General features: G+C 58.6%; 53 protein-coding genes and 1 tRNA gene. 29 read left to right on the forward strand and 25 right to left on the reverse strand.

The window, feature by feature from the left end; genetic code table 11:
- Positions 1–71: 71 nt before the first annotated feature.
- The 8 genes from C0V76_RS09880 to tssA all read right to left on the reverse strand — a co-directional run bounded on the left by C0V76_RS09880 (position 72) and on the right by tssA (position 10356).
- Positions 72–818: a hypothetical protein gene (locus C0V76_RS09880; protein WP_158239203.1), complete on the reverse strand. Its 747-nt coding sequence runs from the start codon at positions 816–818 to the stop codon at positions 72–74.
- A complete protein-coding gene (locus C0V76_RS09885; protein ID WP_101942253.1) occupies positions 808–1593 on the reverse strand; it encodes an OmpA family protein in 786 nt (261 codons plus the stop codon). The genes C0V76_RS09880 and C0V76_RS09885 overlap by 11 nt, the downstream gene beginning before the upstream one ends.
- 21 nt (positions 1594–1614) lie before the next feature.
- Positions 1615–2613 (reverse strand): type VI secretion system-associated protein TagF, encoded by a 999-nt coding sequence (gene tagF, locus C0V76_RS09890; protein WP_101942254.1) that lies wholly within the window; start codon positions 2611–2613, stop codon positions 1615–1617.
- Between the two features lie 3 nt (positions 2614–2616).
- On the reverse strand, positions 2617–6393 hold the full coding sequence (gene tssM, locus C0V76_RS09895) for a type VI secretion system membrane subunit TssM (protein ID WP_158239204.1): 3777 nt from the start codon (positions 6391–6393) through the stop codon (positions 2617–2619).
- Between the two features lie 22 nt (positions 6394–6415).
- On the reverse strand, positions 6416–7837 hold the full coding sequence (locus C0V76_RS19900; RefSeq protein ID WP_158239205.1) for a hypothetical protein: 1422 nt from the start codon (positions 7835–7837) through the stop codon (positions 6416–6418).
- Positions 7838–7844: 7 nt separating this feature from the next.
- Positions 7845–8114, reverse strand: coding sequence for a PAAR domain-containing protein (locus C0V76_RS09900; protein WP_101942256.1), 270 nt, complete (start codon positions 8112–8114; stop codon positions 7845–7847).
- A 16-nt stretch (positions 8115–8130) separates the two neighbouring features.
- Positions 8131–8841, reverse strand: coding sequence for a M15 family metallopeptidase (locus C0V76_RS09905; protein WP_101942257.1), 711 nt, complete (start codon positions 8839–8841; stop codon positions 8131–8133).
- 429 nt (positions 8842–9270) lie between these two features.
- Positions 9271–10356 carry a type VI secretion system protein TssA gene (gene tssA, locus C0V76_RS09910; RefSeq protein ID WP_101942258.1) on the reverse strand — a complete coding sequence of 362 codons (1086 nt, stop codon included), beginning with the start codon at positions 10354–10356 and terminating at the stop codon, positions 9271–9273.
- A 269-nt stretch (positions 10357–10625) separates the two neighbouring features.
- Between tssA and C0V76_RS09915 the strand changes: the two genes are divergently transcribed.
- Positions 10626–11285, forward strand: a complete 660-nt coding sequence (locus tag C0V76_RS09915; protein WP_101942259.1) for a TetR/AcrR family transcriptional regulator — start codon at positions 10626–10628, stop codon at positions 11283–11285.
- 71 nt (positions 11286–11356) lie between these two features.
- Positions 11357–12637, forward strand: a complete 1281-nt coding sequence (locus C0V76_RS09920) for an OmpP1/FadL family transporter (protein WP_101942260.1) — start codon at positions 11357–11359, stop codon at positions 12635–12637.
- 64 nt (positions 12638–12701) lie between these two features.
- Here C0V76_RS09920 and C0V76_RS09925 read toward each other — a convergent pair whose 3' ends face one another.
- The 3 genes from C0V76_RS09925 to C0V76_RS09935 all read right to left on the reverse strand — a co-directional run bounded on the left by C0V76_RS09925 (position 12702) and on the right by C0V76_RS09935 (position 15566).
- Positions 12702–13130 (reverse strand): hypothetical protein, encoded by a 429-nt coding sequence (locus C0V76_RS09925; RefSeq protein WP_101942261.1) that lies wholly within the window; start codon positions 13128–13130, stop codon positions 12702–12704.
- Positions 13131–13239: 109 nt separating this feature from the next.
- A complete protein-coding gene (locus C0V76_RS09930; protein ID WP_254048217.1) occupies positions 13240–13866 on the reverse strand; it encodes a lytic transglycosylase domain-containing protein in 627 nt (208 codons plus the stop codon).
- Positions 13857–15566, reverse strand: a complete 1710-nt coding sequence (locus C0V76_RS09935; protein ID WP_101942262.1) for a proline--tRNA ligase — start codon at positions 15564–15566, stop codon at positions 13857–13859. Before C0V76_RS09935 ends, C0V76_RS09930 begins: the two co-directional genes overlap by 10 nt.
- A gap of 146 nt (positions 15567–15712) precedes the next feature.
- On the opposite strand from C0V76_RS09935, the gene C0V76_RS09940 reads away from it, so the two are divergent.
- Both C0V76_RS09940 and coq7 read left to right on the forward strand, forming a co-directional pair.
- Positions 15713–16243 (forward strand): RNA pyrophosphohydrolase, encoded by a 531-nt coding sequence (locus tag C0V76_RS09940; RefSeq protein ID WP_101942745.1) that lies wholly within the window; start codon positions 15713–15715, stop codon positions 16241–16243.
- 3 nt (positions 16244–16246) lie between these two features.
- Positions 16247–16867: a 2-polyprenyl-3-methyl-6-methoxy-1,4-benzoquinone monooxygenase gene (coq7, locus tag C0V76_RS09945; protein ID WP_101942263.1), complete on the forward strand. Its 621-nt coding sequence runs from the start codon at positions 16247–16249 to the stop codon at positions 16865–16867.
- Between the two features lie 14 nt (positions 16868–16881).
- Here coq7 and C0V76_RS09950 read toward each other — a convergent pair whose 3' ends face one another.
- Positions 16882–17307, reverse strand: coding sequence for an OsmC family protein (locus tag C0V76_RS09950; protein ID WP_101942264.1), 426 nt, complete (start codon positions 17305–17307; stop codon positions 16882–16884).
- A 525-nt stretch (positions 17308–17832) separates the two neighbouring features.
- Here C0V76_RS09950 and rplM point away from each other — a divergent pair.
- Both rplM and rpsI read left to right on the forward strand, forming a co-directional pair.
- Positions 17833–18261: a 50S ribosomal protein L13 gene (gene rplM, locus C0V76_RS09955; protein ID WP_101942265.1), complete on the forward strand. Its 429-nt coding sequence runs from the start codon at positions 17833–17835 to the stop codon at positions 18259–18261.
- A 15-nt stretch (positions 18262–18276) separates the two neighbouring features.
- A complete protein-coding gene (gene rpsI, locus C0V76_RS09960; RefSeq protein ID WP_101942266.1) occupies positions 18277–18672 on the forward strand; it encodes a 30S ribosomal protein S9 in 396 nt (131 codons plus the stop codon).
- Positions 18673–18805: 133 nt separating this feature from the next.
- On the opposite strand, the gene aceB is transcribed toward rpsI, so the two are convergent.
- The 7 genes from aceB to C0V76_RS09995 all read right to left on the reverse strand — a co-directional run bounded on the left by aceB (position 18806) and on the right by C0V76_RS09995 (position 26717).
- Complete coding sequence (gene aceB / locus C0V76_RS09965; RefSeq protein WP_101942267.1) at positions 18806–20401, reverse strand: malate synthase A; 1596 nt, start codon at positions 20399–20401, stop codon at positions 18806–18808.
- Between the two features lie 170 nt (positions 20402–20571).
- Positions 20572–20961: a type IV pilin protein gene (locus C0V76_RS09970; RefSeq protein WP_101942268.1), complete on the reverse strand. Its 390-nt coding sequence runs from the start codon at positions 20959–20961 to the stop codon at positions 20572–20574.
- Positions 20962–20984: 23 nt separating this feature from the next.
- Positions 20985–21482 carry a PilX N-terminal domain-containing pilus assembly protein gene (locus C0V76_RS09975; RefSeq protein WP_101942269.1) on the reverse strand — a complete coding sequence of 166 codons (498 nt, stop codon included), beginning with the start codon at positions 21480–21482 and terminating at the stop codon, positions 20985–20987.
- Positions 21483–21494: 12 nt separating this feature from the next.
- On the reverse strand, positions 21495–22271 hold the full coding sequence (locus tag C0V76_RS09980; protein WP_101942270.1) for a PilW family protein: 777 nt from the start codon (positions 22269–22271) through the stop codon (positions 21495–21497).
- A complete protein-coding gene (gene pilV / locus C0V76_RS09985; RefSeq protein WP_101942271.1) occupies positions 22268–22804 on the reverse strand; it encodes a type IV pilus modification protein PilV in 537 nt (178 codons plus the stop codon). Before pilV ends, C0V76_RS09980 begins: the two co-directional genes overlap by 4 nt.
- Positions 22801–23331, reverse strand: a complete 531-nt coding sequence (locus tag C0V76_RS09990; RefSeq protein WP_101942272.1) for a GspH/FimT family pseudopilin — start codon at positions 23329–23331, stop codon at positions 22801–22803. Before C0V76_RS09990 ends, pilV begins: the two co-directional genes overlap by 4 nt.
- Positions 23313–26717 carry a pilus assembly protein gene (locus C0V76_RS09995; protein ID WP_143707397.1) on the reverse strand — a complete coding sequence of 1135 codons (3405 nt, stop codon included), beginning with the start codon at positions 26715–26717 and terminating at the stop codon, positions 23313–23315. The genes C0V76_RS09990 and C0V76_RS09995 overlap by 19 nt, the downstream gene beginning before the upstream one ends.
- Before the next feature lie 32 nt (positions 26718–26749).
- Between C0V76_RS09995 and C0V76_RS10000 the strand changes: the two genes are divergently transcribed.
- The 10 genes from C0V76_RS10000 to C0V76_RS10045 all read left to right on the forward strand — a co-directional run bounded on the left by C0V76_RS10000 (position 26750) and on the right by C0V76_RS10045 (position 35453).
- A tRNA-Thr gene (locus C0V76_RS10000) sits at positions 26750–26825 on the forward strand.
- Between the two features lie 147 nt (positions 26826–26972).
- Positions 26973–29390 (forward strand): heavy metal translocating P-type ATPase, encoded by a 2418-nt coding sequence (locus C0V76_RS10005; protein ID WP_101942746.1) that lies wholly within the window; start codon positions 26973–26975, stop codon positions 29388–29390.
- Position 29391: 1 nt separating this feature from the next.
- The gene (gene ccoS / locus C0V76_RS10010) at positions 29392–29598 is read left to right on the forward strand and encodes a cbb3-type cytochrome oxidase assembly protein CcoS (RefSeq protein WP_254048218.1); all 207 of its coding nucleotides are present in this window, start codon (positions 29392–29394) and stop codon (positions 29596–29598) included.
- A 381-nt stretch (positions 29599–29979) separates the two neighbouring features.
- The gene (gene ccoN / locus C0V76_RS10015) at positions 29980–31401 is read left to right on the forward strand and encodes a cytochrome-c oxidase, cbb3-type subunit I (RefSeq protein WP_101942275.1); all 1422 of its coding nucleotides are present in this window, start codon (positions 29980–29982) and stop codon (positions 31399–31401) included.
- A gap of 19 nt (positions 31402–31420) precedes the next feature.
- Complete coding sequence (ccoO, locus tag C0V76_RS10020; RefSeq protein ID WP_368506641.1) at positions 31421–32038, forward strand: cytochrome-c oxidase, cbb3-type subunit II; 618 nt, start codon at positions 31421–31423, stop codon at positions 32036–32038.
- A gap of 11 nt (positions 32039–32049) precedes the next feature.
- Positions 32050–32238 (forward strand): cbb3-type cytochrome oxidase subunit 3, encoded by a 189-nt coding sequence (locus C0V76_RS10025; RefSeq protein WP_371460109.1) that lies wholly within the window; start codon positions 32050–32052, stop codon positions 32236–32238.
- Between the two features lie 6 nt (positions 32239–32244).
- Complete coding sequence (gene ccoP, locus C0V76_RS10030) at positions 32245–33150, forward strand: cytochrome-c oxidase, cbb3-type subunit III (protein WP_101942277.1); 906 nt, start codon at positions 32245–32247, stop codon at positions 33148–33150.
- An 80-nt stretch (positions 33151–33230) separates the two neighbouring features.
- Complete coding sequence (gene ccoG / locus C0V76_RS10035) at positions 33231–34640, forward strand: cytochrome c oxidase accessory protein CcoG (protein WP_101942278.1); 1410 nt, start codon at positions 33231–33233, stop codon at positions 34638–34640.
- A 9-nt stretch (positions 34641–34649) separates the two neighbouring features.
- Entirely contained in the window at positions 34650–35153 is a 504-nt protein-coding gene (locus C0V76_RS10040) for a FixH family protein (protein WP_101942279.1), read from the forward strand.
- Positions 35154–35198: 45 nt separating this feature from the next.
- Positions 35199–35453, forward strand: a complete 255-nt coding sequence (locus C0V76_RS10045; protein WP_254048219.1) for a hypothetical protein — start codon at positions 35199–35201, stop codon at positions 35451–35453.
- A gap of 27 nt (positions 35454–35480) precedes the next feature.
- On the opposite strand, the gene C0V76_RS10050 is transcribed toward C0V76_RS10045, so the two are convergent.
- A complete protein-coding gene (locus C0V76_RS10050; RefSeq protein ID WP_101942280.1) occupies positions 35481–35924 on the reverse strand; it encodes a universal stress protein in 444 nt (147 codons plus the stop codon).
- 219 nt (positions 35925–36143) lie between these two features.
- On the opposite strand from C0V76_RS10050, the gene C0V76_RS10055 reads away from it, so the two are divergent.
- Entirely contained in the window at positions 36144–37871 is a 1728-nt protein-coding gene (locus C0V76_RS10055; protein WP_101942281.1) for an alpha/beta hydrolase, read from the forward strand.
- 38 nt (positions 37872–37909) lie between these two features.
- On the opposite strand, the gene fnr is transcribed toward C0V76_RS10055, so the two are convergent.
- Positions 37910–38608 carry a fumarate/nitrate reduction transcriptional regulator Fnr gene (gene fnr / locus C0V76_RS10060; protein WP_101942282.1) on the reverse strand — a complete coding sequence of 233 codons (699 nt, stop codon included), beginning with the start codon at positions 38606–38608 and terminating at the stop codon, positions 37910–37912.
- Positions 38609–38735: 127 nt separating this feature from the next.
- Here fnr and hemN point away from each other — a divergent pair, with 127 nt between their 5' ends.
- The 4 genes from hemN (at position 38736) to ppa (ending at position 42001) form a co-directional block, all read left to right on the forward strand.
- The gene (hemN, locus tag C0V76_RS10065; protein ID WP_101942283.1) at positions 38736–40121 is read left to right on the forward strand and encodes an oxygen-independent coproporphyrinogen III oxidase; all 1386 of its coding nucleotides are present in this window, start codon (positions 38736–38738) and stop codon (positions 40119–40121) included.
- The gene (locus C0V76_RS10070) at positions 40121–40885 is read left to right on the forward strand and encodes a sulfite exporter TauE/SafE family protein (protein ID WP_101942284.1); all 765 of its coding nucleotides are present in this window, start codon (positions 40121–40123) and stop codon (positions 40883–40885) included. The genes hemN and C0V76_RS10070 overlap by 1 nt, the downstream gene beginning before the upstream one ends.
- Before the next feature lie 21 nt (positions 40886–40906).
- Positions 40907–41332 (forward strand): universal stress protein, encoded by a 426-nt coding sequence (locus C0V76_RS10075; RefSeq protein ID WP_101942285.1) that lies wholly within the window; start codon positions 40907–40909, stop codon positions 41330–41332.
- A gap of 123 nt (positions 41333–41455) precedes the next feature.
- On the forward strand, positions 41456–42001 hold the full coding sequence (gene ppa, locus C0V76_RS10080; protein WP_101942286.1) for an inorganic diphosphatase: 546 nt from the start codon (positions 41456–41458) through the stop codon (positions 41999–42001).
- 54 nt (positions 42002–42055) lie between these two features.
- On the opposite strand, the gene ybiB is transcribed toward ppa, so the two are convergent.
- Positions 42056–42967, reverse strand: a complete 912-nt coding sequence (ybiB, locus tag C0V76_RS10085; protein WP_101942287.1) for a DNA-binding protein YbiB — start codon at positions 42965–42967, stop codon at positions 42056–42058.
- Positions 42968–43166: 199 nt separating this feature from the next.
- On the opposite strand from ybiB, the gene C0V76_RS10090 reads away from it, so the two are divergent.
- From C0V76_RS10090 to ampD, 5 genes are all read left to right on the forward strand, one after another.
- Positions 43167–43652: an LEA type 2 family protein gene (locus C0V76_RS10090; protein WP_101942288.1), complete on the forward strand. Its 486-nt coding sequence runs from the start codon at positions 43167–43169 to the stop codon at positions 43650–43652.
- A 340-nt stretch (positions 43653–43992) separates the two neighbouring features.
- Positions 43993–44235, forward strand: a complete 243-nt coding sequence (locus tag C0V76_RS10100) for a PP0621 family protein (RefSeq protein WP_101942290.1) — start codon at positions 43993–43995, stop codon at positions 44233–44235.
- Entirely contained in the window at positions 44235–45794 is a 1560-nt protein-coding gene (locus C0V76_RS10105; protein WP_101942291.1) for a PAS domain-containing sensor histidine kinase, read from the forward strand. The genes C0V76_RS10100 and C0V76_RS10105 overlap by 1 nt, the downstream gene beginning before the upstream one ends.
- Positions 45784–47175 (forward strand): sigma-54 dependent transcriptional regulator, encoded by a 1392-nt coding sequence (locus tag C0V76_RS10110; protein WP_216821716.1) that lies wholly within the window; start codon positions 45784–45786, stop codon positions 47173–47175. The genes C0V76_RS10105 and C0V76_RS10110 overlap by 11 nt, the downstream gene beginning before the upstream one ends.
- 5 nt (positions 47176–47180) lie before the next feature.
- Positions 47181–47738: a 1,6-anhydro-N-acetylmuramyl-L-alanine amidase AmpD gene (ampD, locus tag C0V76_RS10115; protein ID WP_101942750.1), complete on the forward strand. Its 558-nt coding sequence runs from the start codon at positions 47181–47183 to the stop codon at positions 47736–47738.
- A gap of 619 nt (positions 47739–48357) precedes the next feature.
- Here the strand turns inward: ampD and C0V76_RS20095 are convergent.
- Positions 48358–49224, reverse strand: coding sequence for a hypothetical protein (locus tag C0V76_RS20095; RefSeq protein WP_216821717.1), 867 nt, complete (start codon positions 49222–49224; stop codon positions 48358–48360).
- Between the two features lie 735 nt (positions 49225–49959).
- Here C0V76_RS20095 and C0V76_RS10125 point away from each other — a divergent pair.
- The gene (locus C0V76_RS10125) at positions 49960–50700 is read left to right on the forward strand and encodes a transglycosylase SLT domain-containing protein (RefSeq protein WP_101942293.1); all 741 of its coding nucleotides are present in this window, start codon (positions 49960–49962) and stop codon (positions 50698–50700) included.
- Here the strand turns inward: C0V76_RS10125 and C0V76_RS10130 are convergent, their stop codons facing one another.
- Positions 50701–51870: a pyridoxal phosphate-dependent aminotransferase gene (locus C0V76_RS10130; protein ID WP_101942751.1), complete on the reverse strand. Its 1170-nt coding sequence runs from the start codon at positions 51868–51870 to the stop codon at positions 50701–50703.
- Positions 51871–52025: 155 nt separating this feature from the next.
- On the opposite strand from C0V76_RS10130, the gene C0V76_RS10135 reads away from it, so the two are divergent.
- Both C0V76_RS10135 and C0V76_RS10140 read left to right on the forward strand, forming a co-directional pair.
- Complete coding sequence (locus C0V76_RS10135) at positions 52026–54308, forward strand: NADP-dependent malic enzyme (RefSeq protein WP_101942294.1); 2283 nt, start codon at positions 52026–52028, stop codon at positions 54306–54308.
- A 206-nt stretch (positions 54309–54514) separates the two neighbouring features.
- Positions 54515–55540, forward strand: coding sequence for a serine hydrolase (locus tag C0V76_RS10140; RefSeq protein WP_101942295.1), 1026 nt, complete (start codon positions 54515–54517; stop codon positions 55538–55540).
- Between the two features lie 81 nt (positions 55541–55621).
- On the opposite strand, the gene C0V76_RS10145 is transcribed toward C0V76_RS10140, so the two are convergent.
- The gene (locus C0V76_RS10145; RefSeq protein WP_101942296.1) at positions 55622–56131 is read right to left on the reverse strand and encodes a disulfide bond formation protein B; all 510 of its coding nucleotides are present in this window, start codon (positions 56129–56131) and stop codon (positions 55622–55624) included.
- Positions 56132–56159: the final 28 nt, after the last annotated feature.

A 56159-nucleotide genomic window follows, 5' to 3' on the forward strand; every position in this document is an offset into this window, starting at 1 on the left:
GGAACGCAGGCCGGCCAGCACCTCCAGTGCGCTCGCTGCGGCGGGCAGGCTGCGGGGGTCTAAGGCCTGGTTCATGGCTTCTTGTCTGGCAGGGCGGAGGGGGTCTGGGCCTTCGGATCGTGGGCAACCAGGGCTTCGAGCAGCAGCACGTCGGTGTCGTTGGCGGATTCGCGTGCGCCGTCTTTTTTGCCCACCTTGCGGGGGGCTGTGGCGACTTCCGCTTTGCTTGTGTTGCCTTTTCCTGCGGGCGCGGCACTCTTTCGGCTGGGCGACTCCGGCGTGTTGGCGGCCGGAGCGGCCAATGTGGCGAGCAATGATTTTTTCGGTGCTGCAGTTTCTGCGGGTGCGGGAGAGGGGGCTTCCTCCGGCGCACTGGCCTGGGCTGCGGGGGCTTCGAGCGCGGCCAAAGGGGTGTCTGGCTCGATACGCTCGATGCTGGCAGGGGCGTTCTCCGCAACCAGCTCTGCGGCGGGAGAGGATTCAGCAGCCGCAGGCGGCGGGGCGGCCGGAACAGGCTGTGCGACAACGGCGGGCTCAGGTTTCTGGGCGAGGAGAGCCGGAGTATCGGTCAGCTCCCAGACGATCGAACCGATCAGGCCGGCGCTGAACAGGGCTGCGATAGCCAGCCATAGCGGGCGGCGCTTCTTTTTGGGCGCGGGCGCCGGGCGCGCGTCCAGCGAGGCCAGCACACTGATGCGCTGGGGGGCCGGCTGTCCTGCGGCTTCGGTTGCCGGCCCGAACAGGGACGGGCGACTGGGCGGTGTCGGCTTTGCGGGCGTGGGTTGGGTCATGTCGTCAGGCACGCGTTCAGTTGGCAATGCGGAATTCGATGCGGCGATTGCGCGCACGCCCTTCCGCCGTGTTGTTGGAGGCGACCGGCTCCAGCGAACCCTTGCCGATCGAGATCAGCTGGGTGCTGGCCAGGCCATGCTGGACGAGGTACTGGCGCACCGAGTCGGCGCGGGCCTGAGAGAGCATGGCATTGGCTTCGGGGCGGCCCGAGCTATCGGTATGGCCGATGATCTGGATGCTGCGGTCTCCCAGCTGTTTGATGGCGCTGAGCATTTCGTCCAGTAGCTGGCTGCCGCGGGGGGTGAGAATGGCGGAGCCCTGGTCGAACTCGACGATGCGGTTGGCCAGCGCCTTGTCGAGCACCTGTTGCTCGTTGGTGCCGACCCGCAAACCGCTGCGCACTTGATAGGTGGGATTCAGGCGTGCGGCGAGCTGGGCAGGCAATTGCTCGACTTCTTGCTGACTACCGACATCGCCGCGGATGCTGAGGCTGTTGCCGTTGACGTCCAGCTCGCCGTTGCGGACCTGCTTGAGATCTTCGGTAATGAGCTTCTGCACATAGTCAGACCAGTTCGGGGGGGCGGAGACCTTGCCGATACCAAGCTGATCGACAACCCGATCGTTGCCGTAGAGGGTGCGCAGCTTGCCGAGGATGGCCTGGCGAGTCGCTTCGTCCGGCACGGTGCCGCTGACGACGACCGGGCGCTCTGCAGCAGCAGGGGCGGCCGGTGTGGTCTGGGCATGGCTGGTCACGCTACAGGCGAGCAGGGTGGAGAGCAGGAGGAGGTGTGGAATCTTCATGATGTGTGCTGTGCCTTGGGGTCAGGCGCCGAGAAATACTTCGCCGAAGGTGGTGATGGCCTGGGCGAGCGAGAGGTCGGGATGCTCGAGGTAGGTGGAGAGCTTGGTCAGCGCGTATTCGGAGGCGATGTAGTCTTCTACCCATTCGGCATCGCACAGGTCGATGTTGGCTTCAAAGGAACGCGCCGGGTTGAAGATGGCTTCAAGGCCGAGCGCGCTGGCGCCCGAGAAACCGAGTATCAGCTGGGGCCGACCCTGCAAATGGGTGCGCATCAGGCTGATTTCATGATCGCCGCGTGCCAGGAAGGGGGCTACCAGGCTGAGCCAGAAAACGGCCGCCGGCCCGGCCTGCTGCTTGTCTTCCGGCAGTGGCAGGGCCAGGCCCTTGCTGGCGGCTGCACTGGAGCCGGAGAGCAGCGGTGAGAGCAGCAGGCCCAAGGCGATCACGCTGTAGCGCAACAGGCCAGGATTGCCGGCCGCATGCAGCTGGGCCTCCAGCTGGCCGATGCTCAGATCCAGCATCAGACCCTTGCGCTCCGCTTCCAGCTCGGCCAGATCGGCTGGCACACGCAAAGGGGTGACTTCGATGCGGGCCAGGGCTTCGCTGATATCGCTGGCCTGGCGGGCGTCGTCGAGCAGACGCTCCATCTCTTCCCAGCTCTGTTTCATCGCCAGCGGTAGGCAGGGCAGGAAGGAGAGCGGAGTTTCACTGCGCAGGCTGCCGGCCACCAAAAAGGGGAAGCGCCGGCCGGAGCTGTCTTCGCTGCTGATCATGCGGCCGAGCAACACGTTGGGGCTGCGGCTGCCCAGGAAGGTGAACAGGATGGCGGGCAGGGCGTCGAAGTGGCGCTTCCAGTCCGCATCCACGGCCAGTTGAGCGAGGCTGGCGGAAATCCAGCTATCCAGCGTGTTGATGACGGCCGAGCCATTGTGGCTGCGGATGAAATCGCCACGCGAGGGCAGCTTGCCGAAGTGAATCAGCGGCTCGTTGCCAATCTGCAGGGTGTAGGGCGCATTCATGTTTCAGCGCACCTCGACCGCAGCGACCGCCGGAGCGGGAGTGCCTGCGATGACTTGCGGCAATTGCAGTCCCTTGAGGCTTTGGGCAGGAGCCGGGCTGTTGCTGTTGCCCTGTGCCTGAGCGGCATCGGCACTTTGCTGGCTGATGATGCGCAGCACCACCGAGACCTGCTGGTTGCCTTCGCCCCAGCTCAGCTCGAAATCACCATTGTCACGACGCTGACGGCGTGCGGCTCCGATCATTTTTTCCAGGCCAAAGCGACCGGGGATGTTGAGCAGCTCGGTGACGCGACCATCAAAACCGGTGGCTGTGACGCGTGCGCCTGGCGTGCCACTGCCCGGCCACTGGAAGCGATGCCAGGCGGTTGCGCCGTTGCGATAACGCATCTGCTGGCCGTCGATCTCGACGGCGTATTCGGTGAGTCCGGAGGAGGGCACCGGCATGATCTGGAAGACAGTTTCCGGTGCACCTGCTGCCGCGCCGCTATTCACCGGCCCGCCGGGGTTCGCCACGTAGCGCGGGTAATTGGCGGCAAACTCGGGGTTGAGGGTGATGCCAATATCCGCCCAGGTGCGCGGCGAGAAGGTTTGTCCGCGCTGTACGACCAGGGTGGCGAGGGTGGCGCTGGCGTACTTCGAGATGGCGCCGTCCGGGCCGAAGAACTGGGCGATCTCGGCCGGACTGGCTTCGATGCGCGAATCGGCCTGGAACGGGTATTTGGTCCCCAGCGTGCGATTGAAGGGCTCGAAGACCTGGGCCAGCCAGATCTTGTTGAGCTCTACTTCAGCCGGCTTGACGATGACGGTGAAGGATTCCATCAACGGGCGAACCAGCAGCGGCCGGATGGTGCTGCGCTGCGAGTCCGAGAGACCGATGAGCATGCTTTCATCCACGAAACGTAGCGCGTCGGCCAGCTCGGAGCTGCTGCCGTCGAAGGTCTGCTGCATCAGCTGACGGGCGGCCGGACCTGGGTCGCCCGAGGTCTTGATCTGATTGAAGCGGGTGCGCAGGGCTGAGAGGCGTGAGAGGTAGCCGGTGAGCAGCACATCCTTGTTTTCGCCGCGCGGCATCATGAGGGCGGCGATGGCAGCGAACTCTTTGCCGATCAGGCCCATCTGCATTTCGCCGGCACCGCTGGCGAGATTGACATTGACGTTCACCTGGCCCGGAGCCTGACGCAGGATGGTCTCCTTGAACCAGGCGACGATGCCGCGCTTGGCACCGGCAAGCTGGGAGTTGATCAGCGAGGGGTTGTCCCAGGAGGTCTCGCGGTAGAGCGCTTCCATCAGGCGCTTGACGGGTGAGCTGCCGGGGTCCCCCAGGCGGTTGAGGCCGGTGACGGCGGCGGTGAAATCCGTGAAGCCTGCCACCGTGACACCTTGCAGGAATTTCTTCCACTCGGCGGCGTACTCGGCCTTGTACATCTCGACCAGTGCCTTCTGGATCTGCTCCGGGCTGCCTTGCAGGGTGAGGTCTTCGCGGGTGCTGGTCTTGAGCACCCAGTCGGAGGACTGCAGCTCCTTGTTGGCGGCTTCCTTGATCGCCGGGTCGACGAACTTTTCCCAGGCATCGCGGGTAAATGCACCGGACATGGCGTAGCTGCCGGCAACGAGCTTGCTGTCTTCCTCGCCGACGATGCGTGCCACGGTCAGCGGCGGGAAGCGGGTGGCTGCGCGGGCCTTGATTTCGGCATACACGCGTTCGCGGGCCGGCATGCCGCGCACCACGCGGCGCAGGTTTTCGCGCACCTGATCGACGAGCGCAATCTTGTTGTCGAGCACCGGGAAGTCCGGCTGGGCGGTCTGGGCCAGGAAGAAACCGAGAATGTGCTCGGCACTCTTGATCATCTGCTCGCGCGGCATGCTGCCGCGGTTGGCATCCAGCCACACGCGCCAGAAGCGGGTGATCTGGTCGTTCAGGTGACCGGATTCGAGACGCTCGCGGTTGGCCAGCATGAGGTAGGTCTTGAGCGCGTTGTAAGCGTCTTCCACGCTGCTCGGGGAGACTTCGCGATAGAGCGATGGTTCTGTGCGTGCAGTAGCCACGGTGGGCGCCGCCGAGGCCTGGGTGGCGGTGCTCTGAGGCTGGAGCTTGTCGGCGTTGGCATTGACTTCGCTGAGATAGCTCTCGATCGATTCACCGACCGGACCCAGCAACACCGCCTTGATGCCGTTGAAATACTCGTAGCGCAGGCGCTGCTCGATGGCATTGCCCTGGTATAGGCCAAAACCGAGCGCCAGTGGCTTGTCTTCGCGGAACTGCTGGAGCTGCTGGATGCGATCCTGAATGACTTCGATGGCTTCCAGACGGCTGCCTACATCGGTGCGGCTCTGCTGGATGGCCACGGCGCGGTCCAGATCGGCCTGCACATTGGCGAGCAGCTTCTGGTTGGCGAGGAAGGACCAGGTCCATACCGAGAGTGCCGCGCTGAGCAGCAGTACGGCAGCGCTGAAACCGATGATGCGTGCGCGCTGAGTCGCACGGGAAGTGAACTGGCGCACCAGTCCCTTGTCGGCAAAGATGACCTTGGAGAACAGGTCCGAGAGGAAGAAGCCGGCGCCTTCGTAGATGCTGACCGGCGGGCGGGTGACGCCGGTCGGCTTGAGGGCGAAGAGCTCGCTCATGCGCTGGTCCGAGGTGCTGACCGGAGCGCCTTCACGGACCGCGCTAGAGAAGTAGAAGCCGCGGAACACCGGCTTGTACTGGAAGGGGTTTTCCTCGAAGAGTGTGGCGACGAAGGCACGCAGGCTGGCACGGGTGGCTTCGAATTCGAGCGGGAAGCTCAGCACGCCAGCGCCGATCTTGCCATCGAGGCTCATCGACATGCGGGCGACCGACAATTCGTGCAGGCCATCGATCAGCTTGGCGAAGTGCTCTTCGAAGGAGGCGACGGCGTCGGTCTTGCCCTCCGGGTCGAAGGGCAGGGTGGCGCCCCAGGCGCGGGCGCGCTCCTGAGCGTCCGCATCCTCGAAAAACTCGGCAAACCCGGCAATCAGGTCGACCTTGGTGAACATCAGGTAAACCGGGGCAAACACGCCCAGCTCATCAGAGAGCTCCTGCACGCGCAGGCGCAATTGCTTGGCGAGATTGATCGCGTACTCGGGCCGGTTCTGGCTCAGCTCGGCGATGCTGACGGCGATGATGATGCCGTTGATCGGAGCCTTCGGGCGATGACGCTTGAGCAGGTGCAGGAAGGACAGCCATTCGCCGCGATCGGCTTCGTACACGGAGTAGCGGCCGGCGGTGTCGACCAGGATGCCTTCCGAGGTGAAGAACCAGTCACAGTTGCGGGTGCCACCGAGGCCATGAATCACGTTGCCGGTGACGTCCGAGAAGGGAAAGTTCAGCCCTGAGTTAACGATGGCCGAGCTTTTGCCGGCGGCCGGGTTGCCGATCACCAGATACCAGGGCAACTCGTACAGGGCTGCGTTGCCGCTGAGCTCGCCGAGCTTGGACGTCTTGATCGTTTTGACCGCGTCGAGCATGCGCTTGCGCAGGGCTTCGACTTCCGGGCGCTTGTCCGGTGTAGCGGCCTGCACGGCGCGCTCGGCTTCGGCTTCCAGCATGCCGGAAATAGCCTCAGCGCCCTTGCGGGCGCGGTGGGCACGCCACAGGCGCATCAGTACCCAGGCCAGTACGGCCACGGCAAGCACGATGCCTACCCAGAGCAGGGCGATCTGCAGGGTGCTGGCAGAGATCAACAGAAAGGCGGTCAGGGCGAGGAAGCCGATGGCGGCTAACACGCGGGAATCAAACAGGAAGGACAGGAGGCGGCTCATCTTGAATCGGACCAGGAAAAAATCAGCTTGCGGAAACTTGCCAGGGACGCAGCACGGCGAGGCTGCGCTGGACGGGATCGAACAGGGCGGCGGCGAGCACTGCACGGCTCTCCGCTTGCGCCGTATGGGCGGCCATGACCAGGGCCAGCAGTGGGCCGGCATGGCCGGTGTGGCCGAAGCTACGGCCCAGCGAGAGGTGGTCACTCACCGGGTCGAGTTCAGGCAGATGGGTGCTCATGAGCGTGGCGGCTTCGGTGAACCAGGCTGCGCGTTGATCGCAATCCGAGCTCAGGCCGCAGACTTCGCTGGCAGCAAGGCCGGCGTGCTCCAGTAATTCCGGCAGCAGGCGACCCAGCAGCTCGGCGTCGGTGCGACCTCGTGCGTCGACAGGCTTCTGGCGTGCCCCCCAGGCGCTGCGTTCGAGGCGTGCGAGCGCCTCGCTTTCTGCAGGGATCTGCGAGGGCGCGGCGGCGAGCAGGATTGCGGCGGACTCTCCCGGGACCAGGCCGTCCGGCGTGCTGGCACTGAAGAGACGCCCTTCGGCTTCGAGTTGATCGATCCGTGCCTGATTGCTGAGGCTATCGCAGGCCACAAGCATCAGGGTGGCCTGGCTGCCCGGATTTTTGCGCAGGTCCAGAGCGAAGGCGTCGGCGACCCGAATCGGGTCGTGATGCAGCTCCGGGCGCTGCGCATCGTGCTTGATGAAGCCGATGGCAAATCCTGAGAGTTCAGTGAGACGCTCGCGGAGATGGGCGGTGAGCATGTCTTGCCATGGGGCGGGGGCAAAGAGCTTGATCAGCAGCGGGCGTTGTGCGGGCGGCGTACCCGCGGGCGTGTGCTCAGGCAGCGGCAGCGGCGGGAGCGCCGCCAGGGTGTCCAGGCTACGGGTGAGCGGGCCGTCCAGCAGGGCCAGCAGACGTGCGCCATCGGCCACTGCTTCAAGTTGCGAGGGATGTTCGGGGCTCGCGCTGTGCAGCCATTTCTCTAGCCACTCCTGATGGGCTTCAGTATCGAGATCGGCATGGCGTGCGCAGCTCACCGGCAGGCCTTCGGCATTGAGCATGTCGTCAGCAAGTTCCGGCCGCAGCTTGCCTTCGCGCAGCTCTGGCAGAACTTGTTCGGCCCAGTCTCCACCGGGCGTGGAGAACTCAGCGGCCAGGATCGCCAGCGGCAGCGGGATGGGTGTTGCAGCAGGCTGGGCAAGCGGTGCGGCAGGGGCCGTAGCCGGGCTGGCGCTGGTAGCGGGCTCGCGTGTCAGCCAGGTGAAGGCCGCCTTGCCAGCAAACCAGAGGGCCACCGCGGCGAGCGGGATATAGACGAAATGCAGCAACAAGGCATTGCCATCGACCTGGGCAGCGCTCTGCTGCAGGTAGATCACGGTGGCCAGCCAGATCAGGCCCACCAGCAGGAAGGGTACGAGCAGCAGCCCGAGGATACGTTGCATGCCGGCCTCAGATGTCCGTGGTGAAGGACTGTGAGGCGATCAGGGTGGCGCCACAGGCTGTCTTGTCGCCATGCCGGGCAACCGGTTTGCCCTCGATCAGGCAGGTTTCGTCGCCGGTGACGATCACGGTGGTGTCGTTGTGCCCGCGCTTCGGGCAGCTCACCTTATCGCCCACGCGAGCCACCTTGCGGCCGTGGATATCGGTGGTCGGGGCGCCTTCGAGCACCACGCCGCCATGATCGGTCTTGTCGCCAACGAGAATGATCGGTCGATTCATCTTTGAATTGCCTGTCTTAAAGTGTTGCGGGGGATTTGTCGGTGCGGCTGGGAAGACGCGTCGTGCCGCGCAGTTCGACGTGACCGAAGTCCATCATCTTCCAGCGCCCGCCCCAGGTAAGGCCCATGGCTTCGGCTTCCTGGCCATAGAGCTCGTAGCCACGCATGGCCCAGGGATCTTTTTCAGAGATCACCAGCTTGCCGTTGCGCACGAAAGCCACGTCGGCGGCCATACCGTACTGGTGATAGCTCTGGAAAGCCTTGGCATTGGTGACATGGCCGCCCATGGCCGCGAGTTGATCCTGTCGCTCCGGGCTGCGATAGCCTTCGAGTAGAGCCATTTCATAACCGTGTTCATGCATGCGCTGGAATACGTGCAAGAGGCGCTGGCTGAAGCCGTCATCCAGCAAGCCCCAGTCCCGGCTGGCATTGGCCAGGGCGGGGCGGAGGGTGAGGACTTCGACGGTGGTAAAGGAGTCCGGCGGCAGTGGTGGTGGAGGCACGAGGCGCTCGCCAGCCAGCAGGGCAGCAATCACGGCATCTCCTCCGCGCGGCGCGTCGGCGAAGCTGCCGACGTTGATGTCCTCACGCAGGAGCAGGAGCACGAGCAAGGGGATGAGCAGAAACGCAGCGGCTCCCAGCCACCACAGGCGGTATTGCCACAACTCTTCACGCAGGCGCGACACACCGTCGCCGGTGAGCGTGGTGCCGCTGCGCCAGCCTTTCATGCAGGCTTGGGCTAACTGGCTGAATGGTGAAATTGCAATATTTGCCAAATTGATTGTGGTGTTGAGCAGATATTTCCGGGTTTCTGCGAAAAATATCGAAACACACACCAGAACAATCAAAATCACATAAGCGAAAACTATTGCTACTGCCACGAAGTCCCCGATTCAAAAGCTCTTTTTGTGTTACCAGAAGGTTTTTTAGAGTTGGTGTTTTTGTTGATTTGAGGTGAATTTGACGACTAAAAAATCATTTAAATTCAATGGCTTGGATATTTACAGAAGGCGCTTTGAAGGGCAAGTGCCCGATTGGTCTGCTTGAATTATTTGACGTGATCTGAATAGAAAAAAGCCCTGCGGCAGACGGTCGTCCACCGAAGGGCTTTTTATTACTTAAGCATGCTCCCTGGCGGCGCAGCCAGAAACCTCCGATCAATGCTCCTCGCCGGCATCGAAGCCCAGCAGGTCCTCGAAGCGCGATAGCGCACCTTCTTCCTTGAGAACGGTTTTGAGCCAGACATGGAGTGGCATTTCCCCCCAGTTGGCGGCCTTGTCGGCCAGGTAGGCGACCGGACTGTGCGGTTCGGTGCGACGGAAAAAATCGGCCACCTCGCGCAACTGCTTCAGGGCCTGTTCGCGTGAGCGCAGGGGGCCGCCAGATTGGCTCGTCTGGGTAGCGGAAGGGGTTTCGTTCGCCAGGCTCTCGCCGCCCGAGGCCTCAAGTGGCTGGCGCGAAGCTTCTGCGCTGATGCCGTTTTCCCGGGCCATGCGTTCGATTTCTGCGGCATAGGCTTCGATTGCGCTGCGCAAGGGGGTGAAGGAGGGGCCGTCCATGCCAAGGTGCGCATCGATATTGCGGCCGAGCTGTTCCAGAGTGTTTAGGCAGGTGGTGCAGGCGGCCAGGGTTTGCTCGTAGAAGGCGCGCGGGCTTGAGCGTTGAGCGTCGCGAACCTGTTGCAGGGTGATCCGCTGGGCACTTCCATCGTCTTCGGGGGCCTGGTTACGATCGAGCAGGGATTGCAGGGCCCGCGCTGCGTTCAGGTCTCCCAGGGTGTAGCGGGCGGCTTTGCCCTGAACAACCGGAAAACCCCGTACGAGTTGTACGCCACGCGTGATCAGCCAGCCGATATTGCCGATGCGTTGCTCCTGGTCACCGTCTTCTGCCTGAGGGTGAAGATCACTCCAGAAGCGGCAGACCAGTTCATCGATGGCCCGCAGGCCATGGTTCATGCCGGAGATGCCGTGGGTCTTGGCTAGTGCCTCGGTGAGCCAGGAGGCCAGGCGCAGATCCTTGGTCCGCTCTGTCAGCAGTTGCTGACAGACGCTGGCAGCGCGCTTCCAGTCGGCCTCCTTGATCGAAGTGACCCATTCGCCCTGATCGATGCTGGGGTCGTCCTCACGGCGGGCTTCCTGGATCTCGTCGAATTCGCTGGAGAAAGACATGTCTTCCCCGCACGGATTGGTGTCAGAAAGTGCGGCGCCGAGGGCGTCGAGTTCGGGCAAGCTAGAGGCGTTCATGGTGTCAGGTCCACGGGAAAAATGAGCAGGAGAGCGCTCGTCTGGTCAGGATCGGAATGTGCGCGAGGCGCGATTCTGATGCAACTTGTGAGGCCCGACTTTCCGACCAGCCCTTGGTCTGTGCCGACGAGCAGAGGATTCTGCGTTCATGCTGAGGGCGTTGGGGCGTACTTTCGTCTGCTTTCCATACGCTAGCGATTGTGCGCTGCGGATTGACTCGATCCTGTACGCAGGTAGCATCCAAACGTTTGTTTGAATATTGCCTTTACATGCCGCCTGCCGGATCGCCCGAATCTTCTTCGCTAACTGCCGCCCGCATCATGGATGCGGCCGAAGGCCTGTTTGCAGAGCATGGTTTCGATGGAAGCTCGATGCGCATGCTCACGGCTGCGGCAGGTGTCAATCTGGCGGCGGTGAACTATCACTTCGGTAGCAAGGCTGAGTTGATCCGACGGATTTTCCAGCGTCGGCTAGCCGACTTGAATGGTGAGCGCATGGCGAGGCTGGAGGCACTTGAGGCCAGCGTAGAGCCGGGTGCGGCTTTGCCGCCCGAACAGATCCTCGAAGCCTTCTTTGCGCCGGCAGTGCGTCTGGCCAGCGATCAGGCCGGTGGTGGTGCGATCTTCATGCGTCTTCTAGGGCAGGCGTATACGGCGCCGGTGGAGGGCTTGGGTGAGTTCATCGCTGCGGCCTACGAGCAGGTGTTGCAACGCTATCTGGAGGCTTCGTGCCGTGCGTTGCCGGGCTTGCCGCGTGATGAAGTGGCCTGGCGCCTGCATTTTGTGGCAGGCGCCGCGACGTATGTCATTTCCGGTGCCGATGCTTTGGCCTTGCTGAAGCATCCGGAAGAGCGGGATCCGGCGCGCTTGCTGCGTCGGATGGAGGTTTTCTTTCTGGGAGGGCTGCAAGCCCCTTGGCCAGCAGCTTGATGGGTGCGCGCTGGTGCGGGGTTTGTGGGTGAGTGCAGGTTTATATAACTAGAGGTTTTCAGGAGAGTTGCATGCAGAAAAAGAGGATGGTTCGAGCGATTGCCGCCGTGTTCGGTTTGGGCTTGAGTGGTGTGGCAGGCGCGTCGGGCTTTCAGTTGCTTGAGCAAAACGCCAGCGGTCTGGGCAATGCCTATGCGGGCTCGGCTGCGGTGGGTGAGAACGCCAGCACGGTGTTTTTCAATCCAGCCGCAATGACCAAGCTGAAGGGCGTTAATGTGTCCGCCGGGGTCGCACTGATCCAGCCGAGCTACAAATTCAGTGATGAAGGCTCCTCGAATGCTCCCGCAGCCAAGGGTACGAATGGTGGTGATGCCGGTGGTATTGCCGCGCTGCCAAACATGTATGCAAGCTGGCAGGTTAGCGACAAGGTGTTTGCCGGTCTCGGTGTGGGCAGCCCGTTTGGTTTGAAGACCGAATATGACAATGACTGGGTCGGGCGTTTTCAGTCCACTACTTTTGATATCAAGACTTACAACGTCAATCCCTCTATGGCTGTGCAGGCGACCGAGAACGTGTCGCTGGGTTTTGGTGTGAACTATCAGCGCATGGAGGCTTTGTACAAGCGCCAGGCTGGTGTTGCGTACCCTCCGGGCTCGAATGCAGCACTGAATGCCATGGTGCAGGGCACCACCGTAACGCTGGATGCCACGAGTGAAGCCTGGGGCTGGAATGCTGGTGCTCTGTTCAAGCTCGGCAGTAGCATGGATCTTGGCGTTTCTTATCGCTCCAAGGTCTTTCATCGCCTTGAAGGCACGCTTACTTCGACCAATCAGGCCGTATCGCCGGATACCCATGCCAGGGCTGATCTGACTTTGCCGGATACCTATATCCTGAGTATCGTCCAGCGTCTGGATGAGAACTGGGAAGTGCTGGGCGATGTGTCGCGCACTAACTGGAGCAGCGTGGACAAGGTGGCAATCGATCGTGCCAACGGCTCGACTGCTCAGACGCTGGATGCGCGTTTCCGTGACACCTGGCGCTTCGCGCTGGGCGGCACCTATAAGATCAATGCCAGTTGGAAATGGAAGTACGGTATTGCTTACGACCAGACCCCGGTGCGTAGTGCAGAGGAGCGTCTGCTCTCGCTGCCGGATAACAACCGTTACTGGATTTCTACCGGAGCTCAATGGAAGCTGGATAAGTCTTCCACGGTTGATGTTGGTGCTGCCTATCTCTACATCCCCAAGTCAAGCGTGTCGGCTGATCAGCGCAGCAGTGGCCGCGGCAGCGTGGTGGGCTCCTACGATGGCAGCATCGTGATTCTGGGTATGCAGTACTCGGTCAGCTTTTAAGCGTTTGCTGGCAACAAAAAAGCCGCTCAGTAATGAGCGGCTTTTTTGTTGCAGACGGGGCTGATCAGGGCTTGGCGAGTTCGAAATCGGCGCCTGCCTTCTTGCAGTTTTCAGCGGCCTTGTCTGCCATCTTCACCATCGAAGCCGGCGCACCTGCAGGGGCCTTGGCGCCGGTGCAAACGTACAGCGGCTTGCCCTTGTAAGACCATTGGGTCGAGCCATCTTCACGCTCAATGATCTTGTAGTCGCCACCGGCTACGTCATCCGGACCCGGATAAAGCGGGCCGAAGACCTTCAGGCAATCGAGCACGCAGGCGCTCTTATCTGCGCCCGCATCTTTCTTGTATGTGTAAAGCACCTCACCACCGGTGCTGACCAGAGTGCCATCCTTGACGACGGTCGGAGCCACGAAGCTGGAACTGGGGGCCGAGCTACAGGCCGAAAGCAGTGCGAGGGAAAGCGATGCAACTACGAGGCTAAGCGGGTGCTTCATGGTGATCCTCCTGATGTGTTGTCAAGCTAACTCGGGGTCTCGTCTTGGACGCCAAAGGCATTATTCCAAGGAGAAGAAACTTTCTCAATGCCTATATGAGTTTGCTTTATCAGTTTGCAGCCACTGGTGTTGCGCCAGTGCCAGCAGTGAAGGACCAATTATTCTTCCAGGCGGCATGAACGGCATTCGGGTATTCCGGTTTTCCTAGGCTACCGTTATAGCGCCCCAGGGCGCGGAACACGTCGCCCTTCTCGATATCCAGATAGTGGCGCAGGATCGTGCAGCCGTAGCGCAGGTTGGTGCGCAGGTGAAACAGGTTGGTGTCCGGCGTACCGATGGCCTTCACCCAGAAGGGCATGACCTGCATCAGGCCACGCGCGCCCACGCTGGATACGGCGTACTTGCGAAAGCCGCTCTCGACCTGGATCAGGCCCAGCACCATTTGCGGGTCGAGCCCCGCGCGTTGGGCTTCGTAATATACGGTCTTGAGAAATTCGACCCGTTCGCGCGTGTCGGGCATGCGTTTGGCCAGGCGTGGAGCCATCTCGTTGAGCCAGCGCAGCTTTTCGTTCAGCGACGGGAAGATGGGCTCTGGCGCGGTCAGGTCCGCAACCGCCGCGTGCAGCGCGGCCTGTACGCTGGCTGCGAGCGCCTCTTCGCGCTGCGCACCGGCCCATGCCGTGCAGGACGACAAGGCCAGCAATGCAACAAGAAGAGGGCGCAGACTCAGTTGCACAGGCGTGTCTTGATGAAAGCCGCAATCTCGGCAACCGGGACCTTGGTGGCTTCGGCCTCACGACGGCCCTGATACTCGGCCACGCCTTCCTTCAGGCCACGATCACCAATCACCACGCGGTGCGGCACACCGATCAATTCCCAATCGGCAAACATTACGCCTGGGCGCTCATCGCGGTCATCCAGAATCGCGTCGATGCCCGCCGCCCGCAGTTCGGCGTACAGCGAGGTGGCCGCTTCCCGTACGGTTTCAGAGCGGCTCCAGCCCATCGGGCAGATCACGATCTGGAAGGGGGCGATGGCGTCCGGCCAGATGATGCCGCGCTCGTCGAAATTCTGTTCGATGGCCGCGCCCATGATGCGGGTGACGCCTACGCCGTAGCAGCCCATCTCCATGACTTGTTCCTTGCCGTCCTCACCGATGAACTTGCAGCCCATGGCTTCGGAGTAGCGTGTGCGCAACTGGAAGATGTGACCGACTTCGATGCCGCGGCAGATGGCCAGCGTGCCCTTGCCGTCCGGTGAGGGGTCGCCGGCAACGACATTACGGATATCGGCAACGGCCGGTTCCGGAAAGTCCCGACCGAGATTGGCGCCGGTGTAGTGGTAGTCGTTCTCGTTGGCACCGATCACGGCATTACTCATCACGGCAACGGCGCGGTCCATGTAGACCTTGCCCTGGAAGCCGATCGGGCCGATGGAACCAGGTTCGGCACCGAAGGCGTCGCGGATGGTGGCCGGGGAGGCAAAGCGCAGCGGCGAGAATACGCCGGCGAGCTTGCTGGCCTTCACTTCGTTCAGCTCGTGGTCGCCACGCAGCAGCAGTAGTACCGGCACGCCGTCGTCGCCATCAACGATGACCGACTTGATGGTCTGGCGGGCCTCGATCTTGAGGAAGGTGGCGAGCTGTTCGATGGTCTTGGCGCCGGGGGTGTGGATCTTTGTCAGCGCGGCAGACGGCGCGGGGCGCAGCGTCGCGGGCGCGACGGCTTCGGCCAGTTCGACGTTGGCGGCGTATTCCGAGTCCGGGTTGTAGGCGATGGCGTCTTCGCCGGTCTCAGCGATCACGTGAAATTCATGCGAACCAGTGCCCCCGATAGCGCCGGTGTCCGCTGCAACGGCACGGAACTCCAGACCGAGGCGGGTGAAGATCGAGGAGTAGGTGCTGAACATGTTCTGGTATTCGCGCTTGAGGTCCTCGAAATCCTTGTGGAAGGAATAGGCGTCCTTCATCGTGAATTCGCGGCCACGCATGATGCCGAAGCGGGGGCGGCGCTCGTCGCGGAACTTGGTCTGGATCTGGTACAGGTTCTTCGGCAGCTGGCGATAGCTGCGCAGATCCTGACGCACGATGTCGGTGATGACTTCTTCCGAGGTCGGTTGCATCACGAAGTCGCGCTGATGGCGATCCTTGAAGCGCAAGAGCTCGTCGCCCATCTTGTCGAAGCGGCCGGTCTCCTGCCACAGCTCGGCCGGTTGCACGATGGGCATGGAAAGCTCCACCGCGCCGGCTCGGTTCATTTCCTCACGGATGATGTTCTCGATCTTGCGGATCACGCGCAGACCCATCGGCATGTAGTTATAGATACCGGCGGAGAGCTTCTTGATGAAGCCGGCGCGCATCATCAGTTTGTGGCTGACGATCTCTGCATCGGCGGGGGCATCCTTGAGGGTCGAAATGTAGAACTGGCTAGCGCGCATGATGAGGCTTCGGGTGGAAAGCGGATGGACAATCTGGAATTGTACCCGAGGGCCCCGGCTACGCGCAGCGCGGGCTGGCGAGAGGTTTCCTTGGGCGGGGAACTATGGAAGAATCGCAGCAGTTCATGAATTTCATGGTGATACCCATGCTCGACAGGGACGGCTATCGGCCCAACGTCGGCATCGTCATCGTCAACTCACTCAACGAGGTTTTCTGGGGCAAACGCATCCGCGAACATTCCTGGCAGTTCCCGCAAGGCGGCATCAAGCAAGGGGAGTCCCCCGAGCAGGCGATGTTCCGGGAGCTTTATGAGGAAGTTGGATTGCGTCCCGAGCACGTGCGCGTGCTCGCCCGGACCCGTGACTGGTTGCGTTATGACGTGCCGAAGCACTGGATCAAGCGCGAGTGGCGCAGCACCTACCGCGGTCAGAAACAGATCTGGTTTCTGTTGCGTCTTGCGGGGCGAGATTGCGACGTGAACCTTCGCGCCAGCGGTCACCCCGAGTTTGACGCTTGGCGCTGGACTAATTTCTGGGTGCCACTGGAGGGCGTCATCGAGTTCAAGCGCGGTGTCTATCGTGCTGCGCTGAATGAACTGGGTGTCAGCCTGTTTCATGGCGACATGCAATCCCGGCCGCGCTCCTACGAGCCCGAAGCGCCGGCGCGTCAGGCCTGAATCATGCTCGATCGCCTCATCATTAGTTTCGATCGTGCCCTGCGCACCCTGGCGGCCGAGCCGCGCAGCATGCGTGCGGTGCCGGGTGCGCAACAGCCTGAAGCTGTGCTTGATGATTCCCAGCGCAAGCATGTAGCAGGGCTGATGCGCATTAATCACGTCGGCGAAATCTGCGCCCAAGCTCTTTATCAGGGGCAGGCTCTGACGGCACGGACTCAGCACTCACGCTCTGTGCTGGAGCATGCCGCGGACGAAGAGACCGAACACTTGGCCTGGACCCTGCAGCGCATCCGTGAGCTTGGTGGTCGCCCCAGCTTGCTCAATCCTCTATGGTACGGCGGAGCACTGGCGATCGGCGTCGGCGCGGGACTGGCGGGAGATCGCTGGAGTCTGGGTTTTCTGGCTGAGACGGAAAAGCAGGTTGAAGCCCATCTCGACAGTCATCTTGGTAAAGTGCCACAGAATGATCTGCGCAGCCGCGAGATTCTTGAACAGATGCGGAGCGACGAGATCGCGCACGCTGAAATGGCGCAGGAGCTTGGCGGTGCCGCCTTGCCAGGGCCTGTGCAGGAGGCCATGCGTCTGGCCTCCCGGGTCATGACGACAGTGGCCTATCGCGTTTAATACCGCCGTCGGCTTCAGGCAGCGGGCGTTTCGATGATTTCGAAGTCGTGGGTGATCTCGGCCGTCTTGCCAAGCATGATCGAGGCAGAGCAGTACTTGTCCGCTGACAGCTTGATGGCGCGCTCAACGATCTCCGGCTTCAATTTCTGGCCGCTGACCAGATAGTGGTAGTGGATGCGGGTGAAGACTTTCGGGTCTGTTTCGGCTCGTTCAGCCTTGAGCTGTACTTCGCAGCCAGCAACCGCATGACGTCCTCGCTTGAGGATTAGCACTACGTCGTAAGCAGTGCAGCCGCCGGCGCCAGCCAGGATCAACTCCATGGGGCGAGGCGCCTGATTTTGCCCTCCCAGATCACCCGCCCCCTCCATTCGGATGGTGTGTCCGCTGGTGGTGTCGGCGACGAAACGGGCATCGCCATCCCATTTGACAGTGCATTCCATGGCTTGAGCTTCTCTTCTCTATTCTCGGGAACGCGAGTGTAAAACCCTGTGGAAGTCTCGTGTGAATTGCGTGTTTGCGGTGTAGCCTGCAGCCTGGGAGAGAGGCTTGCCATGGTTCGACGCGCCTTTGGTATTTGTCAGTCCGTGAATATTTCCCTTGATGAATCATGGTTTTGTTGGTATTGGCAGTTTTTATGGGTGAATAGAAACAATCTCGCCCGAAGATCAGCCTTGATTCTTGCAATGCACCATCGGTCACTCCATAATTGAACCGTGTTGATCGCAGTGCTTTGCGATCCGTCGTTTGTCTCCTCCACCCTCCTCCTTTGGTGTGGACTTGGCGCAGCCCCACAAGGGCTGCGTTTTTTTCGCCTGTAATCGACGGCAAGCCTTCCGCCGGTGGTGACAACATCGTCTTTGATGATGTGTTTGACACCGCTGTTTTAAACCGCATATACTTGCCGACTTTCCGCGTACGGGTGTCCGTTTCGCGTACAACAAGACAAGACTAGAGGAAACTCTGTGATGAAGACCTTTTCCGCCAAGCCGCATGAAGTGACGCACGACTGGTTCGTCGTCGATGCGACCGACAAGGTGCTTGGTCGTCTGGCCAGCGAAATCGCACGCCGCCTGCGCGGCAAGCATAAGGCCATCTATACGCCGCACGTTGATACCGGTGATTTCATCATCGTGACCAATGTCGAGAAGCTGCGTGTGACTGGCGACAAGGCACTGGACAAGAAGTACTACCGTCACTCGGGCTACCCGGGCGGTATTTACGAAACCAATTTCACCAAGTTGCAACAGCGCTTCCCCGCTCGCGTGCTGGAGAAGGCCGTCAAGGGCATGCTGCCCAAGGGCCCCCTCGGCTACGCGATGCTCAAGAAGCTCAAGTGCTACGCTGGTGGTGAGCATCCGCATGCTGCCCAGCAGCCCAAGGTGCTGGACATCTAATCTAGGAGCGAGAAAATGCCCGTTGGACAGTACAACTACGGCACGGGTCGTCGCAAGACTGCGGTGGCTCGCGTATTCATCAAGGCCGGTTCCGGCAAAATCGTCGTCAACGGCAAGCCGCTCGACGAATTCTTCTCCCGTGAAACGGGTCGTATGGTGGTTCGTCAGCCTCTGCAGCTGACTGAGACCAGCGATCGTTTTGACATCATGGTCAACGTGAACGGTGGCGGTGAGTCGGGTCAAGCTGGTGCAGTGCGTCACGGTATCACCCGTGCCCTGATCGACTTCAGCCCTGAACTGAAGCCTGCTCTGAAAAAGGCCGGTTTCGTGACTCGGGATGCACGTGAAGTTGAGCGTAAGAAGGTCGGTCTGCGCAAAGCTCGCCGTGCCAAGCAATTCTCGAAGCGCTAAGCGTTTCCTGGATTCAACAAAAAGCCCGCATAGCGGGCTTTTTGTTTTTCAGACCCTATTTTTTCGCGGGCATGAGTGCTTGTCGAGCTATCTCAATGCCTTCAGCGCGAGTTTGTCCAACCAACTAAGCGCCTTAGTTCATTGTTTCGTAAAGCGGGAGGGTGAGGAATTCTACGTACGGATCCGAGAGCGACATCTCTTCGAAGATCTTGGCGGCTTGTTCATAGTTGGTTGCGTTTTCTCCTTGGGCGGTTACCGTGGCTTTGACTTTTTCCAGCTCCTGCTGGATCAGGTTGCGAACCAGCACGGCATCCACCTTGCGGTCGTCGTCCAGCACACCCTTGGGCGAGCGTACCCATTGCCACACCTGCGAGCGGCTGATCTCCGCGGTGGCTGCGTCTTCCATTAGGTTGTGGATCGGCACGCAGCCGTTGCCGGCGAGCCAGGAGCCGAGGTAGTGGATGCCCACATTGATGTTGTTGCGCAGGCCCGCTTCGGTGATCGGCTGCTCAGGCACGAAGTTCAGCAGGTCGGCGGCACAAAATTGCACGTCGTCGCGCTGCTTACCCCACTGATTGGGCGCATCGCCAAGCACCTTCACGAACTCCTCGTGCGCGATCGGCACTAGCCCCGGGTGGGCCACCCAGCCGCCGTCGAAGCCATCCACCGCGTCGCGAGCCTTGTCTGCCCGTACACCGGCGAGCGCCTTCTCGTTGGCTTCCGGATCATTCTTGATTGGAATCAGCGCTGCCATGCCACCGATGGCGGGTGCGCCGCGCTTGTGGCAAGCCTTCACCAGACTCAGCGCATAGGCACGCATGAAGGGCGCGGTCATCGTAATTGCGGAGCGGTTTGCCAGGCAGAAATCTTTGTTTTCCTTGAATTTCTTGATGCAGGAGAAGATGTAATCCCAGCGCCCTGCGTTGAGCCCTGCGCTGTGCTCGCGTAGCTCATAGAGAATCTCTTCCATCTCGAAGGCTGCAAGGATGGTCTCGATCAATACCGTGGCCTTGATCGTGCCGCGTGGGATGCCCAGTTCGTCCTGTGCCATGCAGAAGATGTCGTTCCACAGGCGTGCCTCCAGATGGCTCTCCATCTTCGGCAGATAGTAGAAGGGGCCTGCGCCTCGCGCGATCTGCTCTTTTGCATTGTGGAAAAAGGCCAGCGCGAAATCAAAGATCCCGCCGGACACACGCTGTCCGTCAACAAGTACGTGTTTCTCGTCCAAGTGCCAGCCACGCGGGCGAATCTGTAGGGTGGCGACCTTGTCCCTCAGTCTGTATTCCTTGCCGGCTTCGCTGGTGTAACTGATCGTGCCGTGGATGGCATCGCGTAGATTGATCTGCCCCTGAATCTGGTTGAACCAATTCGGCGCGTTGGAATCCTCGAAGTCAGCCATATACGAGTCCGCCCCGGAGTTCAGTGCATTGATGATCATCTTGCGCTCGACCGGTCCGGTGATCTCGGTGCGGCGGCAACGCAGGGCAGGGGGAAGGGGCGAGATCCGCCACTCTCCTTCGCGAATGACTAGGGTTGCGGGCAGGAAATCCGGGAGCTCACCTGCGTCGATACGAACTTGACGTTCGGTTCGAGCTTTTAGCAGTACTTGGCGTCTGCCTTCGAACGCCTGATGCAACTTAGCGATAAGAGCCAATGCCTCAGATGTAAGGATAGTTTCGAAGCCGGAGTGGAGGGGGGCATAGATCTCGATAACAGAGGGGCGTGGCATGTGTGAAGCTCCTGCAGGAGGGATGTTGCACTGCAGTGTAGGAGTGAGCTAATCGATGGAGCAAGGGCGGAATTACCACTATCGATTGGGTGTCATGTCTGACAATCACGCTTTCCCCAGAAAAAAACCCGCTAATAGCGGGCTTGGTCTGCATTCCTCACGGCCAAAGGCTATTTCTTCCAGTTGCCTGTACGTGCGCCGGTATTGGTAAGCGTTTGATTTCCATCGTTTGCCTGACTTGTTCCGGTTTTTGGGGTGGCGGTGACGGTGAAATCATTTGCATTACAGGCTCCCGCAATCGTGTAAAAGTCATGACTAGGGCCTGATACGCCACAAGTTGTGCCGCTTGAGTTGTATTTTCCGTTTGTTGAGTAATAGCGCTCCAAGCTTTGGGCATACTCTGTTGCGGCGCGTTGAGCGTCAGCACGTCGTGTACTGACAATGTAGCTTGTGTAGGATGGCAAGGCGATACTCGCAAGTATCGCAACAATGGCCACGGTGATCATCAATTCGATCAGAGTGAAGCCGGATTTTCGGTGTGAATGATTTAGGGCAAGCATGATGCAAGGTTCCTGAGTGGGAATTACATCGGACAGACGAAGGAAATCGCCTGCAGGATGACGACAGAGTTCGAATTCAACCCTTGCCCTTTCCCCATGATGCTGTAGGGCAGGCAGCTTTCTTTTCCTGTAGGAACGAAACTGCTGGCGGGTGTCAGTGCATTAATCACGAATTTGGCACTAGTTCCTTGGCCTGTGGCAAGGGTGACCTCTTTTGAGTCTGTATCAGACCAAGCAGAAGGAACAGTGTTCGCTGCAGATGCAGCACCAATACCGGTGTTTGGGATACTGGTACACGGCCCCATGCATGCCTCTCCGTTTGCAGTCAGTGCTGCCTGTGCCTGACTCAAGGCTTGTTCGGCGGCCTGATAGGCTCGCGAGCGGTCCATGTGATTCCCTGTAATGCGTTCCCCAAGCGTTCCTGTGCGGGTTGCAGAGAGTACAAGAATGGTCAGTGCGAGAAGCAAAACCAAGGATACGATCAGTGATAAACCTTGTTCTTTTTTTCCGAAGTAGCTCATGGTGTCTTCTTCCTAGCGATTCCTGAGCAGAACCGTGCTCTGGAACTGGCGATAGAGCTTGCTATCGGTCTGGGAGTTGCTGATATCGGTGCCGCTACAATTCTTGACAGCAGAGGCCTTGCTGATGCCTGCGTCGGCCATCTCGGTACGCAAGATCAGACAAAGTTGTACTGCTACGATCTGCACACTGGTGACGCCTGTTGGTAGCGTGGTGACATAACTGTCTGCGACACAGTCGCGATTCGCGCCAGCACCTCCGCACCGATAGTCATCTGCTAGTGTGTTTGGGGCGGCTGCAGTATCGATGCCATACATGACCTGAAAATCGACCACTTCGGTACCGCGGCCTCCGGTCTGTGTGGCAATCCAGTCGGTGGTAACGGGGGTGGTGTCACTCGTAATACAGCTCAATTTGCTGCTGGCAAATTGAATGGTAAGCGTGGTGTCAGTTCCGCTAGTGATGGCGGCCCCATTGCAGTTGACAATATTTGTGCCATCCCCTTTTGTTCTGAGGACGAATTTTGTCGAAGGAGTGGTTGCATCAGGGGCTATGCGATCTGCTGCAAGTGCCTCACTGGGAGGGCGATAACCCGCCTGGGATATCAGGCGCTGCAGCATGGACAGGGCAAATCGCCCATCTTCGGTGAGCCGCGCCTGCATTTCCTGAGTGCGGTTGGTTTGGCGGGTGCCTATATATATCTGAACAAGTGCGACCACCACCAGCATTGACAATACCAATGCCACCATCAGTTCGATCAGCGAGAAACCCGGCTGTCTTTTATTCATCATTCGATCACCACAGAGTAGCTGGTGTTGGTGTTGCTGGATTGGCTACGGTCGTCCAGCCAAGTGATGGTAAGGGTGTAGCGGAAATGATCGGCATAATTACCAGCAGCGCTGGTCAGCGTATAAGTTGCCTCAGGCAACTGAGTGCGCAGGAGTGTGTTCCAATCAGTCATTTCCGTACTGACACGATAGGCCTGATCTGTTGAATCTTGAGCAGAACAAGTTACCGTACTTTTGTCTGATGTGTTTTGCACGCACTTGGAAAAGTCTGGTGGGGTGGCGGGTTTGACTTCCGAGGTCGAATCAGCCAGAAAGGGCGAGCGATTTGCTCTAATTCGTTCGCCAAGGTTGGTAGCGAGATCGGCAGCGATACTGCGGTAATAGCTGCTCTGACTCATCATCAGGGTTTTGGCTTGAAGGGCTGCAAGGCCCACTAAGCCCAGCACCAGAACAGTGATCGATACGAGCACCTCGATGAGCGTGACCCCAGCTTGGGAGCGGCGGGCTAACATTTCGTATTCCTTGCTGGTCATCATGTGCAGGTAGTTGTGCCGATGGATTTTGTGGCGCGCCCGGAGGCGGATACGCTGACCGTCTGTTGCTTACGCCCGCTGATACACAGAGTGAAAGTGCTTACCGCCGTCACGCTACCCAGCGTGGCTGAGTATTCGACCTTCGTGTCTGAGTTGGTGACGCTGACGCCCGAGCCGGTCGGTATGCGTTTCAGGATGTTGCTCCCCTCTGCGATCAACCAGCCGTTGCCCCAAGAGGCTGTAGTCGAGCATGCTGCTAAAGCAGAGTCCGTGTCCGAACTGTTTGCTGGACACAACTTGACGACCTTGCGTTGCTGCACAGCTTCCTGCCGAGCAAGATTCAGGGCGGTCACCAGTGCGTCAGACTGAGCTGATAGTCTTGAATCGCGCACCATATCCATCATGCTTGGAGCCGCCAAGGAGGCCAATACGGCCATCAGCGCGAGCGTAACCATCAATTCTATGAGGCTGAAGCCTCTGGATTCCTCTGAGATGGGGCTGCAGAAGACCCTCACTTGAGTTCCTTCCATGTGCCGGTTTCAACGCGGACGCCGGAGGCTGGACCTAGCATCCGGTCACGGTCGATGGTGTCGGTACCGATCGTGCCGCTTAGCACGACTCCTTTTCCGGATGAGTAATACTTAGCTGCACGATACACCGCCATTGAGTTGACTTCGCGGAGGGCTATCTTGCTGCCCTCAGCGCCGTAAGCTCCGTCTGTTGTGAGCTCAACGACTGCGCTTTGATCCGCTACGAAAGTGAGTTCTGTGGGCATGCCGCTGCGATCAAACCCGCCCGCATAGGCATTGCCGCTTGTGAAGGGGATCTGGTCTGCAGTTGTAGATTTGTCGTCTCCATCAATATCTACGAAGCTGTATTCACGACCGGTGCGGCTCTTCGGAGTGGAGCCTGTGAGCGGGTTGAGGCCCATGATCCAGCCCTTTCCTCCTGGAGTGCAAACTTCTCCAGACTGCACGCTGCCGGTTCCAAAAAGTGCTTTGTCTGCATACACCATTGGTGACGTAACGAGGCGCTCTCCGCCAGGAAGATCAATGTACCAGCCACGTTTAACGCCGAGATCCACCGTATTGGCTGACATCTTGCGATAGGTGCCCGCGCGTTTTCCAGTCGCGCTCATTGTGTAGGTGCTATCAATGGTCTGTGCCACGAGGCTGGACTTTGCTGCGGTGCTAACTGCGCTCTTGAAGTTATCGACTACACCGTAAAGAGCCTGCGTTCTGGTGTCGGTCCTATCGGTATCGAGCAAAAGCTTGCCGCTACCAAAAATTACCATCACCTCACCATCGGTGCCGGTCGGGAAAAGACCTGGGCGCTGCACAATCGGCTGTGTGGTGCCTGCGTCAAAAAGCGGGGTGGTGGAAACTGAAAAAGCTGATGTACTTGAACTTGTCAGATCAAAACGCCACACCTTCCCATTAAGATCGCCCGCATAAACGTAGTCGACGATCCCATCACTGTCGTAATCCCAGCCCGCCGGGCTAGATAAACCACTGCCAAGCTCTGTTGTGCCATTTTTGACTTCAATTTTTTTGATCAAGGCTCCGGTGTTGGCATTTACGATGAATAAGGCAGAGCCTTTGCTGCTTGTCTTCTGGCCGCCACCATTGCTACCTGTGTCATCGAAGTCGCTTTCGTAGCCATTGCTGAAAATGATGGCTGGTGTTGCTGTTGTCGCCGAGGTGCGTACGTTGTAGATAATCGGTGTGCTGAAGCTATAGCCGATTTGAGCATCGCGCTGGTCGTTCCATTCCCATTTCACGGCGCTAGCAGCTCCGCCTGTCAGTGTGCTTGAAGACGTTACATCCAGAGCGTAATAACCTTGCCCACCCTGACCAAGTCCGCCAGCAAGAATGGTTCTCCAGTTGGAAGTAGTGGTCTTTCCATCTGAAGAGGTAGTTGGGAAGTTGACATCTTCGCGCCGTGAGCTGCCATTTACGAAAAATGCGTGAGGCGTGCCAGTTGCCTGCCCGTAATCGGTTTTTGGCAAGGACTTAAGATTGCGATACACCGCATGCGGCACATAACCCATCAATTCAGTCATCGTGCCGATGTCGAAAGCGTGCATCATCCCGTCGTTGGCTCCGACCAGCACAAGGTTGCGCGAGGCGGTGTCTGTTTTGAACTGGGCGTAAGTGGGGTCAGTAGTAAAACCGGACGATTGCGCGATGATGGTGGGCTGCGCGTCGACCATGTCCCCCAGTTTTCCGTTGGGACGGCTTCTCAGGTCTGTTACGTCTTCACCACGAATCCATTTGATCGTGTTTTGGCGTTCCGTGGCGTCAGCGCCCAAGCCCGCCTGCTGACTGGTGCTCATCAAACCAAGATTTGCAGAAGTAAAATCGAAAGTAGATGTTGAGCTGGATGTGACTTGGCTTGTGTAGATTTTGCGTGATGCAGCGGCCGGAATAATAGCTTTCGGCGTGCTGCAGTCTCCTGTGATCGTTCCACTCTTGTCTAGGTTTTTGCAGCGTAATTCGCCATACCAGCCTTGCGGATTAAATACAGGCTGAATTGCGACGTTGCTGGCATAAGCCACCTCACTTCGCGTGGCTACGCCACCCGCATTTGAAACCGAGGCTACGATGTCATTGATTGCATTCGTCAAAGCGGCATTTAAAGTCGCTTCGTCTGTCGGTTTGTAGGATTTCCCGCCTCCAACGGTAGCTGCAGCAGCCAATACAGGATTGTCTACGGAGAAACCGACCGTGTAGGTAATCAAATTCTGCTTAATGAACTTAGGATCGTCATAGGATTTACTGTCGCCGTCTGTTCCGCCGACTTTTAGATCCGAAATATAGGCATACTTTGCAACGTCCCTGATAGCACGAAACCAGTTGTAACCATCCTTACTTGTATCGTCGTCGAAGCCTGGGGTCCCTGTGGAGCCTTCCAATGTTGCAGGGCAGGTGACGGTCAGTCCGTCGTCGGCTGCAGTGTCGGCACTTTTGCAGATAGAGAAATTTTTGCTGACAGCATCACCATTACTTTTTCGGGCGGTATAAGACAGCGCGGAGAGTCCTGCACCGGGGAGAGTGTCTTCATCAGTTGCCATGCCGTCAGTAATGACAAGCACAAAATTTTTCTGGCAGCGATACTGGATTGGGCTTGTGTAACTTCCACTCCAAGTGTTGTAGAGAGATGTCTCCCCCTTGAAGTAACGCGTGATTTCCGTAAGACCTTCACCGAGTGGAGTGGACGTGCGTGCCCACATATTGCTGATGGCAGTATTGAGAGTTGCCTTGTTCGTATCCGTCATATCAGCAACTGGAGCTCGCAGCTTAGCGCCGACGCCGCGAGTTGCATTGCTGGCGTTGAGTTTTTCGTCCTGAAAAGTGAATAAACCAAAGCGCACGCCCGGGTTGTTGGCGACAACATTCCTGGCAACCCGTTTTGCAATATTCATCTTTGTGTCTGGAGACACTGTTTCACTGTCAACAGCGTCGCGAAAGCCTTTAATGTTGTCGTTGATGCATTTGTTGTAGCCGCCAGATTGGGTGTCAGGGTTGCACTTGCTGGTTTGTACCCACTTGTTGTTGCTGTCTTGCCCCATGCTCCCAGAAGTGTCGATGTAGAGCAGTACGTTGGGTGTGACCGAATTCGATAGGGTCGGGGGGAGCGCAGGATAAAACTCAGATCCTTGTGCAAGACGTACCCCGAAGGTTGCCGGGAAGGCCAGTGCGATGGAGAGAGATAGGGTGCTGAGCTTGAACTGTGCGCGCTTCATGGCGACCTCGCTGTCTGGTGTTGCGTTTGTGCCTAGCATTGCAGTTGCTGCATGACATGGCTTGCTTAAGATTGCCTGAGTTTTGGTTGTTGAAATGGCAAATTCAACAAAATCGCGACAAAGGGGCGTATGTTCCTGACGGGTGGATCTGTGTCTAAGGTGGTTGAGCAATCTCGGTTGTTCGCATACAATCCGCCTCCTTCGCTGCTGTAGCTCAGTTGGTAGAGCAACTGATTCGTAATCAGTAGGTCACCAGTTCGATTCCGGTCAGCAGCACCAGTTCCGCCGAAAAGGCCGCTCCATCAAGGAGCGGCCTTTTTTTGTTTGCTGGGCTGGCTGTGCCTGCAGGATAGAATCGACGGCCGCAGCTCTCTTTGGATCCGCCCGATCGTGCCTTCCACCCTTTCTACAAGCTCTTCTGCCGGGATGGTCTGCTTCCATTGTGGCCAGCCTGTGCTCGCAGGAACAGTGCTGTTTGTTCCAGTGGAGGGAATCCCGAGACAGATGTGCTGCGCCGGCTGCCAGGCGGTGTGCGAGGCGATCGTGACGGGCGGGCTGGCTGATTACTACCAGCATCGCCAGGCTTTTCCTGATCGTGGTGAGGTGGTTTTACCGCCTGCGTTGGCGGAGTTGGGGCTGTTTGACCATCCCGAGTTTCAGCAGGCCTTTGTGCGGCCTCTGGCTGGAGGCGAGCGTGAGGCTGATCTGATTTTGGAGGGTGTCACCTGCGCTGCTTGCGTCTGGCTCAATGAGCGACATTTGGCGACGCTGTCTGGTGTTGTGGCCGTACAGGTGAATTACGCGACGCGGCGTGCGCGCATCCGCTGGCGCGAGGAAGATGTACGACTCTCGCAGATTCTGGCTGCAGTGGCGGAGATTGGCTATCGCGCCCATCCCTATGACCCACAGCGCTCTGAGCTACTGGCTCAGAAGGAGCGGCGTACCGCCCTGTGGCGGCTCTTTGTGGCTGGCTTCGGGATGATGCAGGTGATGATGTATGCCTTTCCTGCCTATATCGCGGCTGAGGGCGATATCAGTGTGGTGGCTGCCGGTTTGATGCGCTGGGCGAGCATGGTGTTGACCTTGCCTGTGGTGCTGTATTCGGCGGCGCCTTTCTTCTCGCGTGCTTGGCGCGACCTTCGTTTGCTCAGACTGGGCATGGATGTGCCGGTAGCGTTGGGAGTGGGGGCGGCTTTTGTGGCGAGTGTGTGGGCCACACTCCGTGGCGCGGGCGAGGTCTATTTCGACTCAGTCACGATGTTTGTGTTCTTTTTACTCGGCGCTCGCTACTTGGAGATGCTGGCCCGGCAGCGAGCCACGCGTGGTGCCGAAACGCTTGGGCGTTTGCTGCCTGTGTTTGCCCGTCGATTGAGCGCTGATGGTGTTGTAGAAGAGCAGGTGCCCGTGTCGAGTCTGGCGGTTGGGGATGTTTTGTTGGTGCGTCCTGGTGAAACCATTGTGGCGGACGGGGTTGTGCGCGCAGGCGTCAGTGAAGTGAATGAGGCTTGGTTGACCGGCGAGAGCCTTCCTGTGGCGAAGCAGGAGGGCTCGCGGGTGCTGGGGGGGAGTCTGAACGGTACGGGGGCGCTTGAAATTGAGGCGCTGCAAGTGGGGGAGGCTACCCGGCTGGCGACGATTCGTCGCTTGATGGAGCGGGCAAGTGCTGAGCGCCCGCGGATCGTGGCGCAGGCTGACAGGGTTTCGCTGGGTTTTACGGTGCTGCTGCTGGTTCTGGCGGCTGGGGTCGGAGCCTATTGGTGGTGGTCTGAGCCTGCTCGTGCGTTGTCGATTTGTGTTGCTGTTCTGGTGGTGAGTTGTCCGTGCGCTTTATCGCTGGCAACACCGGTGGCGCTGACTGTAGCAACTGACGCACTGGCTCGTGCTGGACTGTTGGTGACGCGTGGGCATGCCATTGAGACTTTGGCTCGGGCAAATCATTTCGCGTTCGACAAGACGGGAACGCTAACAACGGGACGGTTGCTGCTGATGGATGTTGCTTGCGTGGAAGGCGAGAGTCGGGAGTCTGTGCTGGCTCTGGCTACGGCGCTGGAACTCCATTCGGAGCATGCCGTGGCGCGTGCGCTGGTTGATGTCGGGCCAAAGGCTGAGGTGCCGATAGCTGATCAGGTTCGCATTCATCCTGGACAAGGGGTGCTTGGACAGGTGGAGGGGGTGCGTCTGGCGTTGGGGCGGGAGGATTTTGTTGCGGAGTTGGCTGCGCAGGCTTTACCCGTCAGTTTTGTGTCGGCACAAGGTGATAGCGTAGTTTTTCTAGCGCGGGAAGGTGCTTGGTTGGCGATGTTCGTTCTGGCGGACAGCGTGCGTGGGGCTGCGTCAGCACTTATCTCAGGTTTGCGCGCAGAAGGCTGTGGAATAAGCATTTTTAGTGGCGATGGCCGTTTGCCGGTACGTGCGTTGGCCGATCGCCTGGGCGTAGAGGATGCGCGTGCCGAGCTTTTGCCTGAAGGCAAGCACGCCCAACTGACTGCCTTGCAAGCACAAGGGAAAATCGTGGCAATGGTGGGAGACGGTATCAACGATGCGCCGGTTTTGGCGCAGGCTCAGGTGTCAATCGCTATGGCAGGTGGGACGGAGCTGGCGCGAAATCAGGCGGATGTAGTTCTGCTGGGAGACGATCTTGAGCGTTTGCTGCTCGGGCGACAGATTGCGCGCAAGACGCAGGCGATTATCCGCGAAAATCTTATCTGGGCTTTTGCCTACAATTTTTTGGCCATTCCGGCCGCTGCGCTGGGTTGGGTTACGCCCTGGATGGCGGGTATTGGCATGGGAGGTAGTTCCTTGCTCGTCGTGCTGAATGCTTTGCGTATCGCGCGGAGAAACTGACGTGGAAAGCAGCCTCTATATATTGATCCCGCTGTCGGTTGTGCTGGTTTTTGTCATTGCCTGGTTGTTCTGGTGGTCAGTGAAGGACGGGCAGTTCGATGACATGGAAGGGCCTGCTTTCAAGCTGATGATGGATGATGATCGTGCGCCGGCGCGCGATGCGGAAAGCGCTCAGGGAGCTGGCGAGAAAAATAGCACTTTGGTGTAGGGCGCTTGATTTCAGTCAAGCCGTGTTTCTCGTACTCCTGCATACTGCATCCCATGCCGACGGGGGCGTCGGCGGCGAAACTTCAGAGCTAAGTTCTGGGGTTTCGTGAAGTCTCTCTGTTGGGGTTGGGGGTGCGCTTGTCGCACCCTTTTTTTCGTCTACAGGTTTTCCTGGGTGCCGAAAAGACCCTTCTGTTGTGCTAGGATTTGCGCCAGCGCAAAAACCCGATTGACGTGCGTCAATCAGGGCTCAAGAGAGCAGGATGAGGCTCTCCTGCTGCTTCAAGTTGTCGTGCATTACCTGAACGCATCTGCTGCAGGTAGCCGATGACATGTGACAGCCTGGCAGGCGCTGGGTTCCTTCTCCAACACGAGGTGGCTTATGCAAACCCAGGCGACTTACGACTATTCGGTCGTACGACAGTTCGCGATAATGACGGTGGTATGGGGTATCGTCGGCATGCTGGTGGGCGTGATCATCGCGGCCCAGCTGGTATGGCCCGAACTCAATGTCCACGAATTCCTTCACTTCGGGCGGCTGCGCCCCCTGCATACGAATGCGGTGATTTTTGCTTTCGGCGGCTGTGCGCTGTTCGCGACTTCCTACTTCGTGGTGCAGCGGACCTGTCACACGAATCTGTTTCTTCCCAAGCTTGCCAGCTTTACCTTCTGGGGCTGGCAGCTGGTGATCCTGCTGGCGGCGATCACGCTGCCGCTGGGCATGACTTCAGGAAAGGAGTACGCCGAGCTTGAATGGCCGATCGATATCCTGATAGCCATCGTATGGGTGTCTTATGCCGTAGTTTTCTTCGGCACTATAGCCAAGCGCAAAACGCCTCATATCTACGTGGCGAACTGGTTCTATGGCGCCTTCATTCTTGCTGTTGCGCTACTTCACATCGTGAATTCGGCGGCTGTTCCAGTATCCCTGTTCAAGTCCTACTCGGCTTATGCTGGAGTTCAGGATGCAATGATTCAGTGGTGGTACGGTCACAATGCGGTGGGCTTTTTCCTGACCGCAGGCTTCCTCGGCATGATGTATTACTTTGTGCCGAAGCAGGCCGGTCGTCCGGTGTATTCCTACCGTCTTTCGGTTGTGCACTTCTGGGCCCTGATCTTCACTTATATGTGGGCAGGCCCTCACCATCTGCATTACACGGCGCTGCCTGATTGGACTCAGTCGGTCGGTATGGTGTTCTCGCTGATTCTGCTGGCTCCCAGCTGGGGCGGCATGATTAACGGGGTGATGACACTCTCTGGCGCATGGGAGAAGTTGCGGGATGATCCTATCCTGAAGTTCCTGATCACTTCTCTTTCGTTCTACGGCATGTCGACCTTCGAGGGGCCGATGATGTCGATCAAGACTGTGAATGCGCTGTCTCACTACACCGACTGGACCATTGGTCACGTGCACTCGGGCGCGCTGGGTTGGGTGGGGATGATCTCGATCGGCTCTATCTATTACCTGTTGCCGCGCCTCTACGGTAAGACCGGGATGTATTCCACCAAGCTGATCACTTGGCATTTCTGGATCGCCACCATCGGCATCGTGCTCTACATCGCTTCGCTGTGGATTGCTGGGGTGATGCAGGGGCTGATGTGGCGTGACACCAATATTGACGGCACCCTGAAATGGGCTTTCGTCGAAAGTGTCAAGGCCAGCTATCCGTACTGGATTATTCGTCTGCTGGGCGGCACGCTGTATCTGGGCGGCATGTTCATCATGTTCTACAACATGGTGCGCACGATCGCTGATGGTCGTGCCGTCGATGCGCCAGTCGTAGCTCCGGCTGCTGCGCACTGAGGGGAGAGCACAGATGAAACTGAATAATGAACTGATCGAAAAGAGTGTTCCTTGGCTGATCGTGCTGACGCTGATGGTGATCAGCGTGGGTGGCCTGGTGGAGATCGTGCCGCTGTTTTTCCAGCATTCCACGACCAAGCCCGTCGAGGGCGTGAAGCCTTACGATCCGGTACGCCTGACCGGGCGTGATATCTATGTTCGCGAAGGCTGCTATCTGTGTCACTCGCAGATGATTCGTCCTTTCCGGGCTGAAACCGAGCGTTATGGCCATTACTCGGTGGCAGGCGAGTTTGTATATGACCATCCCTTCCAGTGGGGGTCCAAGCGTACCGGGCCCGATCTGGCCCGTGTTGGTGGCCGCTATTCGGATGTGTGGCAGCGAGCCCATTTGCTGAATCCGCGCGATGTGGTGCCGGAGTCCAATATGCCGGCTTTCTCGTGGCTGGACCGTCCGCTCAAGGCAGCAGATGTTGCGACCATTGAGACGAAGATGCGCGCCCTGCGTGCGGTTGGTGTGCCGTATACCGATGCGGAAATCGCTGCAGCGCCCAAGGCGCTTGAGGGGGTTTCTGAACTGGATGCGCTGGTGGCCTACCTGCAAGGGCTGGGCACAGCCATTCCGGCAGGCAACAAATAAGGCGGCGTGCCATGGAATTGGATATCAATCTTGTACGTTCGCTGGTGACAGCAGGTGGTTTCTGCTGTTTCGTGGCGATCATCCTGTGGGCTTTCAGTAAGTCCGCCCGAAAGGGGTTCGATGAGGCAGCCATGCTGCCTTTTCAGGATGAGGAAGCTGCGGATGTGCAGTCCGCTTCCCGATCGAAATCAGAGGGGTAAGGCGTCATGAGTGATTTTGTCAGCGATACCTGGCATTACTACGTTGCAGGTTTGGTGATCCTGAGCCTGATGTTTTGTATATGGGTTCTGATCTCCAACATGACCAAGCGGGTCAAGGGGCCGGTTGCGCTTCATGACCACATCTGGGATGAAGACTTGCAGGAGTACAACAATCCGCTGCCGCGCTGGTGGATGTGGTTGTTCTGGCTGACTCTGGCTTTCGGTATTGCCTATTTCACGCTCTATCCGGGCCTGGGCCGCTGGCAGGGTAAGATTGGCTGGAGTGCTGTCGGGCAGTACAAGGCAGAGGTCGCGGCAGAGGACGCTGTGATTAAGCCGATCTACGAGAAGTACATGAAACAGGATTTGCTGGCTGTGGCCGCTGATCCAGAAGCCCAGGTGATGGGGCAGCGCCTGTTTCTGACTTACTGTACGCAGTGCCATGGTTCAGATGCGCGGGGTGCCAAAGGTTTCCCCAATCTGACTGATACGGACTGGCTGTACGGCGGGGAGCCGGCGACGATCAAGACCACCATCACTGGCGGGCGCAATGGCGTCATGCCTCCGTGGGGGGCTGTTCTGGGTGCTGATGGCGTGAAGGATGTGGCGAACTACGTTCGCTCCCTTTCTGGGCTGGCGCATGATTCCTTGCGTGCCCAGCGCGGTAAGGATGCTTTCATGAGTAACTGTGTGGCTTGCCACGGCCCTGAGGGCAAGGGTAATGCCGCGCTTGGCGCACCTAATCTGACTGACCGCGTGTGGTTGTGGGGGTCTTCGGAAGCGACGATTATCGAAACTGTGAGTAAGGGACGCACTAACCAGATGCCGGCCTTCAAGGAGCGACTCGGTGATGAAAAGGTGCATCTGCTGGCCGCTTATGTGTTGAGTCTGTCAAAGAGTCAGGCCAAGTAAGGATTCAGCATGAGCGGGGCGCTTCGGCGCCCCGCTTGCGTTTGGAGCAGGACAATTGTAGTTAAAGCAGGAGAGTAGTGATGGCTGACGTCCGGGAAATCGATAATCAGGATGCAGGGGATTCACTTTATGCCGTGCGCCAGAAGGTGTATCCGCGGGCGGTGACAGGGGCATTCGCGACGGCACGCTGGGCGATGGTGTGGATTACCCAGCTAGTGTTCTACGGGTTGTGCTGGCTGCCCTGGAATGATCGCCAAGCTGTGCTGTTCCATCTCGGAGAGCGCAAGTTCTACATCTTCGGCTGGGTGTTCTGGCCGCAGGATGTGTTTTATCTCTCCATTCTGCTGATCATATCTGCCTACTCCCTATTTCTGTTTACGGCGGTAGCAGGGCGTTTGTGGTGTGGCTTTGCCTGCCCGCAGACGGTTTACACCGAAATATTCCTGTGGATCGAGAAGTTTTTCGAGGGTGATCGGGCCAAGCGCATGAAGCTGGATGCGCAGGAGGCCAGTGTTGGCAAGCTGTGGCGCAAGAGCGCCAAGTACGTGGCCTGGATAGCCCTTTCGCTATGGACCGGGATTACCTTCGTGGGCTACTTCACGCCGATCCGCGAAATTCTGCATGGCCTGAGCAGTCTCGCGCTGGGGGGCTGGGAGTGGTTCTGGATTTTTTTCTACGGAGGTTTTACCTACCTGATGGCGGGCGTAATGCGCGAGCAGGTGTGCAAGTTCATGTGTCCATATGCACGCTTTCAAGGGGTTATGTTCGATCCGGATACACTGGTAATTACCTACGACGAGGAGCGCGGTGAGCCTCGAGGTTCGCGTCGCAAGGGAAGCGATCCCCGTTCCCAAGGCTTGGGCGATTGTGTGGACTGCGGCATTTGCGTGCAGGTGTGTCCCACGGGAATCGATATACGCAAGGGGTTGCAGTATGAATGCATCGGCTGCGCAGCCTGTATCGATGCTTGTGATCAGGTGATGGATAAGGTGGGATCGCCGCGTGGGCTGATTCGCTATTCCACCGAAAATGCCATTAAGCAGCATTGGGGGGCGCGTGACATCCTGCGTCATGTGCTGCGGCCGCGTATCCTGATTTACAGCGTTGTCCTGTGCATCATCTGTGTGGCCTTCGTGTGGGCATTGGCAACCCGTACGCCGCTGCGTTTGGATGTAATCAAGGATCGATCGGTCATTTCCCGAGAGGCTGAAGGCGGAATGATCGAGAACGTTTACGTGTTGAACCTGATGAACATGGCGGAGTCTGACCGGAGTGTCCAGCTGGCGGTTTCAGGTCTGCCCGGTGTGAGCCTGGATGGTGTGGATGCTGCGATCGTGATTCCCCCCGCTCGCAATCAATCTTTGCCGGTGCGTGTGCGGGTGCCCATGGACGAGTTGGAAAAAGGCTCGCACCGGATCTGGTTTGAACTGAGAGCTGTGGATGACCCATCACTGCTGATCAGGGAAAAAGCTGTTTTCATCGTACGTTGAGGTGCATGCATGAACAATCCTGCCATGAGTCTTGAGCCCCGTCCCTGGTATCGACAGTTGTGGCCTTGGCTGATCATCAGTATGCCGCTGACGGCTGTGCTAGCCGGTGCTGCCACTTGGTATCTGGCTTGGCATTCGAATGATGGTCTGGTGGCTGATGATTATTACAAGCAGGGCATGGAGATCAATCGCTCGTTGGCGAGTCAGGAAACTGCGCGCCAATTGGGCCTGAGCGGAACGCTCCGGCAGCGAGGTCGGGAGGTTGCCTTGCATCTGGAGGCTGAGCGGGAGATTACTTTTCCGCAGCGTTTGAATTTGCATGTTGTCAGCCCCGTCAAGGCGGGTCTGGATCAGGATATTGAGTTGCGGCTGGAAGGTGGAGAGTATCGAGGAGTGCTTGAAGGCCTGTCAGCCGGTCACTGGAAACTCATTCTTGAAGATCAGGGAGGAACCTGGAAGCTGATCGCAAGCGGCGTTTTTCCTCTGGATTCAGTGCTGGATTTCAAGCCCTGAGCGTCTGTTGAAGCGCTTACGAATGTCCGAGAGGAGGGGCTTCTGATGAGCGAATGGATGAAGAGTCGTTTGATTGTGATTTTGTGGCCATCGTTCCTGATGGCGGGTATTGCTGAAGTTGTGTTTTTCACCTTTATCGATCCCCAGCAGCTCTATCTGCTGGGGAGACCGGTTAATTTTTCCCTGACAGCAACTTACTCGATCGGTTTTATCGCGTTCTGGTTGCTGTGTGCGGCCAGTTCTGCGGCGACCCTGTTCTTCATGCGCAGTAGCGCGGAGATCAATCCTCAGCCGGATTGATCTTCGCGCGAGTCACTCTACTTGCTTTCAGCGGTAGACCAGTACCGGAATCTGGCTATGGGTAACAACCTTATGGGTTTCCGAGCCGATCAGCAGGCCGGCCAATCCGCGGCGTCCGTGTGAAGCCATGAAGATCAGATCGCAGCCTTCAGTTTCAGCGGTGCTGATGATCTCCTCATACGGAATATCGCTCACCGACGTGCGCGAGACGGCAGCAACATTGGCTTTCGCAGCGATCTCCTCAGCTTGGCCAAGAATGCGTTTGGCCTGCTCCTGGGTACTCTGGGCGAATTCTTCACGGCTCTCTGGAACCAGCATGGCCCCTTCTCCCGCAAGTGGCAGCGGAAACTCTGGCTGGATGTAAAGAAACGTGACTCGCGCATTTAGGCTTTTTGCCAGTGTCACGGCACTTTGAACGGCTCGGTTGGATAGCTCGGAGCCGTCGCTTGGAACGAGCAAGTGCTTGTACATACGAACCTCCTGTCATGAAAATCGGAGCTGCGGTTCCGTGATGGATGGCAGCTTCTACTAAATCTTCCGGCCTGTCCGGGTATCTCTGGCTGTAGGGCAGAGATACCTCGGCTATGTTCAGGGTGGTGGGTTGCCAAGTGCACGTGTGGCGGGCTTTCACCATGATTCGATCAGCCGCAGCCTTGATTCATTTTAGGCTCTTCACGCAGGAGGCAAGCCATGAATTCAGCGTGCCGGAATCTGAATGGGCCCGGCCCATCCTATAGCGATTGGCGGGACAAGATCACTGCGACGATCGATCCGTTAGGGGTGGTTGTACCGCTCATGCACGCCCAGCTTGCATGGGTGTTGCATCCGGAAGAGTTGCTTGAACAGATGCTGTGTTTTTCCAATGATCTGCTGACCGTCGGCAATCATGCGTATCGCCGGGCAATTGGGTTCCCGAGTGAAGATCCGGTGATGCCACAACCGGACGACATCCGCTTCGCTGATCCCGTATGGACCGAGCATGCCAGCTGGGATATTGCCAAGGAATGGTACTTGCTGGTTACCCGGCGTATCCAGGATATGCTTTATGAGACTCCCGGGCTGTCCGACAACGAACGTCGCAGAGCAGCGTTCTGGTGGCGGAAATATCTCAATGCGGTGGCTCCGACTAATTTTTTCTGGAGCAACCCAGTAGCTCAGCGCCTGGCCGCAGAAAGCAATGGCGAGAGTTTGCGTCGGGGGATGGAGAATTTTCTGGCGGATCTGGCTGCTGGTGATATCCGCATGACGAATCCGGACGACTTCAAGGTGGGCGAGAATCTTGCGACTACGGCGGGGGTAGTCGTTGCGCGTAACCGCATGCTGGAAGTCATCCGCTATGTTCCAACCCAGCCACAAGTGCATGCGCGGCCGATGGTTATCGTTACGCCCTGGATCAACAAATTCTATGTACTGGATCTGATTCCGAAGAAAAGCATGGTGCGCTATTTGCTTGATCAGGGCATCGATGTTTACATCACCAGCTGGAAGAATCCGGATTTGTCGATGCATGATGTAGGTTTCGACCACTACATCACCGAAGGCATTGATTTCATTGTCGATACCGCGCGCGAGTTGTCGAACGCCGACAAGGTGAATGCTTCTGGTTACTGCATTGGCGGCACGGCCTTGTCGATCTACATGGCTTGGGCCACGCGCCAGTATCCTGCCGAAAAACATCCGGTCGTCAGCTGGACACTTTTCACCACGCTGACCGATTTCTCTGCCCCAGGGGATATCGAAGTCTTCATCGACGAAGGGAGTGTGCGCTTCCTTACTGATGCGATGCGTCGCAAGGGAGTACTGGAAGGCAAGGAAATGGCTTCAGCTTTCCGCTTGCTGCGCTCCAATAGCCTGATCTGGCATTACTACGTGCACGGTTATTTGTATGGAGAGAAGCCACCTGCTTTTGATGTGCTGTATTGGAACATGGATACCACGCGTATGCCGGCCACCATGCATGCCTGGTATCTCAATGAGCTATATCTGCATAATCGTTTGATCGAGCGTGATGCCTTGACGGTGGGTGGGCAGCTTATCGATCTGGAGCGCATCGAACAGCCCCTGTATTCCGTGGGGGCTGAGGATGATCACATCGCCCCCTGGAAACAGACTTTTCGGATCATGAATTTTGTGCGCGGGCCAAAGCGCTATGTGCTTTCCAGTTCCGGGCACATTCTTGGGATCGTCAATCCAGTGATTACGCCGCCGAAGCGCCGCTTCCGGGCTGATCATGTCCACCGTACCGATTCACCGGAAAAGTGGTTGGCCCGCGCAGAGTGGCAGTCTGGGTCATGGTGGGAGGATTGGGCGGCTTGGCTGGCGCCACACTCCGGAGTCTTGCGTCCGGCTCCGCAGGCCGTGAGTCTTGCACCCAAAAGCCTTGGGGCTGCTCCTGGCCGGTACGTGCTGGAAACCTGAGACGCCAGCGCCTTTGGCAGGCACTGAGAACTCAGCGGTCAGCTCGGAGCGTGGTTCAGGAGTGCCTTGAGGCCATCCGCATTGAGGATGCGGATATGTTTCTGTTGAACACCGATCAGGCCTTCGTCGTGGAACTTTGAGAAGGCACGGCTCACGGTTTCCAGCTTGAGGCCAAGATAGGAGCCGATTTCTTCGCGAGTCATGCGCAGGTGGAATTCCGAGGCGGAATAGCCACGCACACGCATGCGCTGAGAAAGGTTCAGCAGAAAAGCGGCAATACGTTCTTCAGCGCGCATCGACCCCAGCAGGATCATCAGGCTTTGGTCACGTACGATCTCGCGGCTCATGAACTTGTGGAACTGCTGCTGCAACGATTTGATGTCGCGCGTCAGGTCTTCCAGCTGATCGTAGGGCATCACGCAGACTTCACTGTCTTCCAGTGCAGTTGCATTGCAGACGTGATGGTCATTGCTGATCCCATCCATGCCCAAGATCTCGCCGGCCATCTGAAAACCGGTTACTTGTTCGAGACCTTCCTCGGTGAGGATGTCGGTCTTGAAAAATCCGGTACGGATGGCGTACATCGCCTCAAAGGCATCACCGGCACGGTAGAGCTGCTGGCCGCGCTTGAGCTTGCGCTTCACGACCAGTTCGTCGAGCTTGTGCAGATCCGCGTCATCCAGACCGACGGCAAGGCACAACTCGCGCAGGTTGCATTGACTGCAGGCGATGCGCATAGCAGGGGGCAGGGGCTTGGTTACTTTTTGATCCACCCTTGAAGTGTACCCTGCGAATTGATCAGCATCAACGTTTTTGGGGTATAAGTCTGCGATCTTGGCTGATTAACTCAAAAGAAATCGAATCGTGCTCCAGACGATCCAGTTCGACCCCGACATGATCCGCCGGTTTGACGTGCCGGGCCCGCGCTATACCTCATACCCTACGGCAGACCGCTTTCTGGCCGAATTTACGCCGGAAAGCCAGGTTGGGCACCTTGCGCGCCTCTCAACGCCGCAGGGTACTCGCCCGTTGTCGCTGTATTTCCACATCCCCTTCTGTAACACCATCTGCTACTACTGTGCCTGTAACAAGGTGATCACCAAGGATCACTCACGTTCGGCGAAGTACATTGACTATCTTGAACGCGAGATGGCCATGCAGGCAGCCTTGCTGCCGGCTCCTCGGCCGGTGGCCCAGATGCACTGGGGCGGTGGTACTCCTACGTTCCTGCAGCCGGAGGAGATCCTTCGTCTGATGAGCGCGATCCGGCAGCATTTCACGCTGCAGGCAGAAGGGGAGTTCTCCATTGAGGTTGATCCGCGCAAGGTGAGCGCCGAGACCGTGGCCTTGCTCGCGCGTGAAGGCTTTAACCGCATGAGTGTGGGGGTTCAGGACTTCGATCCGAAGGTGCAAGCGGCCGTAAATCGTCGCCAGAGCGTCGAGGAAACCCGGTTGGTGATCGATGCTGCGCGTGCGGAGGGTTTTCGTTCGATCAGTGTGGATCTGATTTATGGTTTGCCACACCAGAGTGTGGAGGGCTTCGGCCGTACCCTGGATACGGTTCTGGCGATGCAGCCGGATCGGCTGGCGCTCTATAACTATGCCCATCTGCCGAGTCGCTTCATGCCGCAGCGAAGGATCAACGAGACGGACCTGCCTGCACCGGACGCCAAGCTGCAGATCCTTGCCCTTGCCATCGAGCGCCTTGGGGCTGCAGGGTATGTATTCATCGGTATGGACCACTTTGCACGGCCAGATGACGAGCTGGCGGTGGCTCAGCGTGAGGGGCGCCTGCAGCGCAACTTTCAGGGGTACTCGACGCATGCCGAATGCGATCTGCTGGCCTTCGGGGTGTCCGCTATTGGCAAGGCGGGCGGGGCTTTCTGCCAGAACCAGCGCGAGCTTGATCCCTACTACGCAGCCCTTGATCGCGGCGAATTGCCCGTGATGCGTGGCTGGGCTTTGAGTGCGGATGACGAGCTGCGCAATGCGGTCATCCAGACCTTGATGTGCGACTTTTCGCTGTCCTTTGAGCTTATGTCCAGCCGGTTCGGGGTTTGCTTTGAGGAGTATTTCGCGGCAGAGCTGAACGACTTGCGTGAACTTGGTGCTGCTGGTTTGCTTAGTATTGATGCGCATGGCGTACAGGTCAGCGCGGCTGGGCGCATGCTGGTACGAATCATCGCCATGGTTTTTGACGCCTACTTGCGTAGCGACCGTGAGAAGCGGCGCTATTCCCGCGTGATCTGATGGTAGGAAGCGCCCTGGCTGACTGGGGCGTATCCCTCGAAGGGCTTGGTGTGTCTGATTTTTCCGCCAGCGGTTTTCTCTCCGTTTTTCTGATTGGCCTGCTGGGTGGAGCTCACTGCATCGGCATGTGTGGTGGCATCGTCAGCGCGCTTTCATCGCCGGTTCCGGGTGCTGCTCCGGTGTGGTCGCGTCAGCTAGCCTATAACTTCGGCCGCATTGCAAGCTATACCCTGATCGGCGGGCTGGTCGGCGCGATCGGTTCGGCGAGCATGCTCTTCAATCGCTTCCTGCCGCTGCAGCTGATGCTCTTCGTTCTGGCCAATCTGATGCTGATCGGCATGGGGCTTTACCTGATGGGCTTCACCCGCGTACTGGCTGGCGTGGAGCGTGGCGGGCAGCTTCTGTGGCGGCGTATCCAGCCGCTGAGCAAGCGTTTCCTGCCGGTGCGAAGCTGGCGCCAGGCCCTGCCAGTAGGCTTCCTGTGGGGATTCCTGCCTTGTGGTTTGACCTACAGCGTACTGTCGCTAGCGCTGGTGAATGGCTCGGCTGTGCGGGGGGCCGGGTTGATGCTGGCTTTCGGGGCAGGCACCCTGCCGAACCTGCTCTTCGCTGGCATTCTCCTCGCACGTTACAGAAATCTGGTGCGCAGCCGTTCTTTCAGATTAGTGGCTGGTCTTGTGGTGCTGTTTTTCGGCATATATGGCCTGATCCGTGCGCCTGAACTCGGTGGGTTGTTGTGGGCTGGTGTGATCTGCGAGGTGTGAGTTTTTGATGGGGACAAGGCTATGAACATCCTGCTGGCTGTCGATGGTTCTGAATACTCCGCACGTGTGGTGGATGCCTTGTTGACCTTTTCTGCTCGTTTGCGCGAGATGCCCAAGGTTCATGTGTTGTATGTGCACCTGCCGATTCCGATTGGTTTTGCGACGCGCCACGTGGCCCGCGAGATAGTTGACGCTTACTACCATGAAGAAGGGCTGGCAGTTGTACAGCCTGTAGCCGAGCGTCTGCGTGCGGCTGGGCTTGATGTCGAGCAGCATGTGCGAGTGGGTTCGCCGGGCGAAACGATTGCCAATGCTGTCAATGATCTGGAGTGCGATGCCGTGTGGATGGGTACGCACGGACGCGGAGCAGTGACTCAGGCTTTGTTGGGTTCAGTGGCTGCGCGGGTGGTGGCGTTGGCACACCGGCCGGTGACTCTGGTGCGCTAGGGACGCATGGGTCGGTAGGACTACTGATAGGCAGGGCAGACGAAAAGCATGACAATTGCGCCCGCCTGAGCGTGAAATGAACACATAACGATAAAACCGGACTACACCAACGAGGGGTTTTGCATGGGCTTCAACAATGTACCGCCGGGAAATGTGCCGGATGACGTCAATGTCATTATCGAAATCCCGGCGCACGCCGATCCGATCAAGTACGAGATTGATAAGGATACCGGCGCGGTCTATGTGGACCGCTTCATGGGCACTTCGATGTCCTATCCCTGCAACTATGGTTACGTGCCGCGATCCATTTCCGGTGATGGCGATCCGGTTGATGTGTTGGTGATGGCTCCGTTTGCGTTGATTCCTGGGGTGGTGATCCGTTGCCGCCCGGTAGGTGTATTGCGCATGATTGACGAGGCAGGTGAAGATGCCAAGGTGCTGGCAGTGCCTGTGCCCAAGATCACATCGCTGTACGACAACATCCGCACCTATCAGGATCTTCCTTATCTGCTGTTGCGCCAGATTGAGCACTTCTTCCAGCACTACAAGGATCTGGAGCAAGGCAAGTGGGTCAAGGTGCTGGGCTGGGATGGTATTGACGCGGCACGTCAGGAAATCTATTCCGGTGTTGCCGCTTTCAATGCCAAGGCTGGGGATGAGACGGATTGAGACGCGATGGGTCGTTTTGAATAACCAGGCCTGCGTGAAGCAGGCTTTGTTTTTTCAGGAACGGGCCAGGCTGGCCAGTGCGCAGACCTGATCGCGTATCGGTTGTGGTACCGGAATCTCGCGATCAAGCATGCGCCGGATCAGCGTCGCATTTTCGCTGACCGAGCAAGCCGCTTCACTGCTTGGATCCAGATCGAACTCAGCTGCGGGAAATAACTCTTCTGGTTGTCCGTCGCAGAAACCAAGCAGGCGTGGACGACGGCGCGGGGCTGCGTAAGCCTCTCCTTCTGTGCCCCGCATCAGTAGTGCAGTGGCTTGCTCTGCTTCAAGTAGTGCCTGCATGGATTCAAGATAGGGTGGATGGGTGACGCCTACTACGCGCACGCTGCGGCCTCGGCATGGGTCCAGCAGTTTGGCCAGGGTGTGACCACTGTTGCGTACGCCGAGCACAAGGCGCAGGCCTAGCAACCAGTCCAGGCCGCGCGCCAGCATGTCCAGGCGCAGGCAGGCGATGTGCCGTGTTGCGAGCGCAGTTGAAGCATCGGGCAGGCTGCGTTCGCACTCAACTCCAAGCGCTGATAGCAGATCAAAGGGACTGACGCGGGATTCGAAGTCATGCCGTCCCTGAATCAGTACCGGCACACCTTCGCGCGCCAGCAGCAAGGCTACCAGCGGCATCAGGTTGGGTTGTTTGCGGGCGCCGTTGTAGGTGGGCAGTACGACGCAGCGCAGGCCTAGAGGAACTTCTACCTGGCGAGTGCGCTCATCCAGTGCAGCCTTGAAGCCGAGCAGTTCGTCCGGACTTTCTCCTTTGATGCGTAGGGCAAGCAAGATGGCGCCCAACTCCAGATCTGCTACCTTGCCGTCCAGAATCTGGCCGAACAGTTCCTGAGCCTGCTCGCGCGACATGTCGCGCGCGCCCTTGGTGCCCCGGCCAATTTCCTTGATGATCGCTGCGTAATTCATGCACTGATTATCGCTTGGCAAACGTCGTACGCCAAATCGACAGAAAGGCTACACATGAAAGTCGGTTTTATCGGGCTGGGCCTCGCGGGCAGGCCTGTGGATTTTGATCTAGTTCGTGCAAAGCATGAGCAGGTCGTATGGTCGTGCTTGGTGGAGTCGATGGTGCCTGTGCTGGAGGAACTGAGTGAGGAGGCTGGCGATGCGTAAGTGGCTGTTGTGTCTGCTGGCGCTGGCTGCCTGTGCTCCGGTTTGGCAAAGGCCTCAAGTAGCTTTGATGGATGTGAGGATTTCCGGTGGCAATCTCCTTCAGCAGAAATTGCGCCTGCAGTTGCGGGTGACAAATCCGAATGCGCTGGATATTGGTGTCGAAAGCCTGGTGTTTGATGTGTTGGTTGGCGGCAGCCAATTTGCCAGTGGGCGATCGAGTGCGCCGGTGACTATCCCGAAGCGCGGCGAAGGTCTGGTAGATGTTGATGCGGATGCGCAAGTGTTGGGGCTATTGCGTCGCTTGCCGGAGCTGACTGGGAGGGATGGCAAGCTCCACTATCGCCTGAAGGGTGAGGCACAGATCAAGGGATATGGCCGTACGCCCTTCGATCAACCGGGCGAACTGGATGTCAGCAAGCTGCTCGGTGCTGCCGCCAAGCCTGCTCCCGCCGGGAGCGGCGAGCGGATAGGGTTTTAGTAAGAGTGTGCGGTCTGGAAAGCCACGCACGCTGGGGATGCTTTCATCAAGGGGCTGACCTGATCCCGTGCAGGGTGAGAGATTGCAATACCTCTGTCTGAATAGCTCGCCAGATCGTTTTCGCCTGGATGTGGAGAGGCGGACTCGTCGCTTGCATGATCAGGGCTTTAAGCATGGTGCTGATCTTGTTGGGGGTGTCTCCACGAGTTGCGAAATGGCCTTCTCCGATCATTACGCCGGGATACGCTGATGGTCTCGGGAGTCCGTCTGCGGCGCCTGATGGATTTGACCGAGCTGGCCTCCGGGATACACTCGCGGTTCCTGAAACGCTGGAGCAAGCATGCGCAATCTTTTGCTGTTTTTCCTCTTGTTGCTGGCGGTTCACTTCGTGCGCCGCTGGTGGCAACGCTCTGATGTGCCGCAAGAGCGGGGGGCGGAGCGGGCTGCACCTGCGGAACCCGAGCGCATAGTGGAGTGCGCGCATTGCGGCCTGCTGGTTCCAGAGAGTGAGGCGGTCAGTGACGGTGGGCGGGACTTCTGTTCGCCCGAACATGCTCATCTTGGTGTGGGAGGCAGCCGCTGATGACTGCAGTACTGACCGGATTCGAGGCTCCGGATGCACGCGCGGTTTCGATCCGGTACTTCAATCTGTACCGGATAGTGGTGGCGAGTGCCTTTGCGATTTTCGGCGGTGTGCTGAGCTTTGGCCAGAAGGCACCAGATGTGTTCATCGTGGCGGTGGTGGCCTACTGGGTGATGGCCTTTACCTTCTTCCTGCTGCATGCTGGCAGCCCGCATTACGGCGAGCGTACGCTGGGGTTGCAGGCGGCGCTGGACATCATTGTGCTAGCCATGTTCATGTATGCCAGCGGGGGATATCGCAGCGGCGTGCCCTTCCTGATGATGACGTCCATCGCAGGTTCCGGACTCATTGGCCAGGGGCGCATGGTGCTGGGGGCTGCTTCGCTGGCCACGATTGCTGTGCTGATCGATCAGGCCGCCCGTATGCTGAGTGGAGAGCGAACTACGGAAGATCTGCCACAGGCGGCGATCGTCTGCATTGGTTTTTTTGCGGTGGCCATCGTGGCCCGCATGCTGGCCCGGCGTGCGCTGGCCAATGAAGCGTTGGCGAGGGAGCGCGGACTCGACCTGGCACGCCAGTTGCGCGTCAATGCCCGCATCATCGAGGATATGCAAGAGGGCGTAGTGGTGGTCGATGAGCGTGGTCGGATTCGCCAAGCCAACCCACGTGCGGCAGAGCTGCTCGGAGTGAGGTTGGATGTAGGCTCGGCGCTGAGCGCATGTGTGCCGGCTCTGGAGGCTGGAGCGGTGCTGCACGTCGAGACTGATTTCTGCGTCCACATCCAGAACGAACAGACTGGCGCATCACTCCAGGTGCGACGGCTGGCGACCGGCGAGGGAGCCGATTTATTGTTCTATGTAGAAGACACCGAGCGGGTTTTGGCGCGTGCGCGGCAGATGAAGCTCGCTGCACTAGGGCGACTTACTGCCAATATTGCGCACGAAATCCGCAATCCGCTCTCCTCAATCTCGCACGCTGGTGAGCTTTTGCTGGAAGAGAAGCGAGGAGAGGTCCAGCAGCGCCTGGTGCGGATCATTCATGACAATACGGCCCGCATCGAGCGCATCGTGCGGGATGTGCTGGAACTTGGCCGGCGTGATCGTCTGACCAGTGAGCGCCTCGAGCTGGGGCAGTTCTGCCGGACCTTTCTGGATGAATATGCCCTGCAGCACGCCGATGTGATGACGCTGGTGGTGCTCGATGTACAGCAGGAGGTGTGGGTGAGTTTTGATCGCGTGCATCTCTATCAGATCCTTTCCAATCTGCTCGGCAATGCGCGTCGTTATTGTTGCGGCCAGCCCGGTAGCATTCATCTGAATGTTCAGCGGATCGACGAAGCACGTGGCCTGCTTACCATTCGTGATGACGGCCCGGGCATTCCGTCAGAGGATCGGAGCAAGGTGTTCGAGCCGTTCTTTACTTCCGACCCAAAGGGGACAGGCCTAGGGTTATACATGGCTCGCGAGTTGGCAGAGGCTAATGCGGCTGATCTGAGTTTGCTGGATGCTGCGGGCGGGGCGGAATTTCATCTGATTGTGAGGAGGCTGCATGAGCAGTGAGAGCATGGAGCGTCGCGGCCGTGTGCGGGGTGCCGACGTACTGGTGGTCGATGACGAGGAAGATATCCGCGAATTGATCGAGCTTTCGCTGGTGCGTATGGGCTTGGGTGTGGACGCTGCGGGATCGGTGAAAGACGCGATCCGTCTGGCCAGTGAGCGTCAGTACCGGTTGTGCCTGACGGATATGCGCCTGCCGGATGGTGAAGGGCTGGATGTCGTGCGCTACATCGCCACTCATTGTGCCGACTTGCCTGTAGCCGTGATTACTGCTCACGGCAGCACGGATAACGCGGTGGCGGCACTCAAGGCTGGCGCTTTCGATTACATCTCCAAGCCCGTGTCGCTCGAGCAGCTACGCACACTGGTCAAATCGGCCCTCGAGATTCCGAAGGCTGAGCAGAAGGCTGGCAAACCAGCCGCGCAGCTCACTGGGGAGTCGGCCAGCATGCTGCAGGTGCGCAGCATGATCGAACGCCTCGCTCGCAGCTTGGCTCCGGTCTATATTTCTGGCGAATCCGGCAGTGGCAAGGAACGCGCCGCTCGCCTGATCCACAGTTTCGGCGCGCGCTCGGATAGGCCCTTTGTTGGCGTTAACTGCGGTGCTATTCCGGAGAACCTGATGGAGAGTGAGTTCTTCGGCTACCGCAAAGGTGCTTTCACGGGGGCGGATGCCGATCGGGAAGGTTTCTTCCAGGCGGCCGACGGCGGCACGCTGTTTCTCGACGAGGTAGCTGATTTGCCGCTGGCCATGCAGGTCAAGCTGCTGCGCGCCATCCAGGAAAAGCGCGTGCGGCGTATCGGCGACACACAGGAGCAACCGGTTGATGTGCGCATCATTTCAGCGACTCACCAGAATCTGCGAGAGCGGGTAGAGCAGGGCAAGTTTCGTCAGGATCTCTTTTATCGCCTTAACGTGATCGAACTGAAAATGCCAGCTCTGCGAGAGCGGCGTGACGATATCTTGCCGCTTGCAGAAAACATCCTGGCACGTCTTGCGACGGAAGCCGGTTTACGCACGCCGCAACTTACCGATGCGGCACGGCGGGCTTTGCTGGCTTATGCCTTCCCCGGCAACGTGCGCGAACTTGAAAACATCCTTGAGCGCGCCATGGCACTGGCACTGGGGGACCAGGTTGAAGTCGAGGATCTGCATCTTGAGCCACAGGACTGTGAGGGCTCGCCGGGAGCCCACGGTTGCGCTGAGAGCACCCTGCAGGATTACCTTGACCGGGTTGAACGTGAGGCCATCATCGAGGCCTTGGGCAAGACTTCCGGCAATCGCACGGCGGCTGCGCGCGTGTTGGGTGTAACTTTTCGTTCGCTGCGTTATCGCATGGAGCGTCTGAGCATGAAGGGTGACAAGGGGGGCGAGGCCGAGTGAGCGTCCTGCAACTGGATCATGAGGGTTGGCTTCGTGGTGCTCGCTGGATTCCGTCACCGAATTGCGATGAACGTCCGGTTGGCTGTGTGGCGGAGTTGCTGGTGATACATGCCATCAGTCTGCCGCCGGAGGAGTTTGGTGGCCCCGGCGTCGAAGCACTCTTCACTAATACCCTCGACGCTTCCTCTCATCCCTATTACGCAAAGATCCATCACCTGCGGGTGTCAGCACACTTCTTCATCCGTCGGGATGGTGAGTTGCTGCAATTTGTGTCCACCCGTCAGCGTGCCTGGCATGCCGGCGTCTCCTATTGGGAAGGGCGTGAGCGCTGCAACGATTTCTCCCTCGGCATCGAGCTGGAGGGGAGCGACACACAAGCGTTTGAGGCTGCCCAATATGCGCAGTTGAACAGGCTTGTGGCCTGCCTTGCGGGAAATCATCCATTGCAGGCCATCTGCGGGCACAGTGATATCGCGCCTGGACGCAAGACGGATCCGGGGCCTTTTTTCGACTGGAACCAGTTGTCGTCGTGTGCCCTGCATAGCGGCTTACGCATGCGCTGAACACGGCTACCGCCGATAGTAGCCTTGTGCGGCGAGCTCACCATATCTAGTGTGCGCTGATCGGGCAGAGTGGTGGCGACTCGCAATTTTCCGGAAGCGCATGAATTGCCCTGTAGCCGGGCTTTCCGACGAACGTTGATACTTGTGGTGAGTGGGGTGAAGTCATTTGTCATTTTATTTTGGCTTGCTTGAAAGCCTTGTGGTGCAAGCTTTTCCGGCAAGGATGAAATGTTGTGTGCTCGCGACGAGCGTGCAAGTCTTCGCCTAAAGCAAGAAGAAAAGTCTTGATTCCACAAGTTTTTTGCATTAAACGGTAATGACAAGCTCAACTTTATTCACGACCTGAGCCGGTGCATATACAGAACCAGAACCCGACGTCTGTGCTTACCTACACTGCCTTCGACGCAAGGGCTTTCTGTTCTCCGCAAAAACGTGATGTTCATCGCGTCTGCGTGCCGGAATTTTTCGGACTTCCCTTTCCCATTCTTTGCCATGCTGCCGCGATGTTGAGCAGGGTGGTTGACTGTTTTCCCATCGCCGCGTTATCGCGTGGCTTGATCACCATCCGGATGGCATCCGGGGATGGTGTGTTCGTGCGTAGTAACCAACCTGATCGGTGCTAACAAGGAGGTGTGAAGATGGCAACAACTGAGAAAGTAAAGAAAGCAGCAGAAAAAAAACCGGCGCCCAAAGCGGCCGCCAAGCCCGCAGCTAAAAAGGCGGCTCCCGTCAAAGCTGCTGCTAAACCTGTAGCGAAGAAGGCTGCACCAGCTAAAGCTGCTGCCAAGCCCGTGGCGAAGAAGGCTGCGCCGGCCAAAGCTGCTGCCAAGCCAGTGGCCAAGAAGGCTGTGGCTGCTAAGCCGGTCGCCAAAGCTGCTGCCAAGCCCGTGGCGAAGAAGGCCGCTCCCGCTAAAGCTGCTGCCAAACCCGTAGCAAAGAAGGCTGTTGCTGCCAAGCCGGTCGCGAAAACTGCAGCCAAGAAGGCTGTGCCAGTCAAGGCCGCAGCTAAGCCGGTTGCCAAGAAGGCTGTGGCGAAAGTTGCAGTGAAGAAAGCTGCAGCGACCAAGCCCGCAGTAAAGAAAGCCGTTGCCAAACCAGCAGCCAAGCCGGCAGCTAAGAAGGCTGTACCGGCCAAGGCGGCAGCCAAATCTGTCGCAAAGAAGGCTGTGGCTGCCAAGCCTGCCGCGAAAACTGCGGCCAAGAAGGCCACGCCGGTCAAGGTGGCTGCCAAACCTGCCGCTAAAAAGGCTGCTGCAAAGCCTGTCGCCAAGCCGGCCGCCAAGAAAGCTGCGCCGGCCAAAGCCGCTGCCAAGCCTGTTGCGAAGAAGGCCGCTCCTGCCAAAGTTGCTGCGAAGCCGGTTGCCAAGAAGGCTGCTCCGGCCAAGCCTGAAGCAAAGAAGGTTGTTGTTGCCAAACCTGTAGTGAAGAAGGCTGCTCCGGCGAAGGCTGTCGTGAAGCCTGAACCCAAGAAGGCTGTAGTTGCCAAGCCCGCCGCGGCCAAGAAGCCTGCCGCAAAAAAAGCTGAGCCGGTTGCTGCCCCCGCTGCGGCTGCACCGGCTTCGGTAGTTGCAGCGCCGGCCGCAGTTGCCGAGACATCTCAGGCAACTCCTGCTCCGGCACCCAAGCCCGCAACGCCCTCGACGGCGGCTACTCCGGGTATCAAGTCCTCGTTGGATCCGAAGGCTGGCTGGCCTTTTCCGGGTGGTTCGCGCCCCTGATTATGGCCAGTGCTAGTGTGTGAGAACGGGGTCTGCGGACCCCGTTTTTTTGTGCCTGTAAGTACAGGGGGTGGCGGAATCTACCGTCTGGTGCGGCTTTTGAGTGAATGACAAATGAATTGCCGCGTCAGTACTGGCTTTGTGGGCTGATTGACAAAATTCATTGTAATCAATAGACTGCGAACACCTCTGGAAACAGATGGAAACGCTCTTCCCTTACTTAAGGGTGCTGCATAGCAGAATCGAGCGCTCCGTCACATAGAACTACATGCCCTGATGACCCGTTACGCTGTGGTCGCCGATGCAAGAAGCATCGTGTTGCTGCAGTCCAGTCCGGCACCTCCCGGTTGCGGAGATGCGTTACGCAGGATGGCCCTTCCCACTTGGAAGTTTTCGCCATCTGACACTCGAAGAAAACCGGTATGAACTATCACTCTGCGCTGCGCGCGGAGTGTTGTCCGCGCCACTGCGCTGTGCCGGTTTGACTGAACAGGAGAGCCAGAATGACACCCTTAGTCAGACTGACCCGCTTTGCTCAACATCTGCTGACTTTTTTCCTGCACTTTGCTCACGGTGGTTTCGTGATGGCGGGTGTGATCGTGATGGCCGGCATGACTTATCAGCTGGGCCGTTTCGGTGTGGATGGTCTGAATCCCCGCGAAATGTTTGGCTATGGCCAGCAGATGGTGGAAACGACTGAAGTTGCGATGGTGGATGCTGTATATGAAGAGGCCGTGGCTGAACACTCGCGCGGTATGTCTGCTGGTCACGCACGTGTCGCAGCGGCCATTGCCAAGCGTCATCGGGTCTCTCCGCTGGTGGTTGAGACGCTGGTCAAGGCGGCTCAGCGTGAGGGGCAGGCGAACGGTGTGGATCCGCTGCTGATCCTGGCCGTGATCACTGTTGAGTCCGGCTTCAATCCCTTCGCCGAGAGTAATTTCGGTGCTCAGGGCCTGATGCAGATCATTCCGCGTTTTCACGTTGAAAAGATCACCGCTGAGAAGGGCAGTGTTGCGCTCTTCGACCCGGTTGAGAACATTCGAGTGGGCACCCTGATTCTCAGGGAGTACATCCGTTCCACTGGAAGCGTAGATGCAGCGCTGCAACTTTATGGCGGAGCCAGTGCCGATCCGGAGATGGCCTATTCCAGCCGGGTCATGCAGGAGTTTGAGCGCCTGCGTGGTTTCGTGGCGGCACCCGCCACGCGCACGGCAGCGCGCTCTGCCATTGACAAGGCCAGCTGACTACAGGACGCTGCGGATGCGCTCCAGCGCTTCTGCGATGCGTGTTTCGTCAGCGGTATAGGCTAGCCGCAAATGTGCGGCAGCCTGCCAGTCACCAAAGTCTTTGCCTGGAGTGCAGGCCACTCCGGCCTGATCAAGCAGGCGGTGAGCGAACTCCATGCTGTCAGTCGCGAGCCCTGCGATGTTGGCATAGATGTAGAAGGCGCCAGCAGGTTCGTGTCCGATACCGAAACCGAGCTCACGCAAACCTTTCAGCATGCCGTTGCGGCGCGAGGCAAAAGCCTGGCGTCGGAGCTCCAGGATTTCCAGGCATTCTGAACTGAAGGCTGCCAGTGCTGCATGTTGGGCAGGGGTTGAAGCGGCGATGAACAGGTGCTGAGCAAGCATCTCCACTGGGCGCGCAAAACCTTCTGGAACTACCAGCCAGCCCAGGCGCCAACCGGTCATGCCAAAATATTTCGAGAAACTGTTCACCACGAAGATGTCCTGGCGCTGCCCCAGGACGCTGCTGGCGGTTTCGCCATACACCAATCCCTGGTAGATCTCATCAACGATAACCTGCTTGCCGGCGGCTCGCGCATTGGCGCACAGCGCGTTCAGTTCTGTTGGGCTGAGCACGCTGCCTGTTGGGTTGGCAGGGCTGGCAAGAAGCAAGCCCTTAGTATGCGGCCCCCAGGCGGCGCCGAGTTGTTCGGCGGTCGGCTGCCAGGCTGTCGTGGCACTGACCGGCAGAGTGCGTACGCTGCCGTTGAAGGCCTGTACAAACTGACGGTTGCAGGGATAGCCCGGGTCTGTGAGCAGCCATTCGTCACCGGGGTTGGTGAGGGCTGCTACCGCAAGTAGTAGCGCGCCGGAAGCGCCAGCGGTAATGATGATGCGTTCAGGATCAACGTTGGCGCTAAAGCGTTCTGCATAAAAACCGGAGATGGCTTCGCGCAAGGCGGGAAGGCCCACCGCTGGCGTGTAGCGCACCTGTCCCTTGGCGAGAAAGGCCTGGGCTGCCCGGATTACGGGCTCCGGACTGGGGAAGTCCGGCTCTCCAACCTCCAGATGAATGATGTCGTGCCCTTGGGCTTCGAGTGCCTGGGCACGAGCCAGCAACTCCATGACATGGAAAGGAGGAATGCCGCGCAGCCGCGCGGCGAGACTGTCGGGAAGAATGGCGGACATGTGGCTGTGGAAGGGCGGACAAGGGGCGAGCATACGTGATTTGTGCCAACAAGCATGTCCGGATGAACAGCAGGGTGTCAGGTGTGCATTGCGGCTTCTAGAATGAGCGGCACATACAAGAACAATCTTCCCGAACCCTACTCAGAGGCCTTCTCATGGATGAAAGAATCCGTGCTGCCGCACTGGAATACCACGCCTTGCCACGCCCCGGAAAAATTGCCGTGGTGCCGACGAAGGCGCTTACTAATCAGCGGGATCTGTCCCTGGCGTATTCGCCGGGGGTTGCGGCTGCGTGTGACGCCATCGTTGATGATCCGGCGACAGCCAGTTTGTACACCGCACGTGCCAATCTGATCGGTGTCGTTACCAATGGCACGGCTGTGCTTGGGCTTGGCGCGATCGGCCCCTTGGCGGCCAAGCCGGTGATGGAAGGCAAGGGCGTGCTGTTCAAGAAGTTTGCGGGCATTGATGTATTCGACATCGAGATTGCCGAGCGTGACCCGGACAAGCTGGTGGACATCATTGCTTCGCTGGAACCGACCTTTGGCGGGATCAATCTTGAGGATATCAAGGCGCCAGAGTGCTTCTATATCGAGCGCAAGCTGCGCGAGCGCATGAAGATCCCGGTCTTTCATGATGACCAACATGGCACGGCCATCGTGGTGGGAGCGGCCATCCTCAATGGCCTGCATCTCTTAGGCAAGCCGCTGGACCAGATCAAGCTGGTAACTTCCGGCGCCGGAGCCGCCGCACTGGCCTGTCTGGACCTGCTGGTGATGTTGGGCATTCCGGTCCGGAATATCTGGGTGACGGACATCAAGGGCGTGGTCTATGAAGGCCGCACCGAAGAGATGGATCCGATCAAGTCGGTGTATGCCAAGTCCACCGGCATGCGGACCCTGACCGAGGTGATCGAGGGGGCGGATGTGTTTTTGGGGCTTTCCGCCGCCGGCGTGCTCAAGCCGGAAATGGTGATGAAGATGGCGGCGAATCCGCTGATCCTGGCGCTTGCCAATCCGGTGCCGGAAATCATGCCGGACGAGGTCAAGGCGGTGCGCCCCGATGCCATCGTGGCAACCGGCCGCTCCGACCATCCGAATCAGGTCAACAACGTTCTGTGTTTTCCCTTCATCTTCCGCGGCGCGCTGGATGTGGGGGCGACTACGATCAGTGACGAGATGCAGCTGGCGGCCGTGCGAGCGATTGCTGAATTGGCGCGGGCCGAGCAGTCGGACGTGGTCGTAGCGGCTTATGGGGAGCAGGTAGCGGGTTTTGGGCGTGAGTACATCATTCCGCGTCCCTTTGATCCGCGTCTGATCGTGCGGATTGCTCCTGCGGTTGCCAAGGCTGCCATGGATTCCGGTGTGGCCACGCGGCCGATCGAGGACTGGGACGCTTATCGTCAGCAACTGAATAATTTCGTGTGGCATTCGGGGTTGGTGATGAAGCCGGTGTTCTCCGCTGCCAAGCGTGAGCCGCGCCGTATCATCTTTGCTGAAGGTGAGTCCGAGCGTGTGCTGCGCGCGGTGCAGACGGTCGTGGATGAAGGAATCGCACAGCCGATCCTGATTGGGCGGCCAGATGTGATCAGCATGTACATCGAGCGCTTTGGGCTGCGCATCCGCCCTGGGGTGGATTTTGAGCTAGTGAATCAGGACTCCGATCCGCGCTATCGCGAATTGTGGTCGCACTACCATCAGCTCATGGAACGACGCGGGGTTTCCGTTGAATATGCCAAGCGCGAGGTGCGCCGACGCTCGACCCTGATTGGTGCCTTGATGCTCAAGTTTGGTTGGGCCGATGGAATGATCTGTGGCACCTATGGTCTGCACAACCACCACCTGCGGTTCATCGAGAGCGTGGTGGGGCGACGATCTGGCGTGAAACACTTTTACGCCATGAATCTTCTTGCCCTACCAGGGCGCACGATCGCTTTGTGCGACACCTACGTCAATTACGATCCGAGTGCCGAGCAGGTTTTCGAAATGACGTGCCTGGCTGCTGAGGAATTGCAGCGTTTTGGCATCACGCCGCGTGTTGCACTCCTATCGCATTCGAGTTTCGGTACGGATGACACGCCAACCGCGCGCAAGATGCGTGAAGCGCTTACGCTGCTGCATGAGCGGCGCCCTGATATCGAAGCGGAGGGCGAGATGCATGGAGATGCGGCGCTGGACGCCTGCATCCGGCAGCAGATTTTCCCGAATGCGCGCATGCGGGATGATGCCAATCTGTTGGTATTCCCGACTCTGGATGCGGCCAACATTGCCTTCAACCTGATCAAGACGACGTCTGGTGATGGCATGACGGTTGGCCCTATTCTGCTTGGCGCTGCGCGCCCGGTGCATATCCTCACGCCGACGGCGACGGTGCGCCGGATCGTTAATATGACCGCCCTGACTGTGGTCGATGCTGCGCAGATTGAACGTCGCGGCTGATCGCAGGTCTTCTTTCCGGATGGCTTGACGCAATTCGGTCGCCATCCGGACAAAACCCGTATACTTCGGCCTGCCTCGGACTGGGGCAGGTTTTTTTGCGAGCTGTCCAAAAGCTGCGAAATTACTTCAAGAAATTCGCCTATCTCTTTAATTTGCAAGAATCATTGCTAGAATCAGCAATGATTCAGTAGTCTGGAGTTGCCCCGATGCGCGTCAGCCAAATCCTGCTTGGCCTCATGAGTGCGGTCTTTCTCGTTGTGACGCCGCTTTCTGCAGAAGCTGCCAGCAAGAAGCCGGTTGCCAAAACAAGTACTAAAGCGTCTGCCTCCAGCAAGCTCACCAAGCCGGTGGCCAAGAAAGTGAAGCTGGCACCGAGCAGCGTGCGCAGCAAGCAATTCAAGCCGGTACTGGAGAACGATTTCGACAAGGAAGGCAACCCGCTGATCCGCTCGTCCGCTTTCTTTGTGCAGGACGTGAATACTGGCGAGGTACTGCTTGAGCGCAACGCTTCCGCACCGCAGCCGATCGCTTCGATCACCAAGCTGATGACGGCCATGGTGGTCCTGGATGCCCACCAGAATCTCTCTGAAATCATCGAAGTGAGCGACGACGATGTTGATCGGCTCAAGGGCACCAGCTCGCGCTTGGCCGTAGGCACGCAGTTGAGTCGGGAAGACATGCTGCGTCTGGCCCTGATGGCGTCCGAAAATCGCGCGGCCTCCTCCCTGGCGCGCAGCTACCCGGGCGGGATGAATGCCTTTCTGGAGGCGGTCGCAGTCAAGATCAGCCTCATGGGCCTGCATGACACACGAATTTTTGATGGCACTGGCCTGAATAAGAACAACGTCTCCTCTGCGCGTGATCTGGCAACTTTGGTCGCGAATGCCTCGCGCTATCCGCTGATCCGTGAGTTTTCGACTGCCTCCGAGCATACGGTGGCACTGAAGGGCGGACGCTCGCACACCTTTCACAGCACGAACTCGCTGGTGAAGAGTCCGGACTGGCAGATCGACGTGCAGAAAACCGGTTATATCAGCGAGTCTGGCAAGTGTTTGGTGATGCAGGCCTGGATGGGCAACAAGCCGTTGGCCATCGTGCTGCTGGACTCTTGGGGGCGCTATACACGGGTGGGTGATGCACAGCGCATCCGCAAATGGCTGGAGACTATGGCCATGCATCGCAGCCAGCCCGTGGCCAGTGCCGGGCATCCGGGTCTTTCACACAGCAACTGATTGCTGGCAGAAAAATATAAAGGCCGCATGGATCTGATCCATGCGGCCTTTGTTTTTGCTGCGTCGTGTTTGCGGGATGGCTTAGCCGAAGCGGCGACGCTCCGGGGTACGACGGGCAAGCTGCCACAGGGCGATCAGTGCAACAAGCGTGAAGTTCAGCAGGGCCCATTCAGCGATTGTCAGGCCCAGAAAGGGATCGGCTTTGCTGCAGTCGCCCGTGCCTTGGAAAATCATCGGGAAGGCGTCGCCGAGCGGAAAGGAATTGAGTAGGTAGGCCAGATCGGGGCCACAAACCGTTTCGGCCGGAGGATTGCGTTGCAGCATGATCTGGCGGACTGACACGCTGGCGCCAGCAATTGCGCTGGCTGCGATCAGGAAGGCGTAGAGGCGACGCCCCACACCTTGGGCGTTGTGGATGACAGCGATGAGGGCGATCGCGGAGCAAGCGACGAAGGCATAGCGTTGCATGATGCACATCGGGCAGGGCTCGTAGCCACCAAAGTGCTGCAGGATTAGACCGAAACCGATCAGGCCGGCACACCAAGCAAAGATTGCGGAGAAAACAAGGCGCAGCGGGTAACGGGTGTACATGGCGAGCGACTGGAAGTTAGCGGGCCGG

It is taken from the genome of Uliginosibacterium sp. TH139 (assembly GCF_002855595.1).
Classification (GTDB): Bacteria; Pseudomonadota; Gammaproteobacteria; order Burkholderiales; family Rhodocyclaceae; genus Uliginosibacterium; species Uliginosibacterium aquaticum.

What these genes read in the sequence shown, in the direction of transcription:
- C0V76_RS09885 (WP_101942253.1), bottom strand. Translation starts at nt 1,593, where the DNA reads ATGAAGATTCCACACCTCCTCCTGCTCTCCACCCTGCTCGCCTGTAGC.
- tagF (WP_101942254.1), bottom strand. Translation starts at nt 2,613, where the DNA reads ATGAATGCGCCCTACACCCTGCAGATTGGCAACGAGCCGCTGATTCAC.
- tssM (WP_158239204.1), bottom strand. Translation starts at nt 6,393, where the DNA reads ATGAGCCGCCTCCTGTCCTTCCTGTTTGATTCCCGCGTGTTAGCCGCC.
- C0V76_RS19900 (WP_158239205.1), bottom strand. Translation starts at nt 7,837, where the DNA reads ATGCAACGTATCCTCGGGCTGCTGCTCGTACCCTTCCTGCTGGTGGGC.
- C0V76_RS09900 (WP_101942256.1), bottom strand. Translation starts at nt 8,114, where the DNA reads ATGAATCGACCGATCATTCTCGTTGGCGACAAGACCGATCATGGCGGC.
- C0V76_RS09905 (WP_101942257.1), bottom strand. Translation starts at nt 8,841, where the DNA reads ATGAAAGGCTGGCGCAGCGGCACCACGCTCACCGGCGACGGTGTGTCG.
- tssA (WP_101942258.1), bottom strand. Translation starts at nt 10,356, where the DNA reads ATGAACGCCTCTAGCTTGCCCGAACTCGACGCCCTCGGCGCCGCACTT.
- C0V76_RS09915 (WP_101942259.1), top strand. Translation starts at nt 10,626, where the DNA reads ATGCCGCCTGCCGGATCGCCCGAATCTTCTTCGCTAACTGCCGCCCGC.
- C0V76_RS09920 (WP_101942260.1), top strand. Translation starts at nt 11,357, where the DNA reads ATGCAGAAAAAGAGGATGGTTCGAGCGATTGCCGCCGTGTTCGGTTTG.
- C0V76_RS09925 (WP_101942261.1), bottom strand. Translation starts at nt 13,130, where the DNA reads ATGAAGCACCCGCTTAGCCTCGTAGTTGCATCGCTTTCCCTCGCACTG.
- C0V76_RS09935 (WP_101942262.1), bottom strand. Translation starts at nt 15,566, where the DNA reads ATGCGCGCTAGCCAGTTCTACATTTCGACCCTCAAGGATGCCCCCGCC.
- C0V76_RS09940 (WP_101942745.1), top strand. Translation starts at nt 15,713, where the DNA reads ATGCTCGACAGGGACGGCTATCGGCCCAACGTCGGCATCGTCATCGTC.
- coq7 (WP_101942263.1), top strand. Translation starts at nt 16,247, where the DNA reads ATGCTCGATCGCCTCATCATTAGTTTCGATCGTGCCCTGCGCACCCTG.
- C0V76_RS09950 (WP_101942264.1), bottom strand. Translation starts at nt 17,307, where the DNA reads ATGGAATGCACTGTCAAATGGGATGGCGATGCCCGTTTCGTCGCCGAC.
- rplM (WP_101942265.1), top strand. Translation starts at nt 17,833, where the DNA reads ATGAAGACCTTTTCCGCCAAGCCGCATGAAGTGACGCACGACTGGTTC.
- rpsI (WP_101942266.1), top strand. Translation starts at nt 18,277, where the DNA reads ATGCCCGTTGGACAGTACAACTACGGCACGGGTCGTCGCAAGACTGCG.
- aceB (WP_101942267.1), bottom strand. Translation starts at nt 20,401, where the DNA reads ATGCCACGCCCCTCTGTTATCGAGATCTATGCCCCCCTCCACTCCGGC.
- C0V76_RS09970 (WP_101942268.1), bottom strand. Translation starts at nt 20,961, where the DNA reads ATGCTTGCCCTAAATCATTCACACCGAAAATCCGGCTTCACTCTGATC.
- C0V76_RS09975 (WP_101942269.1), bottom strand. Translation starts at nt 21,482, where the DNA reads ATGAGCTACTTCGGAAAAAAAGAACAAGGTTTATCACTGATCGTATCC.
- C0V76_RS09980 (WP_101942270.1), bottom strand. Translation starts at nt 22,271, where the DNA reads ATGATGAATAAAAGACAGCCGGGTTTCTCGCTGATCGAACTGATGGTG.
- pilV (WP_101942271.1), bottom strand. Translation starts at nt 22,804, where the DNA reads ATGATGACCAGCAAGGAATACGAAATGTTAGCCCGCCGCTCCCAAGCT.
- C0V76_RS09990 (WP_101942272.1), bottom strand. Translation starts at nt 23,331, where the DNA reads ATGGAAGGAACTCAAGTGAGGGTCTTCTGCAGCCCCATCTCAGAGGAA.
- C0V76_RS10005 (WP_101942746.1), top strand. Translation starts at nt 26,973, where the DNA reads ATGGTCTGCTTCCATTGTGGCCAGCCTGTGCTCGCAGGAACAGTGCTG.
- ccoN (WP_101942275.1), top strand. Translation starts at nt 29,980, where the DNA reads ATGCAAACCCAGGCGACTTACGACTATTCGGTCGTACGACAGTTCGCG.
- C0V76_RS10025 (WP_371460109.1), top strand. Translation starts at nt 32,050, where the DNA reads ATGGAATTGGATATCAATCTTGTACGTTCGCTGGTGACAGCAGGTGGT.
- ccoP (WP_101942277.1), top strand. Translation starts at nt 32,245, where the DNA reads ATGAGTGATTTTGTCAGCGATACCTGGCATTACTACGTTGCAGGTTTG.
- ccoG (WP_101942278.1), top strand. Translation starts at nt 33,231, where the DNA reads ATGGCTGACGTCCGGGAAATCGATAATCAGGATGCAGGGGATTCACTT.
- C0V76_RS10040 (WP_101942279.1), top strand. Translation starts at nt 34,650, where the DNA reads ATGAACAATCCTGCCATGAGTCTTGAGCCCCGTCCCTGGTATCGACAG.
- C0V76_RS10045 (WP_254048219.1), top strand. Translation starts at nt 35,199, where the DNA reads ATGAGCGAATGGATGAAGAGTCGTTTGATTGTGATTTTGTGGCCATCG.
- C0V76_RS10050 (WP_101942280.1), bottom strand. Translation starts at nt 35,924, where the DNA reads ATGTACAAGCACTTGCTCGTTCCAAGCGACGGCTCCGAGCTATCCAAC.
- C0V76_RS10055 (WP_101942281.1), top strand. Translation starts at nt 36,144, where the DNA reads ATGAATTCAGCGTGCCGGAATCTGAATGGGCCCGGCCCATCCTATAGC.
- fnr (WP_101942282.1), bottom strand. Translation starts at nt 38,608, where the DNA reads ATGCGCATCGCCTGCAGTCAATGCAACCTGCGCGAGTTGTGCCTTGCC.
- C0V76_RS10070 (WP_101942284.1), top strand. Translation starts at nt 40,121, where the DNA reads ATGGTAGGAAGCGCCCTGGCTGACTGGGGCGTATCCCTCGAAGGGCTT.
- C0V76_RS10075 (WP_101942285.1), top strand. Translation starts at nt 40,907, where the DNA reads ATGAACATCCTGCTGGCTGTCGATGGTTCTGAATACTCCGCACGTGTG.
- ppa (WP_101942286.1), top strand. Translation starts at nt 41,456, where the DNA reads ATGGGCTTCAACAATGTACCGCCGGGAAATGTGCCGGATGACGTCAAT.
- ybiB (WP_101942287.1), bottom strand. Translation starts at nt 42,967, where the DNA reads ATGAATTACGCAGCGATCATCAAGGAAATTGGCCGGGGCACCAAGGGC.
- C0V76_RS10090 (WP_101942288.1), top strand. Translation starts at nt 43,167, where the DNA reads ATGCGTAAGTGGCTGTTGTGTCTGCTGGCGCTGGCTGCCTGTGCTCCG.
- C0V76_RS10100 (WP_101942290.1), top strand. Translation starts at nt 43,993, where the DNA reads ATGCGCAATCTTTTGCTGTTTTTCCTCTTGTTGCTGGCGGTTCACTTC.
- C0V76_RS10105 (WP_101942291.1), top strand. Translation starts at nt 44,235, where the DNA reads ATGACTGCAGTACTGACCGGATTCGAGGCTCCGGATGCACGCGCGGTT.
- C0V76_RS10110 (WP_216821716.1), top strand. Translation starts at nt 45,784, where the DNA reads ATGAGCAGTGAGAGCATGGAGCGTCGCGGCCGTGTGCGGGGTGCCGAC.
- C0V76_RS10125 (WP_101942293.1), top strand. Translation starts at nt 49,960, where the DNA reads ATGACACCCTTAGTCAGACTGACCCGCTTTGCTCAACATCTGCTGACT.
- C0V76_RS10130 (WP_101942751.1), bottom strand. Translation starts at nt 51,870, where the DNA reads ATGTCCGCCATTCTTCCCGACAGTCTCGCCGCGCGGCTGCGCGGCATT.
- C0V76_RS10135 (WP_101942294.1), top strand. Translation starts at nt 52,026, where the DNA reads ATGGATGAAAGAATCCGTGCTGCCGCACTGGAATACCACGCCTTGCCA.
- C0V76_RS10140 (WP_101942295.1), top strand. Translation starts at nt 54,515, where the DNA reads ATGCGCGTCAGCCAAATCCTGCTTGGCCTCATGAGTGCGGTCTTTCTC.
- C0V76_RS10145 (WP_101942296.1), bottom strand. Translation starts at nt 56,131, where the DNA reads ATGTACACCCGTTACCCGCTGCGCCTTGTTTTCTCCGCAATCTTTGCT.